The following is a 54063-nucleotide window of genomic DNA, read 5'->3' on the forward strand; positions in this document are numbered from 1 at the left end:
GGCGGCGGCCCCGGCCGCGATCCTCCGGGTCGCGTCCATCCCGCTGCTCGCGTCGGGCAAACCCGACCGGCGAGCGCTCGAGAGGGCGGCCGTCGAGGGCACCTGAGCGCTCGGGCGACCTCTCGGCTCGCTCACGTCCGGGCGCCAGGCGGCTCCCGGGCCACTCGGTAGGATTCCCTCCGTGTCGAGTACGAGTCGCAAGAAGAAGCCGTCGGTGAAGCCTCGGAGCGGCCGCCCCGGCGGCAACCCGCAGAAGGTCCAGGTGAAGCCCGCCGGTCCCCGCGAGTGGATCGCCGGAGCACGACTGCGGACCCTCCCGCTGGCCATCGCGCCCGTGCTGATCGGCACCGGAGCGACCCAGGTGACCGACGAGGGCTGGCACTGGGTGCGCGCCCTGCTCTGCCTCGCCGTGTCGCTCGCGCTCCAGATCGGCGTGAACTACGCCAACGACTACTCCGACGGCGTCCGCGGCACCGACGCCAACCGCGTCGGTCCGTCGCGCCTGACCGGCTCCGGAGCCGCGAAGCCGAAGCACGTGCTCACCGTCGCGCTCGTCTTCTTCGGCCTGGCCGGTGCGGCGGGGCTCGCCCTCACGATCCTCTCCGGCTACTGGTGGTTCCTCATCGTGGGCGCCGCCGCCATCGCCGCGGCGTGGTTCTACACCGGTGGCCGCCGCCCCTACGGCTACCTCGGGCTGGGCGAGCTGTTCGTGTTCGTCTTCTTCGGTCTCGTGGCCACCGTCGGCACCACGTTCGTGCAGATCGGGCGCGCCAATCAGGAGTCGTGGCTCGGCGGAGTCGCCGCGGGCCTGTTCGCCTGCGCGGTCCTGATGGTCAACAACATCCGCGACATCCCGACCGACCGCCTCTCGGGCAAGCGCACGCTCGCCGTCCTGACCGGTCCGACCGTCTCGCGGGCGATCTACAGCGCTTTCGTGCTCGTGCCGTTCGGGATCGCCGTGGTCCTCGCGCTGTTCTACCCGCTGGCCTGGCTGACGCTGTTCGTGCTGCTGGCGGTCCTGCCGGCGATCCTGATCACCCTCACCGCGCGCACCGCGAAGGAGCTGATCCTCGCGCTCCAGCTGACGAGCCTCGGCGGGCTCGCCTACGCGGCGATCCTGGGCGCGGCGCTCGCGTTCTGAGCCGCCAGCAGGCTCGATACCGCTAGCGCTCGTCGCGGGCAGCGTCGACCGCGGCGTCCTCGACGTCGTCGTCGGTGGGGGCGCGCGGCACATTCTTGCGGCGCTCGTAGATCGCCTCCGCGATGCGCTCGCGGGGCCCCCGCAGCACGATGTACGACAGCGACATGCTCGCGATCGCCGCCACGAAGCCGGCGGTGACCGCCGCAGTGAGCTCGGAGTCGACGAAGTTGCGCGCCGGCAGGTACACCAGCACGAAGACGCCGGCGAACATGGCCAGGCGCAGGAGCGAGTAGACGACGACCGCGCGGCTCAGTTTCACCGGCTCAGTGTACGTCGGCCCTCGCGCACCGGCCCGAGAGCACGCCTGGAGCTCCCTGTCCAGCGACCGTGCGCCGGGTCCACGAGAGCGCGCCGGACGTAGACTCAGTTCATGATCCGCCTTGTCATCGGCCTGCTCGTGGCCCTCGCCGTCTTCACGGTCTACACCGTGATCGACGTGGCTCTGAGCAACCGCCGCGGCGTGCGGGCGATCCCCAAGTGGTCCTGGCTGCTCGTGGTGCTCCTGCTGCCCCTCATCGGAGCCGGGCTGTGGTTCTGGATCGGCCGTCCGCGCAAGCAGCGCGCCGAGAACCGCCGCTTCACCGCTCCCGACGACGACCCCGACTTCCTCGGCACCCTCCGCCGTGAGCGCGACCCCGAGAAGGAGCGCGAGCAGGCGGAGCGCATCGCCCAGCTCGAGCGCGACCTCGCCGACCTGGACGAGCCGGGAGAGGCCGACGGCTCCGGCCGACGGGATGCCTGACCACCTCCCGGTCGCCCCCTCCACACGCTTCGCGGTCGACCTCCTCCTCCGCTTCGTCGCGCTCGGCGTCCGCGACGTCGTCGTGGCCCCGGGCTCCCGCTCGCAGGCGCTCGCGCTCGTCGCGGCCGAGCTCGAGACGCGGGGGAGCGTCCGTCTGCACGTGCGTGTCGACGAGCGCTCGGCAGGGTTCCTCGCGCTCGGGCTCGCCCTCGAGTCCGGGCGTCCCGCCGTCGTGGTGACGACCTCGGGCACGGCGACCGCGAACCTCCACCCGGCGGTGCTCGAGGCCGATGCGTCCGACGTCCCGCTGATCGTCCTGACGGCCGACCGCCCGGAGGAGCTGCGGGGAATCCGCTCCAACCAGACGACCGACCAGCTCGAGCTCTTCGGACGCGCCGTGCGTCTGTTCGAGGACGTGCCGGCGGCGGACGCCGGATCGCTGCCCGAGCGGGCCTCCGACCTGGCCGACCGTGCGGTGGCCGCCGCCCTTCGTCCCGGCGGCCCGGTGCACCTCAACCTCGCGTTCCGCGATCCGCTCTCCTCACGCCTCCCGCCGTTCGAGGTCCCCGTCGCGGGCTCGGTCTCCCTCGCGGCGTCGACGCCGCCGGAGGCGGTGCTCGAGACGGTGACCGCGGGTCCCGACGAGCCGCTGACGGTGGTCATCGCGGGCGACAAGGCGGGTGCCGGGGCCGAGGCGATCGCCCGCTCCGGTGACTGGCCGCTGCTGGCCGAGGTCTCCTCCGGCGCGCGCTTCGGCCCGCAGCTGGTGGTGGCCTGGCGTCGACTGCTCGGCGAGGCCGAGTTCGGCGGGCGCATCCGACGCGCGATCGTCCTCGGCCACCCCACGCTCTCGCGGGAGGTGCCCGAGCTGCTCCGCCGCGACGACGTCGAGGTGATCGTGGTCGACCACGGGCGCCGCGAGTTCTACAACCCGGGTCGCCGCGCGCGGCGGGTCGGGGGCGTCGAGGTGGTCCGTGCCGAGGGGGCGCCGCGTCCCGAGCGCAGCGAGCGGGCATGGGCGGGATCGTGGGTCTTCGCGAGCCGCACCCTGCTCGAGGCGTCCGATCCCGATGCGATCGAGGAGGCTCCCGACGGCGGCACCATGTCGGTCGAGGACCGCCGCGGGTACGCCCGCAACGCTCTCGCCGCCGTGCGCGCGCCGCTGACGCGCGAGTTCGTCGTCTCGGCGGTGTGGCGCGTGACCTGGCCGCACGACCGCCTCCTCTTCGGCGCCTCCCGGCTCATCCGCATCGCCGACGGCACGCTGCCGGGCAAGAAGGTGACCGTGCACTCCAATCGCGGTCTCGCCGGCATCGACGGCACGGTCTCGACCGCCCTCGGCATCGCGACGGTGTCGCAGTCGACCGAGCGCGGGGCCGGAGGCGTCACCCGCGTGGTCCTCGGCGATCTGACCCTGCTCCACGAGGCGGGCGGGCTGCTGCTGGCCCCCGGCGAGCGGAGACCGCGGGTGCAGCTCGTGGTGGTCAACGACGGAGGCGGCACCATCTTCGACGGTCTCGAGGTCAAGTCGACCTCGCACCCGGACGCGTTCGACCGGGTGCAGTTCACTCCGCAGGCGGTCGATCTCGAAGCGCTCGCGCGCGCCTACGGCTGGAGCCACCGCCGGGTGACCACGCGCGGCGAGCTCGAGCAGGCGCTCACGTCACCGGGCGACGGGCCGGGCATCGTCGAGATCCCGCTGCCGCGCTGAGCCCGCCGAACCGTCAGCCCAGGGCGTCGAGGACGGGGCGGAACTTCATCCGCGTCTCGGCGAGCTCGGAGTCGGGGTCGCTGTCGGCGACGATGCCCGCTCCGGCCCAGGCCGTGACCGCGCCGTCGCCGGAGACCTCGGCGCTGCGCAGGCCCACCGCCCACTCGCCGTCGCCGTTGCCGTCGATCCAGCCGACCGGACCCGCGTACCGGCCGCGGTCGAAGGGCTCGAGCTCCTCGAGCAGCGCGATGGCCCGGTCGGTGGGGGTGCCCGCGACGGCGGCGGTCGGGTGCAGGGCGTCGACGAGGTCGAGGGCGGTGGAGGCGTCGTCGAGCGTCCCGCGGACGTCGGTCGCGAGGTGGAAGAGGTTGGGCAGCTCCAGCGCGAAGGGCTCGGCGCTCGTCGTCAGCGAGCCGGTGTGCGGCCGGAGCGCGCGCAGCAGGCTCTCGATCGCGAAGGCGTGCTCCGAGCGGTCCTTGGCGCTGCCGAGGAGCTCCTGCACGACGGCGGCGTCCTCGGCGGCGTCTCCTCCGCGCGCGCTGGTGCCCGCGAGCACGCGCGCCGTGACGGCGCCGTGATCGACGCCCACGAGCGTCTCGGGGCTCGCGCCGAGGAACCCGTCGACCGCGAACGTCCAGCAGTCGGGGTACCCGCTCGCGAAGTCGTGCAGGATGCGGCGGAGGTCGGCGTCGCGGGGGAGGCGGCCCACCAGATCGCGGGCGAGCACCACCTTCTCGAGGGCACCGGAGCGGATGGTGCCGACCGCGGAGGCGACCGCCTCGCGGTAGGCCTCGGGGGTCATCGTGCCGGGCGCGAGAGCGGCGCCGAACGCGTCGCCGAGGGGCGGAGCCGACGGGGCGGGCGGGAGCTGCGCCTCCTCGGCGGTCGCCGAGATGCGGGTGAGCCACGAGCGGCCGCCCCGGGTGCCGATGACGGTGTGCGGCACGATCAGGACGCTGCGCGACTCCGACCGGCCGGAGAACGCGAAGGCGCCGAAGGCGACAAGGCCCGTGCCGGGCAGGCCCAGCGGGTCCTCGACGACGGCGGAGGCGGACAGGGCGCGCCACGCGTCGGCCGCCTCGCGCAGGCGGTGCGGCCCCGAGAACTCGAGGCGCAGGGCTTCGCCGATGCCCGCGAGCCCCGTTCCGCGCCGCTGCCACAGCAGCGGGTGGTGCGGGTCGATCAGCGGGATCAGCTCCTGCGGGGTGTCCAGCGGGATCGTCCCCACGTGGAGAGGAGGGGCCCCGGCGCCGATGAGCGTCACTCCTTCAGAGTACGCCTGCGTCGGAAGATGAGCGGTTCTACGCCGTGGAGCCCCTCGCGCGGGGGTGCACTGCTAGCGTGATCCGGCCGGGGCCGCCGGGCTAGGCGGAGCAGGGCGGTCCCGGCACTCGCACAGACGCGCCACGACCTCGATCGACGCCGTGAGAGGGCGGATGCACAGCCGCCGCGACGCCCCGCCGCCTAGACTTGACGATCGTGACTAAGGCAGACCTCACCAAGCGACCCGACGAGGTCGCAGCCATGTTCGACACGGTGGCGCCCGCCTACGACCTGACGAACACCGTCCTCTCCGTCGGCAACGATCACCTCTGGCGCATCGCGACGACGCGCGCGGTCAACCCGGTCGCCGGCGAGCGGATCCTCGACGTCGCCGCCGGAACCGGCACATCGAGCGCGTCGCTGGCCCGGTCGGGCGCGCAGGTCGTCGCCGCCGACTTCTCCCGCGGGATGATCTCGGTCGGCCGCCGCCGCCACGCCGACGACGAGCGCATCGAGTTCGTGCACGCCGACGCGATGGACCTGCCGTTCGAGGACGACTCCTTCGACGCCGTCACGATCTCGTTCGGTCTGCGCAACGTCGCAGAACCGCGCACGGCGCTCGCCGAGTTCCACCGCGTGGTCAAGCCGGGCGGGCGCGTCGTGATCTGCGAGTTCTCGACGCCTCCGCTGGCGCCGCTCGCCCTCGCCTACGACCTGTACCTCTCGAGGGTGATGCCCGCGATCGTGCGGCTGGCGTCGTCGAACGACCCCGCCTACGACTACCTCGGAGAGTCGATCAGGGCCTGGCCCGAGCAGAAGGTCGTCGCGGCCTGGCTCCGCGAGGCCGGCTTCGAGCGCGTCGCGTACAAGAACCTGACCGCGGGGATCGTCGCGCTGCACCGCGGGATCAAGCCGATCGCGGCCGGCTGATGCGCGCGGGAGGCCCCTCGGGGCGAGACGTTAGGGTTTCAGTGTGAACGCCAGTGCGCCCGTCGCCCGCCGCAGTCCGTCGTTGACGGCGCAGCTCGGCCTCTCCGAGCGCATCTTCTCATCGGCCACCGATCGCGCCCTCGCGCGCACGATCGACGACGGGCTGGAGCAGGTCGAAGCGGGGATGATCCACCAGCTGTCCTTCGCCGACGCGGTCGCCGACGTCTCCACGCGGTACCTCCTCGAGGCCGGCGGCAAGCGGGTCCGTCCGATGCTCACCCTGCTCGCCGCGCAGCTGGGCCGAGGCAACACTCCCGAGGTTCTCAGCGCCGCGCAGGCCATCGAGATCACCCACCTCGGCTCCCTCTACCACGACGACGTGATGGACGAGGCGGAGAAGCGCCGCGGCGTCCCCTCGGCGCAGACGGTCTGGGGCAACAACGTCGCGATCCTCACGGGCGACCTGCTCTTCGCCCGCGCCAACCAGTTGATGACCGAGCTCGGCGAGCGCGCGATCCGACTCCAGACCGACACCTTCGAGCGGCTGGTCCTCGGTCAGCTGCACGAGACGGTCGGCCCCAGCGCCGGTGAGGACCCGGTCGAGCACTACCTGGCCGTCCTCGCCGACAAGACCGGCTCGCTGATCGCGGCCGCCGCCCGAACCGGCGTCGTGTTCTCGGAGGCGCCCGCCGAGTTCGAGGAGGCGGTGCGGGTCTTCGGTGAGAAGATCGGCGTCGCCTTCCAGATCGTCGACGACGTCATCGACCTCTCGCCGCAGCCGGAGGAGACCGGGAAGAACCCGGGGACGGACATCCGCGCGGGTGTGTCGACCCTCCCGATCCTGCGCCTGCGCGAGCGCGCGGCCTCGGACGGGCGGGCCTCGGCACTGCTCGCGCGCATCGAGAGCTACGTGAGCCGCTCGCACGACGAGATCGCGCACACCGACGAGCAGAGCGCCGACATCACCGAGGCCATCGCCGAGCTGCGCGACCACGAGGTGACGGCGCAGACCCTCGCCGAGGCCCACCGCTGGGCCGACGAGGCCGTCGCCGCCCTCGCCCCGCTGCCCGACGGCTCCGTCCGCAAGGCGCTCACGCGCTTCGCGGACACGGTCGTCGACCGCAACGGCTGACACCGATCGTCGCGGCGCACTCCAGCGCCGCAGGAATGAGACCGGACGCGCGCCACGGCGCCCCGGCAGGAGGAACGCAATGACCAAGCTCAGGCTGGCCATCGTCGGCGCGGGGCCCGCGGGCATCTACGCCGCCGACCTCATGATCAAGGCCGAGAAGAAGTTCGACGTCTCGATCGACCTGTTCGAGCAGCTTCCGGCGCCCTACGGTCTCGTGCGCTACGGCGTCGCGCCCGACCACCCGAGGATCAAGGGCATCGTCACGGCGCTGCGCGAGGTCCTCGATCGCGGTGACATCCGGATCTTCGGCAACGTGCACTTCGGCTCCGACATCACGCTCGAGGACCTGAAGCGGCACTACCACGCCGTGATCTTCTCGACGGGAGCCATCCGCGACGCCCCGCTCGACATCCCGGGCATCGATCTCGAGGGCTCCTACGGCGCTGCCGAGTTCGTCAGCTGGTTCGACGGCCACCCCGACGTGCCGCGCACCTGGCCGCTCGAGGCCGCCTCCGTCGCGGTGATCGGCAACGGCAACGTGGCGCTCGACGTGTCGCGGATGCTGGCGAAGCACGCCGACGACCTCCTCCCCACCGAGGTGCCGCCGAACGTCTACGAGGGCCTCAAGGCCTCGCCCGTGACCGACGTGCACGTGTTCGGGCGCCGGGGGCCGGCCCAGGTGAAGTTCACGCCGCTGGAGCTCCGCGAGCTCGGCGAGCTGCGCGACGTCGACATGATCGTCGCCGACGAGGACTTCGTGATGGACCCGGCGTCGCAGGCGGCGATCGAGACCAACAAGCAGGTCATGGTCATCAACCGGGTGCTGAACCAGTGGCGCACCCGCGAGACGGGGACGGCGTCGCGACGCCTCCACCTGCACTTCTGGGCCAAGCCGCTCGAGCTCGTCGGCGACGACGAGGGGCGGGTCGCGGCGATCCGCTACGAGCGCACCGAGCCGGACGGCGAGGGCGGCGTGCGCGGCACGGGCGAGATCCGCGAGATCGCGGTCCAGGCCGTCTACCGCGCGGTGGGGTACTTCGGCTCCCCGCTCGACGGGCTGCCGTTCGACGAGCGCCGCGGAGTGATCCCGAACCGCGAGGGCATGGTCCTGGACGACGAGGACCAGCCGGTCCACGGCGTCTACGCGACCGGCTGGATCAAGCGTGGACCGGTCGGCCTCATCGGCCACACGAAGTCCGATGCGATGGAGACCGTGGCGCACGTGCTCAACGACCAGGCGTCGTGGTGGACCCCGGTGCACCCGGAGGAGTCGGCGGTCGTGGCGCTCCTCGAGGAGCGCGAGATCGCCTACACCGACCTCGACGGCTGGCACCGCCTCGACGAGCACGAGATGGCGCTCGGCGCCCCCGAGGGGCGCGTCCGCGTGAAGGTCGTGCCGCGCGAGGACATGATCGCGATCTCCAGGTCCGAGACCGTCCCGAGCTGACGCTCCTCCATCAGGGCCCTCCGGAGATCCGGGGGGCCCTTCGTCGTCGTCGCGCGCATGTCGGAGGCCTCCCGTATCATGCGGGCAACCACGAGGACAGGGACGCCATGACCACTGCAGGCCCGCACGACGTCATCCGGGTGCGCGGCGCCCGCCAGAACAATCTGCGCGGAGTCGACGTCGACATCCCCAAGCGCCGCATCACGGTCTTCACCGGCGTCTCGGGCTCCGGCAAGTCGTCGCTCGTGTTCGGCACCATCGCCGCCGAGTCGCAGCGCCTGATCAACGAGACCTACTCCGCGTTCCTCCAGCAGTTCATGGGGTCGCCCGCCCGGCCCGACGTCGAGTCGCTCGACGGCCTGTCCGCGACGATCGTCGTCGACCAGGAGCGGATGGGCGCGAACGCCCGCTCGACCGTGGGCACCGCCACCGACGCCTACACGATGCTGCGCATCCTCTTCAGCCGCATCGGCGACCCCCACGTCGGCACGAGCGGAGCCTTCTCGTTCAACCTGCCCGAGGGGATGTGCCCTCGGTGCGAGGGCACGGGCCGCGTCTCCGACATCGACCTCGACGCGCTGTTCGACCGGTCGAAGTCGCTCGACGACGGCGCCCTCGACGCCATCCCCAACTTCGTCGTCGGCGGCTGGTACTGGAAGAGCCTCGCCGAGTCGGGCCTCTACCCCTCCGATGTGCCGATCGCCGAGTTCACCCCCGAGCAGCTCGACGACTTCCTCTACCGGCCCGCCACGAAGATGGCGATCGCGGGGATGAACCTGACCTACGAGGGCCTCGTGGTCAAGGTCACCCGGCTCTACCTCGCGAAGGAGGCGGCGCAGGCGCACATCCGGGCGTTCGCCGAGCGCGTGGCCACCTTCGCGGCCTGCCCCGAGTGCGGCGGCGCCCGGCTGACGCGGGCGGCGCTCTCCTCCCTCATCGAGGGCCGCAACATCGCCGAGTGCTCATCGATGCAGGCGACGGACCTGGCCGAGTGGCTGCGGGGCGTGCGCGATCCCTCCGTCGCCCCGATCGTCGAGACGCTGCTCGGCACCCTCGACTCGCTCGTGCAGGTGGGGCTCGGCTACCTCTCGCTCGATCGCGAGTCGGGCACGCTCTCGGGCGGCGAGGCGCAGAGGGTCAAGATGGTGCGGCACCTCGGCTCGAGCCTCACCGACATCACCTACGTCTTCGACGAGCCGACGGCGGGGCTCCATCCGCACGACGTGTCGCGGGTCGTCGAGCTGCTGCGGCAGCTCCGCGACAAGGGCAACACGGTGCTGGTCGTCGAGCACAAGCCCGAGATCATCCGGGTCGCCGATCACATCGTCGACCTGGGGCCGCGGGCGGGAGCGCACGGCGGCGAGATCCGCTTCGAGGGGTCGGTCGACGATCTCCGCGGCTCCGACACCCTCACCGGGCGCCACCTCGACCACCGGGTGCCGCTGAAGGAGTCGGTGCGTCGCCCGCGCGGAGCGGCCGAGATCCGCGGGGCCGCCACCCACAACCTCCGGGGTGTCGACGTCGATGTGCCCCTGGGGGTGCTGGCCGTCGTGACGGGGGTCGCCGGATCCGGCAAGTCCTCCCTGATCCACGGGTCCCTGGCCAGACGCGAGGGAGTCATCGTCGCCGACCAGTCGCCGATCCGCGGCTCCCGGAGGAGCAACCCCGCGACCTACACGGGCGTGCTCGACTCCATCCGCGCGGCGTTCGCGAAGGCGAACAAGGTCAAGCCGGCGCTCTTCAGCGCGAACTCCGCGGGCGCCTGCCCGGTCTGCAAGGGCGCCGGACTGATCTTCACCGAGCTCGGCCCGGCCGCGACGGTCTCGTCGGTCTGCGAGGAGTGCGAGGGCAAGCGGTTCACGGCCGAGGTCCTCGAGTACCGGCTCGACGGGAAGAACATCCACGAGGTGCTCTCGCTGCCGATAGTCGAGGCGGCCGACTTCTTCGGCTCCGGGCCGGCGCACACGATCCTCGCCCGCCTGGTCGATGTCGGACTCGGCTACCTCACGCTCGGGCAGCCGCTGAACACCCTCTCGGGCGGTGAGCGGCAGCGCCTCAAGCTCGCCATCAACATGGCCTCGAAGGGATCGATCTACATCCTCGACGAGCCCACGACCGGTCTGCACCTGGCCGACGTCGACAACCTGCTGGGTCTGCTCGACCGGCTGGTCGACTCCGGCAACTCGGTGATCGTCATCGAGCACCACCAGGCGCTGATGGCCCACGCCGACTGGATCATCGACGTGGGCCCCGGAGCCGGCCACGAGGGCGGCTCGATCGTCTTCGAGGGGACGCCGGCCGAGCTGGTCGCGTCGGCCGACACCCTCACGGCGCGGGCGCTGCGGGCGTACGTGGGCTGAGCCCGGCCGAGGGCCGGGTCAGCGCGAGAAGGGGCCGCTCAACGCCGCCCACTGCAGCAGCATGATCGTCTTGGCGTCGACGATCTGCACGCCGATCTGGGCGAGCGCCTCGTCGAACGACAGCTCGACCAGCTCGGTGTCCTCGCCCTCGTCGGCGAGCCCCGCGTGGACGCCCTGGCGCGAGCCCGCGCGGTAGCGCCCGGCGTAGAAGTGCAGCATCTCGGTGATCGACCCCGGGCTCATGTACGAGTCGAAGACGTGCTCGAGCCGGCCGACCTCGAGACCGGTCTCCTCCTCCGCCTCGCGGCGGGCACCCTCCTCCGGACCGTCCTCGTCGAGGAGGCCGGCCGGCACCTCGAGGAGCATGCCGTCGAGGTTGCCGTTGACGTACGTCGGGTAGCGGAACTGCCGCACGAGGACCACGGTCCGAGACTCCGGGTCGTAGAGGAGCACGGCCGCGCCGTTCCCGCGGTCGTACGTCTCGCGGTGCTCGGTGCTCCAGTGGCCGTCGCGGTGCCGGTACTCGAACTCGGTGGTCCGGAGGATGTACCAGTGGCTCGAGAGGAGGGTCACCTCCTTCACCACCACGTCGGGGGTGGCGGTGAGGTCGTAGCCCTCCCGATCGAGTCCCGTGCGGCCCCGGCGGTCGGGCTCGTCGATCCCGGCGGTCATGCGCGTGCTCCTGTCGGCGACATCCCTCAGCGGAAGTTGACGAACTGCAGGTCGAGGTCGAGGTCGGCCCCGCGCAGCAGCGCCATCGTCGCCTGCAGGTCGTCGCGGCTCTTCGACGAGACGCGCAGCTCGTCACCCTGGATCTGCGACTTGACCGACTTGGGGGCCTCGTCCCGGATCAGCTTGTTGATCTTCTTGGCGTGCTCCTGATCGATGCCGTCCTTGAGGGTCGATTCGATCCGGTACTCCTTGCCCGAGGCGAAGGGCTCGCCCGAGTCGAGGCTCTTGAGGCTGATGCCGCGCTTGATGAGCTTGGTCTGGAACACGTCGAGGATGGCGTTCGCGCGCTCCTCGGTGTTCGCCTTGATCAGGATCTTCTCGCCGCTCCAGGCGATCGAGGCGCCGACGTTCTTGAAGTCGTAGCGCTGCTCGACCTCCTTGTGGGCCTGGTTCAGGGCGTTGTCCGCCTCCATCTTGTCGACCTTGCTGACGACGTCGAACGTAGAATCTGCCATGCCTCCGAGCTTAGCTTTCGGGCCTCGGCCGGGCCTGCTCCAAGGCGCCCCTGCTACGACTGGAGGGTGCGCCGCCTCCCGTTCCTCCTGCTCGTGCCCGTCATCGGCGCGCTGCTCGCGGGCTGCTCCGGATCGACCATCGAGTACGAGGGCGGAGTGGTCACCGTGCCGCCCACGGTCGGCGAACCCGTCGCGGCGGATCCCGCGCTGCTCGAGGACCCGGCGGAGACGGAGGCGACCCCCGTCCGCCTCCTCACGAGCGCCGACTGGCTCGCGAGCACCGCAGAGGGCAGCGGCATCCCCGAGCGGGCGCTCACCGCCTACGCGGGCACAGCGCTGCTGACCTCGGCCGTCGACCCCGACTGCCGGCTCGACTGGGCCACTCTCGCGGGCATCGGCTACGTCGAGAGCCGCCACGGGACGATCTTCGGAGGCGCCCTCGGCGAGGACGGCCGCCCCAGCGAGCCGATCTACGGACCCCGCCTCGACGGCACCCGATTCGACCTCGTCGAGGACAACGACGGAGGAGCGCTCGACGGCGACTCCGAGGTCGACCGCGCGATGGGCCCGCTGCAGATCATCCCGGCGACCTGGATGGCCTGGGCCTCCAGCGGCTGGGATCCGCAGAACGTCGACCAGCAGGCCGTCACCGCGGCCCGCTACCTCTGCGAGGCGGGCGGCGACCTCTCGACAGAGTCGGGCTGGCGCGCGGCCATCGCCGCCTACAACCCCGCCGGCAGCTACGCAGGCAAGGTCGCCGAAGCCGCATCGCGCTACGCCGCGGCGGCCGACTGACCGCGGCCACGCCGCGATTTCCGATCCACCGCCCCCGTGGGTATCCTTGTCCAGCGCCTTCGGTCGAGAGCACGACTCCCGGTCGGGTGCGCCACGGCGAGTTACCCTAGCGGCCAAAGGGATCTGACTGTAAATCAGACGGCGTAGCCTTCGGGGGTTCGAATCCCTCACTCGCCACATCCGCGGAATACCGCCAATCGAAGCCTCGACAGGCCCTCTCAGAGGGTCAGCGTCGGGGCTTCTTTCGTTCCCGTGAGCACACTTGTGAGCACATCGGGTCGGAGGGGCGTCAGGAGCGAGGCGACACCCGCGACCGCGTCGCGTGCCTTCTCGCCGACGAGGTGCGCGTACAGGTCGCGCGTGATCACCGAGTTCGAGTGGCCCATGATCTTCGACACGACCGCCATGTCCTCGCCGTTCGAGAGCGCCAGGCTGGCGAAGAGGTGCCGGAGGTCGTGGAACCGCTGGGGCCGTAGGCCGGAGCCCGCGCCGTCGTCGACATGTTCCACGTCGAGTGGAGGCGTGACCGCTTCGGATGCGCCCGTCCTCAGCCGATCACCGTCACCCGCGGGCGTGAGCGGAACGGTCCGAACGTGCCGAAGGCGGACCTCTTCGCCTCCGTGCTCGTGCCGCTCCAGCAAGGCCGCCTGAAGGTCGCTGACGGGCTCCCGCTGGGCCCGGTCCTGGAGCACGAGCTGCTGTCGTTCCGGCAGAAAATCACCGCCAGTGGTCGCGACTCGATCGAGTTCGAGCGGCGGGCGGGCGAGGGGCACGGCGACCTCGTGTCCGCCCTCTCGCTCGCGACGTACTGGCCGAACACCATGCGGCGGCCGTCGGTCGTCGAACGCCCCACCCTCATCACGGAAGGAATCTGACCATGACCGATGACCTGACCCCCGAGACCATCGAGCCCGACGAGACGACGGAGGTCCCCGACGAGACCTCGGACACCGTCGAGCCGGATGCCGAGACCTCGGACACCGTCGAGCCGGATGCCGAGACGACCGACGCCCCCGACGAGGAGGAGGCCGACAACCTTGCGTCCCTGCCGCCGGAGCGGCTCGCGAAGCTGCTCCGCGAGAAGCGCGCCGCCGAGGCCAGCGCCCGCGGCCGCCTCCGCGACGCCGACGCTGAGATCGCGCGCCTGACCGAGACTGCCCGTGCGGCCCAGCGCGGCCAGGTGGCCGAGGCCGCGAACCGCCTCCGCGCGCTGCCGACCGCGGTCGCCGACGTCGTCGACCGGATCGACATCACGTCGGTGCTCGGCGAGGACGGTTCGATCGACAGGGAGAAGCTGAACGACGCGATCGAAGCGCTCTTCGTGACCCGGCCGCACTGGAAGATGCCGAAGGTCTCGACCCGCTCCGGGCCGGGGATCGCCGGGGGCGAGTCGGGCTACGAGCACTCGCGCCTGCGCGAGCAGAAGGCCACATGGAGCGACGTCCTCTCGCAGTAGGCGTCTCGGGCGGCCGATGTCGGTGGCGAATGGTATCCTCGGTATACCTTTCCGCCGTGCGCGGCTCGGCCGCCCCCTGCGGGCACTCCAGAACTCCGCCCCTTGCGGGCAGTGATCGAACGACCTCCCCCGTTTCTCGCTGCCCGAAAGGGGCTCTCCCATGACCGTCAAGACCTCCACCACCAACGTCCGCGGCATCACCCCGGACCAGACCGACGACCTCATCGTCCTGCCCGTCGAGCGCGCCTCCGTCGCGATCCAGGCATCGACCCTCATCGCCACCGAGGCGACCCGGACCCACATCCCGCTCGTCACCGAGGACCCCTCCGCCGCGTGGGTCGCCGAGGGCGAAGAGATCGGCGCGTCCGACCCGAAGATCGACGACGTCGTCGTCGAGCCCGCGAAGATCGCCGGACTCACCGTCATCACGAACGAACTCGCCCGCGACTCTTCCCCAGCCGCGCAGAACATCATCGGCGACGGCCTCGCCCGCGACATCGCCCGGAAGATCGACCTCGCCTACTTCGGTTCCCGAGGCGCCAACCTCGTCCAGCCGAAGGGCCTCGGCGACCTCGTCGGCTTCACGGCCGTCACCGCGGGCACCGCCTGAGCGAACCTCGACCCCTTCGCGGAGGCCATCGCGAACGCTGACGGCCTCGGGCTCACCATCGACTCCTTCGTGGCGAACCCCGCCGACGCGCTCGCCCTCGCGAAGCTGAAGGAAACGATTTCCGGCTCGAACAAGCCCCTCCTCGGCTCTGACCCGACCGCGGCGACCCGCAGGCTCCTCCAGGGCGTCCCCCTGCTCACGAGCCCCGGAGTCGCTCCCGGCACCGTCTGGGGTATCCCGCAGGTCCGCGCGATCGTCGTCCGCCGCCTCGACGTCGAACTCGATCGCGCGATCGTCGTCCGCCGCCTCGACGTCGAACTCGACATCGACACCTCCGCCTACTTCACCAGCTACCGCACCGCGATCCGCGCCGTCATGCGCGTCTCCTTCGCGTTCCCCCACGCGGCCGCGATCCAGAAGATCAAGTGCGCGGCCGCGTAGGCCGCGCACTACTCCCGCCGGGTGAGGGCGTCGGGACACAACGGAACCCCCGGGTAGCTGAGGAGCTGGGCCCGGGGGTTTCGCCGTGTTCGCCCAACGCGAGAGACTTCGCGAGGAACAGATTGGAGTCCTTCATGGCGGAGGCAACACCGGACGTGGTCCTGCTCGGCAACGGTCCCTACTGGGAAGTTCGTAATCAGGTGTACGGCATCGCCTCCGACAGCAGCGACATGGGATTCATCCGTCAGGTCGACGAGGGGTTCGAAGCGTTCAGTCGCGGTGATATGCCGCAGAGCGTCGGGGTCTTCTCCTCACTGGAGGCCGCAAAGCTCGCTCTTCTGGCCCGCTACTGAAATCCGAGGTTCGCGGCGCTTCCCTCGCAAAGTTTTCCCCGCCAGCATGGGCTCGTCCTGAACCCGAACGAGAGGCACGAAATGGTCGACTGGAAACCGATGGAGTTCCGACGAGGCGGGGGGTACCTCAAGCACGATCTGCTTTCGCGGTTCCCGGCGTACGGCGGTGACCAAGAACGTGGGCTCGACTGGATGTCGGACGTGACTCTGACGCTCGTCTGGATCGACTACGACAGCGGATCGGTGCTACTGCTGGAGCCGCACGGCTCTCGGGTCGCCTCCGGCATGTATCACGCGCGGATTCACTTCGCGACTTCGGACCGGCTCTTCGAGATCGATCTGCCGCTCACTCAGTATCAGTTCGACCCCTACGCGCACTACGACCAGGGACCACCGCCGATCGAGGTTCGCGACGAAGCTGTCGCCTATCTCTCGCGGATCCTGGGCCAGGAGTTGGCGACTTCCATTCCTCCCGCCGTGAGCACTTCGTGAGCACAGAAGGGCGGATTTCGAGGGATTGAGGCGGCTGATGCCGGGTACGCGTTCGCTGGCGGCCCGGCAGCAAACGCCGGGGACGGATGCCATAGGACAACTGCGGTCAGTCGCCTGATCAAACTGTAAATCAGACGGCGTAGCCTTCGGGGGTTCGAATCCCTCACTCGCCACTGTGCTTATTAACACCAGCAATCTCGGTGAGTTTCTCGTCCTGGAAGCAAGCGTTGCTGGAAGCTCGGTGCTTCTGGAACGACCAGTGCTTCTGGGAAGACCAGTGCTTCTGGCGCACTCCGGTCGACTCCTCGGAGGGGCCGCGAGGGTTCTTCGCTCGGGCGGGTGATCCGCGGAGGGCGGCGGGCTAGCTGATCAGGTCGTGCGCGCGCCAGCCGACGAGGGCGCCGCAGGCGACCGACAGCACCATTCCCACCGGGCCGTAGACGGCGATCCCGCCGAGGAGCACCGAGGCCACCACCGTCACCGCGAGAGCGGCGAGTTTCAGGTCGGGCGGCATGCCGTAGCGCGAGACGCGCTGGAGGTTCGCGAGAAGGCCTCCGTCCTGGTCGAGCGTCGTCGGCTGACCGACGCCGATCGCCAGCACGTTCGACAGCACGAGCGACCCGGCCAGGACGAGTGCGGCTCCCACCGCGCCGGAACGACTCGCGAAGTGCTCGCCGTTCGCAACGATGATGAGGAACGCGACGAAGACGCCTCCCGAGATCGACAGGGTCGACAGGACGATCGCGGCGACTCCGCCGTCGAGACCCGGGTCGATGAGGCGGATGCCGAGGGCCGGCCCGATGAGGCCCGCCGCGATGACGAGGACGTCGAGCCACCTGTTCGCCGTCGAGACGGCACGCCTGCTCTCGGCGCCGGGGCCGATCAGCAGCACCTTCTCGAGGGCGTCGTCGCCGGAGTCGGTCGTCTGATCGCCTGCGATGCGCCCGAGACCGGCCTCGGCCGCGGCGAGGGCGTCGTGCGGGGTGAACGCGACCCGCGCCTCCGGCGCGATCGTCCTCGTGAGGCGCACCGGACCGTGCCTGCCCTGCACGAGCAGGGTCCCTCCGCCCGCCGCGGCCAGCCCGGCGGAGGCCGCGCTCATCGCGAGCGCTTGCGTCCGGAACGGGCCTTCCCTGCCGGACGAGCCGTCGCGAGTGACGAGCCACCCACCCGACGCGGCGTCGAACGCGACGGTCGCTGTCGTCATCCGGTGCTCCGCTCTGAGCGTCCTGATCGGGGGAGGCGCCCTGACGAGAAGAGCATCCTGAACGGGAGATTCCTCCTCCGTCGGCGAGGTGTCAAGGAACAGCGACTCGGCGACGACCGCTCAGTCGAGAGGCGGGCGGCTGCGGCCGAGGAACTGCCGGAGCGAGACGGGCGCGAGTCCCGTGAGGCGCTCGACGTCGTCGGACACGTGCGCCAGCTCGCCCGCGGCGACCGCCGTGTAGGTGCTGACCCATGCGTCGACCTGCCAGCGCGGGGCGTTCCAGCGCTCGCGGGAGGCGTACGCCTCCTCCAGGGTCTCGTCGACGAAGACGGCGGGACGGCCGGAGTCTGTGAGGGTCGCCGCGATCTCGGCGAAGGTGAGCGCCTCCGGACCGGTGAGCTCGTAGGTCGCGCCGCGGTGCAGGGCGGGGTCGCGGAGGATCGCGGCTGCCGAGCGGGCCACGTCCTCCCGGGCGACGAGCGCGGCCCGGCCGTCGCCCGCCGGCCCGCGGATCGCGCCGTCGTCGCCGAGCATCTCGGGCACGAAGTCGAGGTAGAGGTTGTCGCGCAGGAAGGTGAAGGCCATGCCGGAGGCGCGGATCGCCTCCTCCGTCGCCGCGTGATCGCGGGCGAGCGTGAAGGTCGCCGTGGGCGAGGCGCCGGCGAAGGAGGTGTAGACGACGTGCTCGACGCCCGCTGCCGTCGCGGCCGCGACCATCGACAGGTGCTCCGAGAGGCGGTCCTCGTTCTCGGAGGCGGACACCATCAGCAGCACCCGCGCGCCGTCCAGGGCACCGCCGACCTCGGTGAAGGAGGCGCGGACGGTGCTCGCTCCCGGGAGCCGCGGGGCCCGCGAGGGGTCGCGGGCGAGAAGCCGGAGGGGGAGCCCCTGCGCAGCGAGGAGCCGCGCGACGCCTCCCCCCACGGCTCCGGTGACTCCGGTGAGGGCGATCGGCTGCTCGGTGCTCATGCCTCCCATGATGCTCTGCCGGGCGGTCCCTAGGCTGGGGGCATGAGCGCCAACGCCTCCCTCCTCGCCATCGCCCGCTCGATCGCCGTGGAGGCCGCGCACCTCGCCCGGCAGCGTCGACAGGACGGGGTCGAGGTCGCGGCATCGAAGTCGTCGCCGGAGGACGTGGTCACCGCCGCCGACCGCGAGGTCGAGCAGCTCATCCGGCGCAGGCTCGCCGAGGCGCGACCCGACGACGCGTTCCTCGGCGAGGAGTCGGGCGGCGGCGGCGGGACCAGCGGACTGACGTGGGTCGTGGATCCGATCGACGGCACCGTCAACTACCTCTACGGCATCCCGTCGTACGCGGTCAGCATCGCGGTGGTCGAGGGGGAGCCCGATCCGACGACGTGGACGGCGCTCGCCGGGGCGGTCGTGAACGGCGCCACCGGAGAGGCGTGGACCGCGGCGGCGGGGGAGGGGGCCGAGCGCGACGGCGTGCCGCTGCGCGCGGTGCCGCCGGCCCCGCTCTCGCTCGCGCTGGTCGGCACCGGCTTCGGCTACGACGCCGGGAGGCGGATGCGCCAGGGCGCGGTCGTGCAGGAGCTTCTCGGATCGGTGCGGGACATCCGACGCATCGGCTCGGCGGCCCTCGACCTCTGCGCGGTGGCGACGGGGCAGCTCAACGCCTACTACGAGCGCGGGCTCAACCCGTGGGATCTGGCCGCCGGCGCTCTGATCGCCCAGGAGGCGGGGGCTCGCGTGGCCGGCTTCGACGGTCGCGCTGCCGGCTCCGACCTGCTCATCGCGGCGCCCGACCCGCTGTTCGGAGAGCTCGAGGCTCTGCTCCGGAGGCTCCGCGCCGACGAGGTGTGACCGTTCACGACAGGGTTCCCGGACGCGGACCCGGTGCATGCGAATACATCGTCGCGCACGCAATCGGTGCTCTCGGCCCCGTGGGACTACCGAATCGAGCGTCACGGCCTCGGCCTGTGGCCCTTTCAACCCCCTCGTGGCATCCTTTATGAATTCGTGACATTCGCACAGGCTGCGGTCATGAGCACCCGGGAAGCGCTTCGACCCCTGACGGAGCGCCCTCCCCCTCCCTGTCCCCGACGGAAGATCCCGATTTCGTGAGCCCCGATTCGCCCGCCCCCGCTGCCTCCGCATCGACCCTCGGCGAATCGACCCCACCCCTCTCCCGTCGCGAGCTCCGCGAGCGCGAGCGCGCCGCCGCCCTCGCGGCCGAGGTCGCCTCCGACGGCGCCGTCAGCGTGTCGCAGCTGCAGGAGGCCGAGCGTCGCGTCGCCGCCTCGCGGAGGACCCCGCCGGCTCCGGTTCCCGCGCCCCGGGTCGGCGCGCTGCGACCCGCGCAGGGTGGGAGGCGACTCGGCGGCCTCGTCGCACTCTCGTTCGCCGCGGCGATCATCGCTGCGACCTCGGTGCCCGCGACCTCCCTGCTCACCGCCGAGGACGTCCAGGCGCAGAGCATGACGTCGGTCACCGGCGGCCAGGAGCGCGGATCCCAGTCGTTCGTCGCCGGCGAGGTCGGTGCCGAGACGGCCTCGCGTGACGGCTTCGGGGTGCAGGAGCGCAAGACCCAGACGAACGTGGCCGACATCGGCCGCACCTCCGACACCGGCTTCACGAACGACCCCAACGCGTCGATCCAGTGGCCGTTCGCCGTCGGGGTGCCCGTCGGCGACAGGTTCGGCTACCGCAACTGCGCGGGCTGCTCGGTGAACCACGGCGGCACCGACTTCAACCCCGGCGACGGCTCCCCGATCCAGTCGATCGCGGACGGCGTCGTCCGCACCGTCGTCGACGGCGAGGGCTCGCTCGGCGTGCACGTGATCGTCGACCACGAGATCGACGGCGAGCTGGTCTCGAGCGTCTACGCGCACATGCAGCACGGCTCGGCGGCCGTCAGCGAGGGCGACCCGGTCAAGGTCGGCCAGCTGCTCGGCCTCGTCGGCACGACCGGGATGTCGACCGGGCCGCACCTCCACTTCGAGATCCGCCTCGACGGCACCACGAAGGTCGACTCGTACCTCTGGCTCAAGGCGAACGCGAACCGCTGATCCGGCGCCGTTCGCCGGCGCGATCCGCACGCGTCCGGTGCGATCCGCAGGAGCGGGTGCGATCTGCGGGCGCTGCCGGCGGAAGAGCGCTCTCCGCCGCATGCACCGTGCCGGAACGCGCGCGAGCACCTGCGAATCGCACGCCGCGATCCCGTCGAGGCGACCCCGCCGGGCCGCGCCCGCCTCAGCTCGCGCGCAGCCAGACCGTCGTGTCGCCCGGCAGCGTCGCGCCCGCCAGCTCCTCCGAGGCCAGGACGACCGAGCCGTCCGGCAGCGCCACCGGAGTCGAGCCCGTGTTCGCGATCACGACGACGCCTCCGTTGCGGAACGCGACGACCTCCTCCGGGAAGCCCTCCAGCCACTCGACGGAGCCGGCGCCCAGCCCCTCCGAGCGGCGGACGGCGAGGAGCGACCGGTAGAGCTCGAGGGTCGACCCCGCGACTCCGCGCTGGGTCTCACGGGCGTACGGCGCCCAGTCGAGCGGCTGCGGCAGCCACGACGCCCCGCCGTCGTTGAAGCGGTAGGCGGGCGCGCCGGCCTGCCAGGGCAGCGGAACGCGGCAGCCGTCGCGGCCGTAGCGCTCGCCGCTCGTGCGGAACCAGGTAGGGTCCTGTCGGGCCGAGTCGGGCAGGTCGATCGCCTCGGGGAGTCCGAGCTCCTCGCCCTGGTACACGTAGGCCGAGCCCGGCAGCGCCAGCATCAGCGCGGAGGCGGCGCGCGCGCGACGAAGGCCGAGGACCGGGTCGGGCAGGCCGGGGGTCAGCGGGCCGATGCCGTAGCCCTGCGGGTTGTCCGAGGTGAGCGCGAGGCGGCTCGCGTGCCGCACGACGTCGTGGTTCGACAGCACCCAGGTCGAGGGCGCACCCACACTCGCGAAGGCGGTGAGGGAGGAGTCGATGATGTCCCGCAGGGCGGGTCCCTCCCACGGAGTCTCGAGGTAGGCGAAGTTGAAGGCCTGGTGCATCTCGTCGGGGCGCACCCAGCGCGCGAGCTTCGAGAGCGGCTGCACCCACGCCTCCGCGCAGAGCACGCGGTCGTCGGGGTATTCGGCGAGCAGCTCGTGCCAGTCGCGGTAGATCTCGTGCACGCCGTCCTGGGCCCAGTAGGGCGCGGTCTCGGGGTCCTCGCCGTCCGCCGGCGCGATGCCTCCCATCGAGCCGCTGTCGGCGGGCGGGGTGTAGTCGGGCAGCCCGGCGGCCTTGATCATGCCGTGCGCGACGTCCACCCTGAAGCCGTCGACCCCGCGGTCGAGCCAGAACCGCAGGATCTCGCGGAAGCGCTCCCGGACCCATTCGTTCGTCCAGTCGAAGTCCGGCTGCGAGGTGTCGAAGAGGTGCAGGTACCACTGGCCCGCCGTGCCGTCCGGCTCCGTGATGCGGGTCCAGGCGGGGCCGCCGAAGACCGACTCCCAGTTGTTCGGGGGCAGCTCGCCCTCCGAGCCGCGTCCATCGCGGAAGAGGTAGCGGGCGCGCTCGGCGCTCCCCGCGGGCGCCGCGAGCGCCTCCTGGAACGACGGGTGCGCACTGGAGGAGTGGTTGGGCACGAGGTCGACGATGATGCGGATGCCGAGGGCGTGCGAGCGCGCGAGCATCGCATCGAAGTCGGCGAGGGTGCCGAAGAGAGGATCCACGTCGCAGTAGTCGGCGACGTCGTAGCCGGCGTCCTTCTGCGGGGAGGTCATGAAGGGCGAGAGCCAGATCGCGTCGACGCCGAGCTCGGCGAGGCTGTCGAGCCGGGAGGTGATGCCCGGCAGGTCGCCGATCCCGTCGCCGTCCGCATCGGCGAAGGAGCGCGGGTAGATCTGGTAGATGACCGCCGTCCGCCACCATTCGGAGCCCGGGACGCTCGGTGCCCCGGGGTCGGTGGCGGCGGAGTTCTCGGGCGCGCCGGAGAGAGCGGTGTCCAGGGTCATGGCGTCAAGGATAACGGGGCACCGATCGCGTCCCCTGGCCGCGAGTGCTCTGCCCTAGGGTCGACGGGTGAGCGATGAGACCCCCGACGAAGCCCGAGCCCGACGTCGGAGGGCCCTGCTCTGGGTCGTGCCGCTGCTCGTCCTGCTGATCGGCGGGCTCCTGGCCGCGACGCTCGCGATCGGCGGCTACGCCGCGCGCACGATGACGGGGGCGGCTGCGCAGGCGGCGGTGCTCACGCTCGCCTAGGCGGTCGCGGCCGGTCCGTGCTCGTCCTCGGGCTGCGGCGCGGCCGATCGCTCCACCGCCTCCTCGGAGGCGTGTCCCGACTCCGGGCCCGTCCGCGCCTGCTCGTCGGCCCGGCTCACCGCGTCGGCGAGCTCGTCGGCCACGAGGAACCCCGTCGACACGGCCTCTGCGCGGTAGGCCGCCCGCCCCACCATGTGGGCCGAGACGGGGACGGTCAGCAGCTGGAAGCCGATGACCAGCACGACGGTGCCGGCCGCGGCGAAGCCCGGATTGCGGATCGCCACCGCGAGCATCACGCAGATGAGACCGAGCACCTGGGGCTTGGTACCCGCGTGCATCCTCGAGAGGAGATCGTCGAAGCGGAGCAGCCCGATCGCCGCGACCAGCGACAGCACGGCGCCCGCGGTGACGAGCACGGCCGTGACGACGTCCCAGAAGGCGTCCATGTCAGTCCTCCTCGCGGTTGGCCAAGAACTTCGCGACGCTGATCGAGCCGAAGACCGCGAACAGCGCGAGGCAGAGGGCGACGGGGAGCGTCCTCGCGTGCTGGTTGACCGCCATCTCGGCGCCCAGCCCGCAGATGATCGTGGCGACCAGCACGTCGGCGGCGACGACGCGGTCGAGGATCGAGGGTCCGCGGAGGATGCGCACCAGCGAGAGCAGGGTGGCCGCGCCGAAGAGGGGCACCAGGATCCAGGCGAGCCAGTCGATCATCGAAGGGCCCCCGCCCCGTCGGCGAGGGGCCGGCTGACCCGCTCGACGTCCTCGCGCGAGCCGATGGCGCGCACGATCCGCGCCTCCGTCTCGAGCACGGTGCGGCGCACCTCCTCGATGCGGTGGGTCTCGTCGTGCGTCACACCGAGAACGTGCAGGTAGAGCACGTTCTGCTGCGGATCGACGTCGATCACCAGGGAGCCGGGGACGAGCGAGACGGCCTCGGTGGTCCAGACCAGCATCCCCTCGGAGCGGCTGCGCAGGTGCACGGCGACGATCGCGTTGTGCACGGGGACCGGCAGAGTGACGATCTGCCACGACACCCGTACCGAGGCGACGGCGATGTCGGCGGCGAGGCGGACGAGGAACACCACCAGGTACCAGGGGTTCACCCGGTTCGAGAACTCGACGGGCGGGAGGTAGAAGACCCGGGTGATCAGGAGAGCGACGAGGAATCCCGAGACGATCGAGAGCACGGAGACGTCGTCCCAGAGCAGCACCCAGATGCCCACGAGTGTGACGAACATCGCGAAGCGGTTCCAGAAGTCGACGCGGCGGCGGGGGCTCATCGGGGCCCCTCCTCTCCGAAGGACGAGTCGCGGTAGACCGTCGCGATGTAGGTGGCGGGGTCGGCGATCGCTGCGGCGGCGTGCTCGCTCGCGTCGTAGAGCGGTCCGGCGCCGACGGTCAGGACGACGCTGACGAGCACCATCCCGGCGGTCGCGAGCACCATCATCGGGGGCGAGTGGCGCGTTCGGACCGTTCCGGTGTCGTGCGGGTCCTCCTGCAGCTGATCGATCAGGGGCGACTCGTAGCCGGGCACCTCCTCCTGGCGGCGCCAGAACGCCATGTTCCAGACACGGGCGACGGCGTAGAGGGTGAGGAGCGAGGTGACCGCTCCGGCGCCGATCACGGCCCAGATCAGCCAGTCCGGCTGCTCGACGGCCGACTCGGCTCCGGCGACGAAGAGTCCGACCTTGCCGAGGAACCCGGTGAACGGCGGGATCCCACCGAGGTTCATCGCGGGGATGAAGTAGAGCAGGGCGAGCAGGGGCGAGGCCTTGAGGAGCCCGCCGAGCCGGAGGATCGAGGTCGTCCCTCCGACGCGCTCGATCAGACCCGTCGCGAGGAACAGCGTCGTCTGCACGGTGATGTGGTGGATCACGTAGAAGATCGTCGCCGCATAGCCCGCCTGGGTGCCGATCGCGATGCCGAAGACCATGTAGCCGATGTGCGAGACCAGGGTGAACGAGAGCATCCGCTTGATGTCGGCCTGCGCCACGGCTCCGAGGATCCCGACGACCAGGGTGAGCAGAGCCACGACCAGGAGGACCTCGGTGAGCGCGCCCCCGGGGAAGAGCAGCGTCTCGGTGCGGATGAGCGCGTAGACGCCGACCTTGGTCAGCAGGCCCGCGAACACGGCGGTGACCGGGGCCGGAGCGGTCGGGTAGGAGTCGGGGAGCCAGAACGACAGCGGGAAGACCGCCGCCTTGATGCCGAAGCCCAGCAGCAGCATCACGTGCAGCACCAGCTGCACATCGGCGGGGAGCTCGGCGATGCGGATCGAGAGCTGCGCCATGTTGACGGTTCCCGTGGCTCCGTAGAGCAGGCCGATCGCCGAGAGGAAGAAGACGCTCGAGACCAGGCTGACGACCACGTAGGTCGTGCCCGCCCTGATGCGCGGCGCGGTGCCGCCGAGGGTGATCAGCACGTAGCTGGCCGCGAGGAGGATCTCGAAGCCGACGTAGAGGTTGAAGAGGTCGCCCGCGACGAAGGCGTTGAGGATGCCCGCCGAGAGGATCAGGTACGTCGGGTGGAAGATCGTGACCGGTGTCTCGCGATTGCCGTCGACGAGGCCCTGGCCGACGGAGAAGAGGAGGACCCCGAGCAGCGTGATCGAGGTGATCACGAGCATCAGAGCCGACAGCGGATCGACGACGAGGACGATGCCCCACGGCGGCTCCCAGCCGCCCACGTAGACCGCGCTGCCGCCTCCGTCGCCCGTGAGGACGATCACCAGCATCACGGAGGAGATCACCAGGACGGCCGAGAGCGTCACGATGTTGACGAGGATCTGAGCGCGGCGGTGGCGGCCCAGGATCAGCGCGACCGCCGCCCCCAGCAGGGGGAGGGTGACGACGAGGGGGATCAGCGCGGTCATCGCTCCTCCTTCCTGTCATCGGTCATGGCGCTCTCGCCGTGCTTGGACGCCGTGCCCTCGTCGCTCGCCTCGAGCAGATCGTCGAGCGCCCTGTCGTCGGCGGTGGTCTGCGCCGAGATGCCGGCCGCGTCGGCGCGGACGGAGGTGTCGGTCTCGTCGTCCTCGACCTGGTCGGCGTTGGCGAGGCGCCAGCGCCGGTAGATCATCGCGAGGAGGAACGCCGAGACTCCGAACGTGATCACGATCGCCGTCAGGATCAGGGCCTGGGGGAGCGGGTCGGCCATCTCGTCGGCGATCTGCTCGTAGGAGCGGCCGTCGTCGGTCACGAAGGGCGCGAGACCCGCTCGCCCCGCCATCAGCAGGATCAGGATGTTGGTCGCGTTGCCGATCAGGAGGAACCCGATCAGGATCCGGGTCAGGCTGCGCTCGAGCATCTGGTAGACGCCGGCGGCGTGGAGCACCGCCATCACGACGACGAGGACGAGGGTGACGCTCATTCGTCTCCCCGCCCGGGTCCGCCGACGACCGTCGCTCCAGTGGGCAGCTTCGTCTCGAGTCCGTCGACCGTGCCGGCACCGGGCCCGGGGGAGTCGCCGTCGGTCGAATGGGTGACGCCGTCGCCGGAGGACTCACCGCGCTCGGCCTCCTCACCGTGGCGGTCGACCTCGCCGCCGAGGCTCCGGAGGATGTCGAGGGCCAGGCCGATCACGATGAAGTAGACCCCGATGTCGAAGAGGGTGGAGGTGCCGATGTGCAGCTCGCCCAGGATCGGCACCTCGAGGTCGAGCCAGCTCGACTCGAGCACCTGGAGTCCGAAGACGAGCGACGACACCGCGGTGCCGACGGCGAAGAGGAGACCCAGGCCCAGCACCTTGCCGGCGTCGATCGGAGCGGCCTCGCCGAGCTCGAAGCGTCCGCCGGCGAGATAGCGGGCGACCAGGGCGAGACCGGCGAGCAGGCCGCCCGCGAAGCCTCCGCCCGGGGTGTTGTGACCCGTGAAGAGCAGGTAGACCGAGACGATCATCGCGGGGTGGAACAGGAGGCGCACCAGCACCTCGAGCACGATCGAGCGGTTCTCGGGGCGCAGCGTCCGCCCGGCGACGAGCCACGAGCCGCGGTCACCGCTCTGCTCGGCGTCCTTCGCCGGGGCGGTGAGGTCGAGGGCGCGCTCGGCGCGGTCGGCGGCGCTCTGCGACTCGAGGCGGGGCGCGCCTCCGGCCCTGCTGGAGAGGAAGATCAGGCTCGCGACACCCGTCGCGACGACGACGAGGACCGAGATCTCGCCCATCGTGTCCCAGGCGCGGATGTCGACGAGCAGGACGTTGACGATGTTGCGCCCCTGCCCCTCCTCGTAGGAGAGGCGGGGGAGCTCGGCCGAGATGGGCGTCGCCGTGCGGGCGCCGAGGGCGATCGTCGCGACGACGGCCATGACGGCGCCGACCGCGATGCCGATCACCGCGCGCAGGCGCTTGCGCATCGGCTGGTGCTTCGCGGCGATCCGGGTCGGGAGTCGCCGCAGGACGAGGACGAAGACCACCAGGGTCACCGTCTCGATGAGCGCCTGAGTGAGGGCGAGGTCGGGGGCACCCTGGAGGGCGAAGAGGGCGACCATCCCGTAGCCGGTGCCGCCCGCGAGCAGGACCGCGGCCACGCGGTTGCGGGCGACCGCGCAGAGGATCGCGGCGACGATCATCACGGCGGCGACGGCGAGCTGACCGGGGCTGTCCCAGAACACGAGCTCGTCGGGCCAGGTGCGGGTGAACGCCGCCGCACTGCCGGCGCCGCCGACGAAGACGGCGAAGATCACTGTGAGGTAGCGGGGGAGCGAGCCGCGCTGCACGAACTCGGTGACCGTGCTCGCGACCCGGTCGAGCCAGCGCACGGTGGCCCAGTAGCCCTCGGCCGAGTCGATGCGGTTCGGCAGCATCGACTGCGCCTTCGCGACGGCGACCCGCTTGGCGAAGAGGAGGAGGCCGATCGCGATCACGAGGGCGCTGAGACCGAGCGCCGGCTCGAAGCCGTGCCAGAGGGCCAGATGGTAGGTGCCGTGCTCGGCCAGGGCCTCGGCCGCGAGCACGGGGTCGGCGTCGGCGGCCGCGAGGGGCAGGGTGTCGGCGTAGACGGCGCTGAGCGGATCGAGGACCGACGCGGCGACGCCTCCCACGACGCTCACCGCGGCGAGCACGACGGGAGCCGCGGTGAAGGCCCACGGCTCGGCGTGCAGGTGCGTGTCCTCGAGGCCCTTCTTGCGGGCGAAGGCGCCCCAGAAGAAGCGGGCCGAGTAGGCGACGGTGAGGATCGAGCCCAGCACGAGGCCGACCAGGGCGATCCAGCCCCAGACCGAGCCCTGCTCACCGGCCCCGAGGAGGCTCGTGAAGACGGCCTCCTTGGCGACGAAGCCGAGCAGCGGCGGGATCCCCGCCATCGAGAGCACGCCGATCAGCGCGGCGGCCGCGAGCACCGGTGCCCGGCGGCCGATCCCGCTGAGCTTGCGCAGGTCGCGGGTGCCCGCCCGGTGGTCGACGATACCGACGACCAGGAAGAGCAGGGCCTTGAACAACGCGTGGCCGAGGAGGAGGGTCAGCCCGGCGAGAGCTGCGTCCCGCGAGCCGAACCCGACGGCGACCGTGAGGAAGCCGAGCTGGCTGACGGTGCCGTAGGCCAGCACGAGCTTGAGGTCGTACTGGCGGAGCGAGCGCCAGCCGCCGACGAGCATCGTCCACACACCGACGCAGACGATCACGGGCAGCCAGACGGCGTCGTCGGCGAAGCCGGGCGCGAGGCGCGCGACGAGGTAGATGCCCGCCTTGACCATCGCCGCGGCGTGGAGGTAGGCGCTGACCGGGGTCGGCGCGGCCATCGCGGCCGGCAGCCAGAAGTGGAACGGCACGAGGGCCGACTTCGAGAAGGCGCCCAGCAGGACGAGCACCAGGGCGACCGAGACGATCGGGCCCGACGGGGCCGCCGCGACGATCCCCTCGAGACTCGTCGTCCCGGCCTGGACCACGAGGATCACGACTCCGACGAGCATCGCGAGCCCGCCGAGCGTGGTGACGAGCAGGGCCTGCAGGCCGGCTCCCCTGCTCTCCTTGCGGCCGCTGTAGTGCCCGATCAGGAGGTAGGAGAGGACGCTGGTCGCCTCCCAGAACACGAAGAGGATGATCACGTCGTCGGCGGTGACCAGCCCGTACATCACGCCGGCGAAGGCGAAGAGGAGCGCGGCGAAGCGGCCGAGCGACGGCTCGTCCCGCCGGAAGTAGCTCGCGCAGTAGACGAGCACGAGGGCGCCGACCCCGCTGACGACGAGCGCCAGCACCATCGAGAGGGCGTCGAGGCGGAACGAGAGGGCGACGTCGAGCGACGGGATCCACGGGACGCTCTCGCGGATCTCGCCTCCGTCGAGGACGGTCGGCAGCGAGGACGCGGTGGCGACGAAGGTGCCCGCCGGGACGAGAGCGAGGCCGTAGAAGGCCTTCGGGCCGACCCGGTCGACGATCCACGGCGTGACGACGGCGAGAGCGAACGTGATCGAGAGGATGAGGAGCATCACATGTTCCTCCCAAGGCATACTCAGCGCGGTCGCACGACAAGGGTAACGGAGGGGTGCGCGGCCGAAGCTGAGTGCCCGGAGGGTTGCCGGGCGCCGTATCTTCGGGGCATGGCCCGCTCCCTGCTTCCCGACCAGCTCTGCCGCATCCGGATCCACGACGTCGCCAGCGGTGTCGCGACCACGGTCTTCGAGTCCGACTCGCTCCTGGTGGAGGCACCGAACTGGTCTCCTGACGGCTCGTTCCTGGTCGTCAACGGCGACGGCGGCCTGTTCCGGCTCGGACTCGAGGGGGCGGAGGCGGGGCGGCTCCAGCCGATCGCGCTCGACGGTGTGCCGGACGAGCTCAACAACGACCACGTCCTCGCACCCGAGGGAGGCGTCGCCTACGTCTCGGCGCGCGACGGGCACCTCTACGCGGTGGCCCTCGACGCCTCAGCGCCGGCCCGCCGCCTCACCGCCGACCCCGAGGGCGGCCGCTTCAAGCACTACCTGCACGGCGTCTCGCCCGACGGCTCGCTGCTGGCCCTGATCGGCGGCGGCGAGGACGCCTCCGGGCAGTGGGTGACCAACGTCTACACGATGCCCGCCTCCGGAGGCCCGCTCACCGCCCTGACCGATGACGCCCACCCCGATGACGGAGTCGACGTCGCTCCCGACGGCGAGACTCTCTACTTCAACTCCGAGCGCGCGGGGGGCGGCGCGGGTCGTGCGCAGCTGTTCCGGATGCGCCGCGACGGCTCCGGCCTCGAGCGCGTGGTCGAGTCGGACACGGTCGACTGGTTCCCTCACGTCTCGCCCGACGGCGCGCACCTGCTCTACCTCGCCTACCCCTCCGGGACGATCGGCCACCCCGAGAACCTCCCGGTCGAGCTGCGGCTGCGGGGCCCGTCCTCCGGCACCGAGCCGGGCCGGGTCGTGCAGCGGCTCCTCGGCGGGCAGGGCACGATCAACGTCGCGGGCTGGGCGCCCGACTCGACGCGCTTCGCCTACGCCGACTACCCCCGCGCCTGATTCGGAGCCGGTCCCGGCCCGGCTCCGCGCGGTCGGCTCGATCGGGTGGTCACGGTTCGTGGAGCGGGGTGCGCTCGCCGACGGGGAAGCGCTGCGACGCGCTTCCCCGGATACGGCTCGCGGTTCCCGCAGGGGGTGTCCGGCTCGTGGGTCCCGCTCGTGGAACCGAGACGCCGGAGGTGCACCTGAGTGCTTGCCGCAGATGCCGGGGACGGGGGTCTCGCGAGCATGTGCTCAGGGGTTGAATCGGATGATGACGATCGACAGCGCACCACCGGCCCACGACTCCTCCACCCGCGCACCGCTCGGCGACTCCGGGATCGAGGTGTTCCCCCTGTCGCTCGGCGGCAACGTCTTCGGCTGGACCGCGGGCCGGCAGACCTCCTACGACGTCCTCGACGGCTACGTCGCCGCCGGAGGCGACTTCATCGACACCGCCGACTCGTACTCCTCGTGGGTGCCCGGCAACAAGGGCGGCGAGTCCGAGACGATCATCGGCGAGTGGCTGACCCGGCGCAGGTCGCGCGACGACGTCGTGATCGCGACGAAGGTGAGCCGCCACCCGCGGTTCCCCGGTCTCTCGCCCGAGAACGTCCGGGCAGCGGCCCGCGCGTCGCTCGAGCGGCTGCAGACCGATCGGATCGACCTCTACTACGCGCACTTCGACGACGACGCCGTCGCCATGGAGGACATCGCCCGCGTCTTCTCCGAGCTCGTCGACGAGGGACTCGTGCGCGCGATCGGGGTGTCGAACCTCAGCGCCGACCGCATCCGCGAGTGGCTGCGCATCGCGGAGGCGGAGGGGCTGCACGCGCCCGTCGCTCTGCAGCCGCACTACAACCTGGTCGAGCGGGACATCGAGGCCGACCTCGTGCCGCTCGCCCGCGAGGCCGGCCTGGCCGTCGTGCCCTACTTCGCGCTCGCCTCCGGGTTCCTGACGGGCAAGTACCGCGACGGGACGACTCCCGACGGCCCGCGCGCCTCCGGTGCGGCGAAGTACCTCGACGCGCGAGGACGACGAGTCCTCGCGGCTCTCGACGCGGTGGCCGCGACCCACGGAGTCGAGGTCGCGACCGTCTCGCTGGCGTGGCTGCGCTCGCAGCCCGGCGTGGTGGCTCCGATCGCGAGCGCCCGGGTCGTGGAGCAGCTGCCGGCTCTGGTCGCCTCGGCGTCGCTCGTGCTGACCGCGGACGAGCTGTCGGCGCTGGACGCCGCGAGCCGCTCGTAGGGAGGCCGGTCTCGATACGCCGCCCCCTCGTAGCGGCGGTCGGGGCCGCCCGCCCGGGGTGCTATTGTCTAACGGTGCCAAATCGCGGGCGCGCCCTGAGACGGGCACTCAGACCCGCAGGTGCGCCCCCTTAGCTCATTGGTAGAGCACTTCCTTGGTAAGGAAGAGGTAGTGGGTCCGATTCCCACAGGGGGCTCCGTTCCCGGCAGGCCGAGCCTGGAGGAAACGCGCGGCGGGGTAGCTCAGGTGGTTAGAGCACACGGCTCATAATCGTGGTGTCGCGGGTTCAAGTCCCGCTCCCGCTACGTCGGCGGAGAACCCCGTCTCGCACTGCGAGTCGGGGTTCTTCTGCGTTCACCTCTGTTGCTCCGTTGCGTTCACCTCTGTGGCGTTCACCCCCGGGCGTTCACCTCTGCGGCGTTGACCTCTTCGCCGTTGACCCCTGTTGCCCCACCGGCGCTTGGTAAGGCTAGGCTAACCGAACCCGCCGCGTCCGACGGCGTGCTCGGAGGTCCCGCATGTCCCGCTCGTTCACGCCGACCCGGCCCACCGACCCCCAGGTCGTCACCGTCGAGGTGGTGCGGACGGTGCGCGTGACGCCGAGCATGCAGCGCGTCACGTTCGGCGGCCCGGGTGCGGCGCTCCTGCATCCGCTCGGGCACGACCAGTGGTTCCGGCTCTTCCTGCCGCGCCCGGGTCAGGAGGAGCTGCGGCTCCCCACTCGCGCAAGCGCCCTCTGGTACGCGCAGTACCTCGCGATGCCGCGCGCCCGGCGCCCGTTCGTGCGCAACTACACCGTGCGGCGCTATCGCGCCGAGGGCGCCGACGGCGGTCCCGAGCTCGATGTCGACTTCGTGGTGCACGGTGAGGGAGGAGAGGCGGGACCGGCCGTGACCTTCGCTCTCACCGCCGCCGTCGGCGATCGCGTCGGCATCCTCGACCAGGGTCTCGGCTACCGGCGAGGGGACGGTACCGACTGGTGCCTGCTCGTCGCCGACGAGACGGGTCTTCCGGCGGTCGCGGGGATCCTGGGCTCGCTGCCCGCGGACCGCCGCGCGGAGGTGTTCCTCGAGGTGCCCGGCGACGACGACCGCCAGCCGATCGCCTCCTCCGACGCCGTGACCGTGCACTGGCTCCCGCGTGCCGACGCGCACGCCCGACCGGGCGAGCGCGCCCTCGACGTGCTCCGCGGCGCCGAGCTGCCTGCCGGCCGCCCCTCCGTCTTCGCGGTGGGCGAGTCGGCTCTCGCGACCGGCGCCCGTCGCCACCTCGCCGCCGAGCGGGGCGTCGACAAGCGCGACATCACCTTCATCGGCTACTGGCGGCACGGAGTCGCGGCGCCCTGACGCGGGCCGGCCGTGCCGTAGCGGGTCAGACCGCGCAGCCCGCGAAGAGCACGTCGTCGGAGGAGACCAGGTCGTCGAGGGTCAGCAGCCGGTCGAGGTCGTGGCCTGCCGCCAGAGCGTTGGTCCGCTCGAGTGCGGTCTGCGGGGCGAGCCGCCCCTCCATCACGCCATCGAGGGCGCGCACCGCGCAGGCCGCGACGACTCCCTCGGGAGTCCCGCCGATACCCAGCACGAGGTCGACGCGGCCGGAGGGGTCCGCCGCCTCGATCGCGACCGACACGTCGCCCTCGCCGCGCAGCTCGAGCGCGACGCCGGCGGCCCGGAGCGACGCGACGAGACCTGCGTGACGCGGCTTGTCGAGCACGACGACGACCAGCTCGGACACCGGCTTGCCGAGTGCCCGCGCCAGCCGCGTCACGTTCTCGGCCGGGTCGAGATCGAGCCCGACGACTCCCGCGCCCGCCGCCGAGCAGACGAGCTTGTCCATGTAGAACACATCGCGCGGGTCGAGCATCGTGCCGCGCGGCGCGAGGGCGATGACGCAGACCGAGCCGGGGATCCCCTCGGCCGTCAGCCTCGTGCCGTCGAGCGGGTCGACGGCGACATCGCACACCGGCGACGTCGCCCGACCGAGGTGCTCGCCGTTCGCGAGCATGGGTGCGTCGTCCTTCTCGCCCTCGCCGATGACGACGACGCCGTCGAACGGCGCCTCGGCGAGCACCTCGCGCATCGCCGCGACCGAGGCCGCGTCGGCCGCGACCTTGTCGCCGCGGCCGTACCAGCCGCGGGCCGCCTCGGCCGCCGCCCGCACGCTCTCGGCCACCGCCTCCCGGAGCTCCGGCGAGTAGGAGGGCGACGCGATCAGCCGGACGTCGCTCACGCGCGGGCCGGCTGCGAGGTCGCGGTGCGCACCAGGCGCTCGAGGGTCCGCAGCCCGTCCGACGACAGCACCGACTCCAGGTGACCCTGCACCGACGCGACCCCGTCGCCCCGGAGCGCGTTGACGACTCCGGTCGCCGCATCGCCCGAGACCTCGAGGTCGAGAAGCGGGGTGCGCGTCGTGCCCTCGCCGGCGACGGAGGAGAAGGTGTTGTAGAAGCCGATCGCCGCATCCTCGCCGAACACGTCGACGGCCAGTCGCACACCCTGGCGGGGCGCCGGCAGCGGCTCGACCGGGAGACCCGCGAGCAGCGAGAGCATCTGGTGGCTCAGGCAGACGGCCAGCATCGGCCGCTCGGAGTCGAGCCGCTCGGTCATCAGGGCGCGCAGGCGCGCGATCCGCGGCTCGGAGTCGTCGCGCGGGTCACCGGGGCCGGGGCCGAACACCACCAGGTCGTCCGAGAGCACGTCCTCCACGCTCGACCAGCGCTCGACCCTCGCGTCCATCCCGAGGTGGCGCAGCTGGTGGGCGAGCATCGTCGTGAACTGGTCCTCGTTGTCGACGATGAGGGCGGTGTGCCCGGCGAGGCCCTCGATGTGCTCGGGAGCCTGCGGCCGCAGCCAGAACGAGGCGAGGCGCTCGTTGCGCGCCTCGAGCGCCTCCTTCACCCCCGGCTGGGCGTTGAGGTCGATCGCGGGAGGGATGTCGCGGTGGGGGAGGAGGCCGAGGGCCGAGAGCACGCCGGAGGCCTTGGCGCGCGTCTCGGCGACCTCGCCCTCGGGCGTCGAGTGGCGCACGAGCGTGGCGCCGGCCGGCACGGTGAGCCGGCCGTCCTCGCGGAGGTAGGCGGTGCGGATCAGGATCGGCGCGTCGACGGTGTAGCCGTGCTCCTCGGGCTCGAACAGCGCCAGCACGCCGGAGTAGTAGCCGCGCGGCTCCTTCTCGTACTCGGCGATGACCGCGCAGGCGTTCTCCATCGGAGAGCCGGTGACCGTCGGCGCGAACATCGTCAGCCGCAGCACCTCGCGCACGTCGAGACCGGTCCGGCCCTCGAGCAGGTACTCGGTGTGGCTGAGCCGCGACATCTGCTTGAGGAACGGCCCGAGGATGCGTCCGCCGTTCGGGCAGACGGCGCTCATCATCTTCATCTCCTCGTCGACCACCATGAAGAGCTCCTCGCTCTCCTTCACGTCGGCGAGGAACGCGAGCACCTCGTCCCCCGTCGGACCGGCTGCGGGGTGCCGGAAGGTGCCGCTGATCGGGTTCATCATCGCGACGCCATCGCGCACCGAGACGTGACGCTCGGGGGTCGCTCCCACCGCGGTCACCGTCTGCGCTCCTCCGGAGCCGGGGGTGTGGATCGCGAAGGTCCAGTAGGCGCCCGACTCGTCGGTCAGCAGCCGGCGGAACCAGGCCAGCACCGCCTCGACCGGAGGCGCGTCGGTGTGAGCGACGAACGCCCGGTTGATCACGAAGTTGGCGCCCTCTCCGCGGCCGATCTCGTCGTCGATCACCCGGCGGACGATCTCGGCGTACTCGTCGTCCGGCACGTCGAAGCCGCGCTCCTCCACCGGGATCTCGCGGTCGGGGAGGAGGCGGAGGACCTCCGCCAGCGGCACGCTCTCGCGCTCGCGGACGATCAGGTTGCGCAGCGGCGCTCCGTCGTCCTTCGCCGCGAACCCGCGCTCGCGCACCTGCCGGTAGGGGACCAGGGTGAGCACGTCGTCGCCGTCGAGCGGGATGTCGGCGAGACCCTCGACGTCGACCACATCGCCCGTGAAGACGTCGACGTCGTCGCGGCCCTGGCGGAGGACGATCGCGAACGGGAGCGAGCCGTCGGAGGCGAGGATGCGGGAGAGGAGCGAGGTCATCGTGGTCCTTGGTTCGGGGTGTCCCTCACCCGGGCCCCGACATGCAGAACGACCGCCCGGATGAGGCGGTCGTGTGCGAGAGGTCTCTGCGCGTCGGCCAGCCTAGGAGGCGGGCCACCAGGGGCTTCGGGTCGACGTGCGCATGGGGGGAGTCTAGGGGACGGCCGGTCGGGCGGCCAAGCGGATCAGCGGGGCGCCCCCTCGACGCTCGCGGGCGCGATCCGGTCGGTCGACTCGCCCCGCAGCGTCCGGAGGAGGAGGGTCGCGCCGGCCGTCGCGGCGGGGGTCGCGACCACCGCGCCTCCCGGCACGAGGAACGCGAGGTAGACCGCGATGCCGAAGCCGAGGGACACGGCGCGGTGCTCGCCGAGGAGGCGTCGGCGCTCGCGGAGGCTCATCCCCCTGGCGTCTCCCGCGAACCCGGTCAGCTCGAGGGCGAGGGCGCGCCCGCCGACGAGGGCGCCGGCGATCAGGCCGACGATCTGGCCGACGACGGGAATGAAGCCGAGCAGCACCAGCACGACGCCGATGCCGAGCGAGGTCGCGACCAGCACACCGGAGTCGCGCAGCCCCCGGCCGATCCCGCGCCAGAAGCCCGTCTCGTGCTCGTCGGGGACTCCGCCGAGCTCGTTCTCGACGCCGCGCCAGATCCGCTCGTAGAACGGGTCGCCGACCAGGAGGGTCACCGCGGCGAAGAGGACCACGCCGAGCGCGACCAGTGCTCCGACCGCGGCGATCCCGAGCAGGAGGCGCGCGGTCGAGGCCCAGGCGTCGCTCCATCCGTCGAGGAACGGCGTCAGCGCGAGGACGACGTCGTTGATCCGGCTGAGCACGAGGGCCAGCACGCCCACGAAAACGAGGCCGACGACCAACGGTGGGATCGCACCGAGGAGCATCGCTCGGGGGGAGCGCACCCAGGTGCCGAGACCCCGGCCGAAGAGCCGTGCGCCGAGGGCCAGGTCGCGGAGGATCGCCATGCCCTGATCCTCCCAGAACCGCGTGCCACCCGGCGGATCGACGACTCCGCCCTCCCCGTTATGCGATCGATGCAGAACGTCGTCGAGCGGAGGATGTGCGCGTGCTCAGCGCACTGATAGACATCAGCCAGGCGTCACGGGGGCAGCTTCGACGCCGATCCCACTTCCACATTCTCGAGAAGGAATACATCCATGTCTCACCGGGGGGCTCCTCTCCGCTCGCGCTCGCGTCTCGCGTGCCTCATTCTCGCCGTCGGCCTCTCCGTCGGCGTCCTCGCGCCGGGGGCGGCCGCGAGCACCAGTACTCCGGAGCCGACGGTGACCGCCACCGCGACGGCGACCCCGACGCCCACGGTGACCCCGATTCCGTCGGCTACGGCTACGGCTACGGCGACCGCGACTCCGACGGCTGCGCCCACTCCGACGGCCGATCCGACGGCCACCGCTGCGCCGACGCCGACGGAGACCGCCACGACCGAGCCGACCGCGGAGCCGGCGCCCGCCTCGCCCGCGCCCTCGGGGGAGCAGACCGCGGCACCCGCGCTCAGCGACAGCGAGGCGCTCGACGCCTGCCTGGCGGCCAACGGCGGGACGGTCGCCCGCGATGTCCTCGGCGAGGTCTCGGTGACTCTCTCCGGCGCGAGTCCCCTCGTCTCCATTCCTCCGTTCGACGTGGCCGACTGCCTCGACCGCGCCGAGGTGCGGGTCTGGAACCTCGACTACGAGCGTCCGACCGAGTCCGGGTACACCCTCGAGCTCCTGGGCGTCTTCCCGGTCGAGGGAACCGAGTTCCGCGGCGTGACCTACGGGTACGGCGCACTCCCCGCGGGTGACCAGGGCGTCCTCGTGACGGTCGCGGGCTTCGTCGGCGCCGCCGAGAGCCCGTTCGAGCCGATCGGCGACGAGGTGCGACTCGACGTTCCCGTGGAGACTCCCGGAGCGCCCGACGCCGACTCCGAGGCCTACGCCGCGTGCGTCGCCTCCAACGGCGGACAGGTCGTCGTCAGCCAGTCCGGCGAGGTCACCGCGAGCACGACGAACGGCATCATGACCGTCGTCGTCCCTGCGATCGAGACGGTCGACTGCCTCGACTCGGTGACCCTCGTGATTTGGGCGGCGGACTACGACCGGCCGACGGAGGACCACCCCTTCATCGCGGTGAGACTCGACGAGATCGCGATCGCGTCGCCCTTCTACGGCGGCGGGACCTTCAGCTACCCCGTCACCACGGGCCACATCGACGCGATGGTCACGGTGGTCGGCGCTCTCGGGACCGCCCAGGGCGGACTCGAGTACGTGACCTACCGGGCGCACGTCACGCAGCCCGGTGAGATCACCACCACGACCGCCTCCACCACCACTCGCGGCGGAACGCGGGGCGGCCCGACGCTCGCGTCGACCGGCGTCGAGACGGCGGGAGTCGCCTCCGGCGCCGCCGCCCTGCTGGCCCTCGGCCTCGTCTCGCTCGTCATGACGCGCCGACGTCGCGCCGCCCAGCAGTAACTGCCACCCCGAGGGGCCCGGGAGTCACGACTCCCGGGCCCCTCGTGCGTCGCCGGTCAGGCGAGCTCGAACGGTGCGAGCAGCCCGCTCATCGCCTTCGCGCGCGGGGCGGCGAACTCGTCGCGGCGCGAGGTCGTGACGCCCATCGCGACCAGTCCCTCGACGAGGCGGACCGCCGACGCGACTCCGTCGATGACGGGCACGCCGAGCTCGCGCGAGAGCTCCCGGCAGAGGTCGGCCATCCCCGCGCAGCCCAGCACGACGGAGTCGGATCCGTCGGCCTCGAGCGCGTCGCGGCAGGCGGCGAGGATCACGCGACGGGCGTCGGAGCGCGGGTCATCGAGCTCGAGGACGGGGATGTCGCAGGCGTGCACGTCGCGGCACGCCTCGCCGAAGCCCGCCCGCCGCGCGATGTCCCACGCGCGACCGCTCGTGCGCGACAGGGTCGTGACCACGCTGAAGCCGCGACCGACCAGCGTCGCCGTGTGCATCGCCGCCTCCGCGATGCCGATCACCGGACCGCTCGCGATCTCGCGGGCGGCGTCGACGCCCGGATCGCCGAAGCACGCGATCACCGCACCGTCGCTGCCCGCCGTCTCCGCCCGCGCGATCTCGTGCAGGATCCCGGGCACGGCGAGCGCCTCGTCGTAGTGGCTCTCGATCGAGGCGGGCCCCATCGGCGGAGTCACCGCGGCGATCTCGGTGCCGATGGAGGCGACGGAGCGTCCGGCGCGGCCGATCGCCTCCGTCATCGACTCGGTCGTGTTCGGGTTGATGACAGTGATGAGCATGGTGTCCTCGAGTAGCGGTGAGAGGAGAGGGGGCGGTCCTCGCCTGCCGCCCCCTCCCCGGACGCCGGGAGCGGGTGGATCAGACGAGCGAGCCGTCGCTCACGTTCTCGAGGTCCTCCTCGAGCCGCCCGATGCGCGGTGAGCGCCGCTCGAGCAGGGCCATCGCGACGAAGCCGAGCCCGCAGCCGATGAACCAGCTGTAGTCGCCGAGCCAGGTGAAGGAGGCGCCCCCCGCCTCCTCGATCCAGCGCGGCACGAGCACCGAGAGCACCGACGGCAGGCCGCCGATCGCGGTCGCCCAGACGGCGTTGGGGTTGAAGCCCCTCGAGAACCAGTACCGACCGGTCTCGCCCATCGTGTAGAGGTCGTCGACCCAGACGCGCTGACGGCTGATCAGGTAGTAGCCGGCGATCAGGACGCCGAACAGCGGACCGATCAGGGCGCCGAGGATGCCGAGCGTGTAGTGGATGGCCGTGTCGTTCGAGTACCAGTTCCACGGGGTGAGCAGCACCGAGCCGACAGCGGCGATCATGCCGCCCATCCGCCAGCTGATCTTCTTCGGGTTGACGTTCGAGAAGTCGAACGCGGGAGAGATGAAGTTGGCGACGATGTTGATGCCGATGGTGGCGATCACGAACGTGAGCCCGCCGAGGAGGACGGCGAACCAGGTGTCGATGCGCTCGACGGTCTCGATCGGGTCGGTGATCAGCTCACCGAAGACGGGCACCGTCGCGGAGGCGGTGATCACCGTCAGCAGCGAGAAGAAGAGGAAGTTGATCGGCAGGCCGAGCAGGTTGCCCTTCTTGACCGCCTTGTAGCTCCGGGCGTAGCGCGAGAAGTCGCCGAAGTTGAGCATCGGGCCCGAGAAGTAGGCGACGACCAGCGCGACGGCCGAGATCATCACGGGGATCGACGCGGCGAAGTCGAGAGGCTCGCCCGAGCCGAGGTTGAGCGAGATGTTCTCCCAGCCCGCCTGCGAGACGAGGTAGACCGCGAGGATCAGCATCACGACGTAGACCGCGGGTCCGGCCCAGTCGATGAAGCGGCGGATCGACTCCATCCCTCTCCAGAAGAGCGCGGCCTGCGCGACCCAGAGGATCGCGTAGGAGAGGTAGCCGAGCGCCGAGAGCCCGAGGAAGGACGCCTCGGGAGTGTTCCAGGACGCGAGATCGGGGAAGAACTTGAGGAAGACGATGTTCAGCGACTGCGCGGCCAGGTAGGTCTGCACGCCGTACCAGGCGATCGCGATGAGACCGCGGATGATGCCGGGGATGTTGGCGCCGCGGATCCCGAAGATCGCGCGGTTGATGACCGGGTAGGGCACACCCGTGACCTGGCTCGGCTTGGCGACCAGGTTGCAGAAGATCTGCACGATCACGATGCCGACCACGAGGGCGACGAGCACCTGCCAGCCCGCGAGTCCGAGGGCGAACAGGGAGCCGGCGGTGACGTAGCCGCCGACGCTGTGCACGTCCGACATCCAGAACGCGAAGATGTTGTAGCTCGACCACCGCTGCTTGGCGAGCGGGGCGAGGTCGTCGTTCGCGAGCCGGTCGTCGTAGCCGGGCTTGATCAGCGGGGCTCCGGCGGGCAGGTCGGCGTCGATCGAGACCGCGGCGTGCGGGTCGACCTGAGGAGTGGTAGCGCGGTCGGTCATGGTGGATCCACCTCTCGGGCGGTCGCGCGGGGTCCGCGCGGGCGACTGTGTCAGGGTTGTCGAGGCGGCGGGCGAGGCGGTCGGCCGTCACCGCGAGGAGCGTGGGGCAGTGGCTCGGAGTGAAGTGATCGCTTCACTGAGATGTCAACCTACGGCGCGGTGCCCCGCGGTTCGTTTCGGCTCGGTTACGGCTGCGTGACGTTCGCCGAGGGAAGGATGACGAGTGATGCTCTCCGACAGCGGAGCCACCGGCGCGGCCGATCGCGACCGGCTCGGAGCCCGGCTCCGGGAGCTGCGGCTCGCCGCAGGAGTGTCGCAGCGCGCGCTCGCCGGTCGGCTCGGGATCTCGATCAGCGCCGTCTCCCAGATCGAGCGCGGCGCGATGCAGCCCTCTGTCGGGCGCCTGATCGCCGTGGTCGGGGCTCTCGGTGTGCCCCTCTCGGCCGTGTTCGACTCCGCCGCTCCCGAGCCCGCCGCGGTCGCGCCCGCGGTGGTCGAGTCCGCGGTGATCCGGGCGGGGGAGGTGGCGCCCGTCGTCCTCGACGGAGGAGTCCTCTTCCGTCGACTGGCACCCGGTCTGGTCGACACGGTCGACTTCTTCGAGTCGACCTACCCGCCGGGCGCGACCTCGACGGCCCACCGCCAGTTCCTCCGCCACGACGGCTTCGAGATCGGCACCGTGACGCTCGGCGAGCTCACGATCGAGTTCGAGGACGAGGTCGTCGTGCTCGCGGCGGGCGATGCCATCACCTTCCCGTGCGAGCGCCCCCATCGGATGGTCAATCGCGGGCCTGCGCCGGCCGTCGCCACCTGGCTGATCGTGCACCGCTGAGCCGGCCGGTGCGAGTCGCGCCAGTTCGCTTCGGGCACCATGCGCGTATGGGATCCTGATCGCGCTCCTCCACAGCGGGGGCGAGGCGACTGCTTGTCCACACCCCGCCGGAATCCGGCCGGGAGATGCGCCTCGATGTCGGTGCCGCCTGGTGTGCTGGGCGCCTCGAGCGATTGGTGCGGAACGTGGATGGACGCAAGGACGGCAGGCGCGGCGATGGATGCCCTCGGTGGTGCGCGGGTGAGCACGACGAGATCTCGGCGGCGGCGGAGCGGCTGCACCGCTCCGCGACGAGATCGCTGCCGATGGTGCTCTGGTCGGACACCGGGGAGCCGGGCGACCCGTCGGCGGTGACGGTGCACGTCTCCGTCTGCCGGCCGGGCCCTGCGGGAGAGGAGCGGCTGCGGGTCGAGGCCGACGGCCTCGGCGCCCTCGACCTCGATCTCAGCTCCGCCGCACGGCTCGTCCGCGGGGTGGAGTCGACGCTGCGCCTACTCGATCCCACCGCGTGAGGCGCGGGGCGGGTTCGGCGGCAGCAGGTCCATCAGCTCGACCCCGAGGGCCTCGCAGAGCGCGAGCAGGGTGTGCAGCGTGGGGTTGGCCGGCGACCCCGGCTTCGACTCCCCCTTCTCGAACTTCTGGTAGGTGTAGCCGGCGAGGCCCGCCGCGTGCGCGATCCGCTCCTGGCTCTCGCCCTTGGCGATGCGCGCGCGGTGCATGTTGGTGCCGAGCTCGCGGGCGTAGGTGGTCCAGTCGCGATCGGGGGAGGGTGTGGCCATGCCCGCCAGCTTCCGAGAAGTCGGCGCTGCGGTCAGCCACATGCAGATGGGAAATTGCCGATGGTCATACCGGCGTGAGCGATCGGAGGCGCCCACCGGCCCCCGGGGAGCCCTGACGGCAGCGCCTAGGATGGCCGGGTGCCAGTGAACCCCGAACTCGTCGGCCGCGTCTTCGCGCCCACCGAGCCCTATCAGGTGGGTCGGGAGAAGGTCCGCGAGTTCGCCCGCGCCGTCTCCGCGACCTCTCCCCTCCACCACGACGCGCAGGCAGCCCGCGAGGCCGGCTACGGCGACGTCGTCGCGCCGCCCACGTTCGCCGTGGTGGTGCAGGAGTACACCCTCGCGCGGCTCCTCGCCGAGCCCGACTCCGGGATCGACTTCAGCCGGGTCGTGCACGGCGACCAGCGGTTCAGCTACTCCCGGCCGATCGTCGCCGGTGACGAGCTGACGGCCACCCTCGCCGTCGCCTCGATCAAGCGCCTCGGTGCGCACTCGATGGTGACCACGGAGTCGACCATGGTCGACGTCGAGGGCGCGCACGTCGTCACCGCGGTGTCCACTCTCGTCGTCAGGGGAGACGAATGACCGCCGACCGCCCCGCCCTCGCCGAGCTGTCGGTCGGTGACGTGGTCGCCGAGAGGCGGTTCCACCTCGAGCGCGGCACCCTCGTCCGATACGCCGGCGCCTCGGGAGACTTCAACCCGATCCACTACCGCGACGACGTCGCCGCCGAGGTGGGGCTCCCGGGCGTGCTGGCGCACGGGATGCTCACGATGGGGACGGCCGTGCAGGTCGTCGTCGACTGGGTCGGCGACCCGGGCCTCGTGGTCGACTACCAGGTGCGCTTCACCCGACCGGTCGTGGTCGATCCTCGCGAGGGCGCCGATGTCGACGTCGTCGCGAAGGTCGGTGCGCTCGGACTCGACGAGGGCTGGGCGCGCATCGACCTCGCCGTGAGCGTCGCCGGACAGGCCGTCCTCGGCAAGGCCCAGGCGCGCGTCGCCCTGTCGTGACCGACTCGCGATGACTCCTCTCTCCTCGCTCACGACGCTCCGGGTCGGCGGCCCCGCCGGTCGCCTCGTCGAAGCGACGACCGAGGCCGAGCTGGTCTCGACCCTCCAGACGCTCTGGGCCGACGACGAGCCGTGGCTCGTCCTCGGCGGAGGCTCGAACCTCCTGGTCGGCGACGACGGAGTCGACGCGACGGTCGTCCTCGTGCGCACCTCGGGCATCGAGCGCCTCGAGACCGCCGAGCCGGGAGCCGTACACCTCCGCGTGCAGGCGGGGGAGTCGTGGGACGGGCTCGTCGCCGCGGCGGTGGAGCGAGGCTGGGCCGGGCTCGAGGCCCTGAGCGGGATCCCCGGGACCGTCGGCGCCTCGCCCGTGCAGAACATCGGCGCCTACGGTCAGGAGCTGTCGGACACCCTCGTCGCGGTGTCCTTCCTCGACGAGGGAGCCCGCGAGCCGGTGCGGCTGAGCGCCGAGGAGCTCGGGCTCGGCTACCGCACGTCGGTCATCAAGCAGGGTCGCCGCGGGGTCGTCCTCGCCGTCGAGCTGCTCCTCGAGGAGTCGGGGGAGCAGGGCGCCGGGTCGCCCGTGGCCTACAGCCAGCTCGCCACGGCCCTCGGAGTCGCTCTCGGTGATCGCGTACCGCTGACCGCGGTGCGCGAGACCGTCCTCCGGCTGCGGGCGTCGAAGGGCATGGTGCTCGACCCGGCCGACCCCGACACGGCCAGTGCCGGCTCCTTCTTCACGAACCCCCTGGTCACGGTCGCCTTCGCCGACTCGCTGCCGCCCGCGGCCCCGCGCTGGCCGGTCGAGCCCGTGCACGAGGCCGCCGTGGTCACCCCTCTCTCGGCCGTCGAGGCGGGTGCGCCCGTCGGCGTCCCCGCTCCCGCGGCGCCCGGTGAGCTGGTCAAGCTCAGCGCGGCGTGGTTGATCGAGCACTCGGGAGTCTCGCGCGGGTTCGCGCTGCCGGGCTCGCGCGCCGCCGTCTCGAGCAAGCACACGCTCGCCCTCACGAACCGGGGCGGCGCCCGCGCTGAGGAGATCGCCGAGCTGGCCCGCTACGTGCAGGGCAGGGTGCTCTCCGAGTTCGGCGTGCTCCTGCACCCGGAGCCGGTCGTCGTCGGCACCACGGTCTGACGCGGGCGGGGCGGCCGTCAGGAGTCGCGGCGGATCCAGCGGAACGTCAGCCGGCACGCCACCAGTCCCACGACCAGCCAGACGGCCAGGGCGATGGCGACTCCGCCCAGATCCCAGGCTCCGTCGACCTCGAGCCTCTCGAAGTCCGACGGGAGGAAGACGGCGCGCATCCCCTGCGCGATCCACTTCAGCGGGAAGACGCTCGCGACGTTCTGCAGCCAGTCCGGCAGCGTCGTGAACGAGAGGTACGACCCCGAGATGAACTGCAGCACGAGCAGCGGCGGCACGATGACCGCCGTCGCGCTCTTGCCCGACCGGGGCAGAGCAGAGACGGCGATCCCGAGGATCGCCGACGTCGCCACTCCGGCGAGGTAGACCCAGGCGAACGTCGCCCAGCGCCACCCGTCGGTCGGCAGCTCGACCGAGAAGACGGTGGCGGCGACGACCAGGAGCAGGGCGGTCTGCGCGAGGCTGGTCACGAGCACCTGCCCGAACTTGCCGAGGAAGTAGCTCAGCACCGGCAGGGGAGCCCCGGCGAGACGCTTCAGCGTGCCGTCGCTGCGCTCGACCGCGATGTCGACTCCGAGGTTCTGCACGCCCGAGAGCAGGATGCCGGCCGCCGCGAGTCCCGGCACGTAGTACTCGGCCATCGTGATGCCAGCGCTCTGCGGGTCGGACTGCATCACGGCGTTCTCGCCGAACGCCACCGAGAAGATCGTCAACAGCAGCACCGGGAAGAGGAAGGTGAAGAAGACCTGGTCGGGCGCGCGGAAGTAGGAGCGCACCTCGTAGCGCGCACGCGCCGCCCCGAGGCGGAGCGTCCGGCCGGGGCCGGTGCGCAACGGCCGGACCCGGCCGGGGGAGACGAGGGTGCTCATGCGGGTTCTCCGATGCGGTCGAGGGTGTCGCCCGCGCGATCGTCGCGGATGAGGTCGAGGTAGATGTCCTCGAGGCTCGGACGGACGACCTCGAGGGCGGCGGGTTCGCCGAGCCGCTCGCCGAGCTCGGCGACGAGCCGGGCGGGTTCGGCGGAGCGGACCCGGTGCAGCACCCCCGCCTCCTCCCACTGGACGATCGGCACCCGGGCCTCGTCGCCGCCGATCTCGCTCACCGGACCGATGGCCAGCAGGCGGCCGCCCGCGATGACGGCGGCCCGATCGCCGAGCCGTGCCGCCTCGTCGAGGTAGTGGGTGGTCAGCAGGATCGTCGTGCCCTCGCTCTTGAGCAGCGCGACCAGCTCCCAGAAGGAGTGGCGAGCCTCCGGATCGAAGCCCGTGGTCGGCTCGTCGAGGAACACGAGCTCGGGGCGTCCGATGATGCCCAGCGCCACGTCGACGCGTCGACGCTGGCCGCCCGAGAGCTTCCCGATGCGCGAGCGCGCCTTGGCGGTGAGTCCGACCGCCTCGATCGTCTCGTCGACGTCGCGCGGGTGCGGGTACAGGCCGGCGAAGTGGGCGATCTGCTCGCGGACGGTGGCGTTGCCGGACTCGCCGCTGGACTGGAGCACGATCCCGAGCCGCGACTTCCAGGCGAGATCGCCGTGCCGCGGGTCGACGCCGAGCACCGAGACCTCGCCTCCGGAGCGGTCGCGGTAGCCCTCGAGGATCTCGATCGTGGTCGACTTGCCCGCGCCGTTGGGGCCGAGGAGGGCGAAGGTCTCACCGCGGTGGATGTCGAACGTGATGCCGGAGACCGCCGGCGCGCCGCCGTAGTCCTTCCGCAGGTCGCGGACGCAGACGGCGGAGTCGGGGCTCATCGTCCCAGCGTGCACTGTCGGCGCCCCGAGGGACAGTGATCGCCGCATTCCGACGCACCCTTGCGGATCGCGCCCGCGCCCCTCGCTGATCCGGCAGTCGAGCGGGCGGGCCTGCGCGGGGCCGACGTCCACAGGGAGGTCGGTCTCGAGACGCCGCCTGCGCGGCTACTCGACCATCAGGCTGCGGGGAGCGCGTCGGCCGCTGCGCGGCCACTCGACCGGTGGGCTACGGCGCGAGCGCGACCGGCGGTTCGCTGCAGCACCCGTCGCGAAGCCGACCGCGGCCGCTCGACGACGAAGGAGGAGAACGGCCTAACGGAACAGCGCCTGGAGGCGCTTCACGCCCTCGAGGAGCGCGTCGTCGCCGAGGGCGTAGGAGAGGCGCAGGTATCCGCTCGGGCCGAAGGCCTCTCCGGGGACCGTCGCGACCTCGGCCTGCTCGAGGATGAGGTCGGCCAGCTCGAGGGAGGTCGTCGGAGTGACGCCTCGCCACTCGCGGTTCAGCAGCCCGCTGACGTCGGGGTAGACGTAGAACGCTCCGCCCGGCGTCGGGCACTCGACCCCGTCGATCGCGTTCAGCTCGGCGACGATCGTGCGCCGGCGGCGGTCGAACGCGAGGCGCATCTCCTCGGCCGGCTCCTGCGGGCCGGTGAGAGCGGCGATGGCCGCGCGCTGCGAGATGTTCGAGACGTTGCTCGAGAGGTGCGACTGCAGGTTCGAGGCGCCCTTGATCGCGTCGGCCGGGCCGACCATCCAGCCCACCCGCCAGCCCGTCATCGCGTAGGTCTTCGCGACGCCGTTCACGAGGATCGTGCGGTCGCGCAGCGCGGGAACCGCCTCCACGATCGAGGTGGCCGACTCGAGCGGCGCCGCGTCGTCCTGGCCCTCCTCGGCGTAGACGAGGTTCTGGTAGATCTCGTCGGCGACGACCCAGAGGCCGTGCTCCTCGGCCCACTCGCCGATGGCGCGGGTCTGCTCCGCCGAGTAGACGGCTCCGGTCGGGTTCGAGGGGGAGACGAAGAGGAGCACCGTCGTGCGCTCGGTCCGCGCCGCCTCGAGCTGCTCGACGGTGACGAGGTAGCCCTGGTCGGCGCCCGCGAAGACGTCGACCTGCACTCCTCCGGCGAGCTTGATCGCCTCGGGGTACGTGGTCCAGTAGGGAGTGGGGACGAGCACCTCGTCGCCGTCGTCGAGGAGCGTCTGGAAGGCCTGGTAGACGGCCTGCTTGCCGCCGTTGGTCACGACGACCTGCGAGGCCTCGACCGCCCATCCGGAGTCGCGCGCGGTCTTCTCGGCGATCGCCTCGCGGAGGTCGGGCAGCCCGGCGGCCGGGGTGTAGCGGTAGTTCCGCGGGTCGAGCACGGCGGCCGAGGCGGCCTCGACGATGTGCTCGGGGGTGCGGAAGTCGGGCTCTCCGGCGGCGTACGAGATGACGGGGCGGCCCTGCGCCTGGAGTGCCTTCGCCTTGGCGTCGACCTTCAGGGTCGCGGACTCGGCGATGGCGGCGATGCGGGCGGAGATGCGAGCGGAGGAGGACACGATTCTCAGCGTATCCTGCGCGCGCGGAGGGCCGCCTCCGCCCCGTCGTGCCCGGCTGGACACGTCCAGCGGGTCCACGTACACTCGTCCGAGGTAGTCGAACTCTGCCCCGATTCGCAGCGCCCGAGAGGGTGCGCAGCCGGGGGGAGCGGGGTCCGACTCCTCCTCGGATGCCCGCAACGGCATCCATAGGGCGGTGGCTCAATTGGTAGAGCAGCGGTCTCCAAAACCGCAGGTTGCAGGTTCGAGCCCTGTCCGCCCTGCACATCGATGCCCGTCGCACGCGGTCCCCGCGATGCAGCGGACATCGGTCCAGGGCCGCCTCACGGGCGGCCGGCCACACCGGAGGTTCCGGTGCGGGAAAGGTGCGTGCAGGTGGCCGGGAAAGCAGTCGACGAGCCGAGCGAGGACGTCGTCGCGATCGCGAATCAGCAGCGAGCCGCGCGGCGCAATCCGTTCGCGAGGATCGCCCTCTTCATCCGGCAGGTCATCGCCGAGCTGAAGAAGGTCGTCACGCCGACCCGCAAAGAGCTGGGCAACTACGTCGTGGTGGTGCTGATCTTCGTCGTCATCATGATGGCGCTGGTCTCGTTCCTCGACTGGGTGTTCGCGCTGGCCGTGACCTACGTCTTCGGCACACCCGCCACCTGAGCCCGGAGGCGTCCGCGATCGCGAGAGCGGCGGACGCCGGCGACAGCGGTGCGCGCCCCGAGCGGGCGCGGACCGGATCGAACGAGAGAGAGTTGTGACGAGTGTCTGACAGAAACCGCGACGACGTCGACTGGGCGACGGCTGCCGAGCAGTCGTCGGAGGTCGACGAGACGCAGGAGGGCGGCACCCTAGCCCAGGCTGAGGACGCCATCGAGCCCGCCGAGGAGGGCGCGCTGAGCGTCATCGACGAGAACGAGTCCGAGGACGACCTCGCCTCCGACCTGGAGGCGGCGCTCGACGCGATCGGCTCGGTCGACGACCCGGAGGCCGACTCGGCCGTCGACGAGGCCGCGCACATCGACACCGTCGAGGAGGCCGAAGCGGCCCTCGAGGCGGTCGAGGACGAGGCCGAGGTCGCCGCCGAGGACGCGGAGGCCACCGGCGAGGACGTCGCCGACATCGACCCCTACGAGGCGTTCCGCACGGAGCTGCGCGGCAAGATGGGCAAGTGGTACGTCATCCACTCCTACGCCGGCTTCGAGAAGCGCGTGAAGTCGAACATCGAGAACCGCAAGGTCTCGCTCGAGGCCGAGGACTACATCTTCGAGGTCCAGGTCCCGATGGAGGACGTGGTCGAGATCAAGAACGGCCAGCGCAAGATGGTGACCCGCGTCCGCATCCCGGGCTACGTGCTGGTGCGCATGGACCTCAACGAGGACTCGTGGTCGGTCGTCCGGCACACCCCCGGCGTGACCGGCTTCGTGGGCAACGCCCACAACCCGACTCCTCTGCGCTTCGAGGAGGCCTTCACCATGCTGAAGAGCCTCGTCGAGATCAAGGACGTCGCCCCGTCGAAGGCCTCCGGCGCCAAGGGCCAGAAGCAGACGCAGCGCGTCCTGCCGGCCGAGGTCGACTTCGAGATCGGCGAGACGATCACGATCAAGGAGGGCTCGTTCGCGGGTCTTCCGGGTTCGATCAGCGAGATCAAGCCCGAGAGCGGCAAGCTCACGGTGCTGGTGTCGCTCTTCGAGCGCGAGACTCCGGTCGAGCTGTCGTTCGATCAGGTCACCAAGCTCTGACGCTCGCCGTCGCGCTGCAGCCGAACGCCTCCTCCGCCTGCCGGAGGGGGCGTTCGGCGTTGCGGGGTGGGGTGCGATCTGCGGGTGCTCGTGCGATTCGCAGGAATCGGTACGGTCTGCCAGCGATCGAGGCGAGCAAGCGCTCTCCTGAGCCAGGTGTCGGCCGGAGAAGCAGGATCTCCTGCAGATTGCACCGGCACCTGCGGCAGGAGTCGCCCTGTCGTTACCGGCCCGAAGCGTGTAAGATCGGACGGGTTTTCGTGTCGGCGCCCCGAGTGTGCGCGCCGGCCGACCCTCCTCCACCGCGATGCGACTGTGTCGTCTGCGCGGGAGAGCGGCCGGGAACCCCCACCGCTCGAACCCTGAGAAAAGGAATCCTGAATGGCCCCCAAGAAGAAGGTCACCGGTCTGATCAAGCTCCAGATCAAGGCCGGCGCGGCGAACCCCGCGCCCCCGATCGGACCGGCGCTCGGTCAGCACGGCGTCAACATCATGGAGTTCTGCAAGGCGTACAACGCCCAGACCGAGTCGCAGCGCGGCAACGTCATCCCCGTCGAGATCACCGTCTACGAGGACCGTTCGTTCACGTTCATCCTCAAGACCCCGCCCGCCGCGGAGCTCATCAAGAAGGCCGCCGGCGTCGCCAAGGGCTCGTCGACCCCGCACACCGTCAAGGTCGCCAAGCTGACCCGCGCGCAGGTCCGCGAGATCGCGGAGGCGAAGCAGGTCGACCTGAACGCCAACGACATCGACGCGGCAGCGAAGATCATCGCCGGCACGGCCCGCTCGATGGGCATCACCGTAGAGGGCTAGTCCTCGCGCCCTTCCAGAACTCAACACCCGTGGGAGAGCCCGCCAGGCTCTAGAACCACATTCTCGTTTCAAGGAGAAACAACATGGCACAGAAGTCGAAGGCCTACCGGGCCGCAGCGGCCAAGCTCGAAGAGGGCAAGTTCTACACCGCCGACGAGGCGGTCGCTCTCGCACGCGAGACCGGTTCGGCCAAGTTCAACAGCACCGTCGAGGTCGCGCTCAAGCTCGGCGTCGACCCGCGCAAGGCCGACCAGATGGTCCGCGGAACGGTCATCCTCCCCCACGGCACGGGCAAGACCGCCCGCGTCATCGTGTTCGCGACCGGCCCCGCGGCCGAGGCCGCGATCGCAGCAGGCGCCGACGAGGTCGGCGGCGCCGAGCTCATCGAGAAGGTCGCCGGCGGCTACACCTCGTTCGACTCCGCCGTCTCGACGCCGGAGCTCATGGGCCAGGTCGGTCGTCTCGGAAAGGTGCTCGGCCCCCGCGGCCTCATGCCCAACCCGAAGACCGGCACCGTGACCCCGGACGTGGCGAAGGCCGTGACCGAGATCAAGGGCGGCAAGATCGAGTTCCGCGTCGACAAGCACGCCAACGTGCACCTCGTCGTCGGCAAGGCCGCTTTCACCGAGGAGCAGCTCCAGGAGAACTTCAAGACGGCGCTCGACGAGATCGTCCGCCTGAAGCCGTCCTCCTCGAAGGGCCGCTACATCCAGAAGGCCGCCGTCTCGACGACCTTCGGCCCCGGCATCCCGCTGGACGTCAACGTCCTCGCCTGAGCCGCGGCGCAGCACTGACAGGGAGGGGGTCCGCTTCGGCGGGCCCTCTCCTTCGTCGTCTCCGGAGGCGCCCGCCTCCGCGGGCATACTGGTCGGCGTGGCCGATCCCTCCCTCCCGCCCGGCTCGCCCGTGACGGTGCGCCGTGCCGCCGCGTCCGACGCCGGGGCGCTCTCGATCCTGGCGGCGGCGACGTTCCCGCTCGCCTGCCCGCCCCACGTCACGGCGGAGGCGAAGGCCGACTTCATCCGCACGGTGCTGTCGGTCGAGCGGTTCCGCGAGTACCTCGCCGACGAGGCCCGGATGCTGTTCGTGGCCGAGGACGAGACGGGGGCGCTCGCCTACACCATGCTCCTCCGGGGCGAGCCCGCCGACCCGGACGCCGCCTCCGCGATCGTGCACCGGCCGACGGTGGAGGTCAGCAAGTGCTACGCGCTGCCCGCCCGGCACGGCTCGGGGATCGCCGCCCGGCTGATGACGGCGAGCATCGAGGAGGCGGGGGAGAGCGGCGCGCGCGGAGTCTGGCTGGGCGTGAACCAGGAGAACGCGCGGGCGCGCCGCTTCTACGCGAAGCACGGCTTCGAGGTCGTGGGCACGAGGCGGTTCCTCGTCGGTGGACGGTGGGAGGACGACTTCGTGCTCGAGCGCGCCCTCTGATCCCGCCGTCGGGTCAGCCCTCGGCGACCGTGAGCACGATCTTGCCGCGGGTGTGACCGGTCTCGAGCTGCTCGTGCGCCTGGCAGGCCTGAGCGAGCGGGAAGATGCCGTCGATGAAGACGCGGACGTCGCCCGACTCGAGCAGTCGCGAGACCACCGCGAGCGTGGCGCCGTCCGGGGCGACCTTGTAGGTGGAGGCGCGGACTCCCGCCGCCGCCGACTCCTCGAAGAACTCGGGCCAGCTCCCGGTGGGGGCGTTGACGATCAGGCCGCCCGGCCGCAGCACCGTCAGCGAGCGCGAGCCGGTGCGGTCGTGCACGTTGCCGACGAGGTCGATGACCACGTCGACCTCGTCGAGGAGCTCGTCGAACCGCTCGGTGGTGTGGTCGATCACCCGCGACGCACCGAGCTCGCGCAGCCACTGCAGGTTGCGGGTCGAGCCGGTCGCGATGACGGAGGCCCCGAAGTAGGCGGCGAACTGGACCGCGAAGTGGCCGACTCCGCCGGAACCGGCGTGGATGAGCATCCGCTGCCCCTCGTGCGCCTTCGCCAGCTCGACGACCATGCCCCAGGCCGTCAGCGCGGCGAGCGGCACTCCCGCCGCCTCGACGTGTGAAAGAGTCGAGGGCTTCCTGGTGACCGAGACGCTCGGCACCGTCACGTACTCGGCGTACGAGCCCGAGTAGCGGGGCACCATCACGAAGCCGTAGACCTCGTCGCCGGGTCGCAGCGAGTGCGCGGGGTAGGGGCTAGAGACGACGACTCCCGAGAAGTCGTGACCGAGGACCGCCGGGTAGGAGCCGATCTGCGAGGCGACGCCGCGACCCGCGCGCGTCTTCGCGTCGAGCGGGTTCACTCCTGCCGCGATCACCTTGACGGTGAACTCGGCGTTGATGGCCGTGGGAGTCGGCACCGTCGCGAGGTGGAGCACCGAGGCGTCGCCCGGAGCGTCGATGACGGCGGCCGTCATCGTGTCGGGCACGACGACCTCCTCCGGGATCTCTCCGATCACGAGGCCGTGCCCGAGCGCACTGTTGTGCATCATCGCCCTTCCTGTCGCGGCACCGGTGGTGGTTCGAGCGGGAGGGAACGGCAGAACTGCACCCCCGACCCCGCTTCCGAGTGCCGCGCTCAGTCAATCGAGGTAATGAGTCCGGGCTGTTACGGCGGTGTCACCCGCCCGAGAAGATTGCCCGGATGGCCCCCGGACGGGAGGTGTACCGGGAGTCGGCCGCCGGTCTGGCACGATGAGGGGATGCAGCGTTGTCGGGCACGGATCACCGTCCTCGTGAGCGGCGCAGCCCTCGTCCTGGCGGGTCTCTCGCTGCTCCTGGCGGCGCGAGCGAGCATCGGCACGAGCCGCTGGGTCTACGTCAGCGAGATGGGTGCCCCCGATCTGCCGACCGCCGGGACCTTCCGCATCGCGCTCCTCCTCGTGGCGGCCGGAGGGGCGCTGATCGCGGCAGGCTCGTGGAGCGTGCGGACCCGGCTCCTCAGGGGTCTTCCGCCCTCGGCCGTGATCCTCCTCGCCGCGGCCTGCTTCGCTCTCGCGTCGCAGGTCACCTGCACGGCCGGCTGCCCGCTGCCCGTGGGGCCGGCCTTCAGCTGGCAGGACCTCATCCACACCTCGGCAGCCGTCCTCGGCTTCGCGGCGGCCTGCGTGGCCATGCTGCAGCTGGCCACGGCCCGCGAGCGCCCCGGAGTCGCGCGGCTGTCGCTGATCGCGGGGATCGCTGTCGCGGTCGTGGCCGGCGCAGGAGCAGTGCTCTCCCTCCTGCGGGTGTGGATGGGTCTCGGCGGCACTCTCGAGTTCGTGGCGACCGCGATCGCCGTGCTCTGGCTGGCGGTCGTCGGAGTGGCCCTGGCCGCCGAGGAGGTCAGCGCCGTGCGAGCCAGTCGCGGACGTGCCCGCGGATCCGATCCTGCTGAGCGGCGAGGCCGGCGTCCCGTGCCGGGACCCGCTCGAGGTCTGCATCCGGAAGAGCCCTAGCCCACTGCTCCGCGACGGCGACCGGGTGCACCGGGTCGCGGTCGGCGGCGATGACGAGCGTGCGCGCGATCACTCCGGCCAGCTCGCCCGAGTCGCGGTAGGCGGCGTTACGCGGGATCTCGGCGAGCCGGACCGCGCGCTCGGCGGCGCGGGGAGAGCGGAACTGCAGCACCAGCGCCTCCGCCGACGCCGGTGACACCTGGGCGGCGCGGGCGAAGAGCCCGGAGGCGCGGAACAGCCGCTCGCCGCGCTTGGCTCCGTGATCGTGCAGCAGCTGCGCGATCACGGGGAACACCGAGAGGTTCTCGGGCAGCGGCTCGGCCGTGAAGGCCGGTCTGACGAACACCGCGCGGTCGATCGGCAGCACCTTCCGGCTCGCCAGCTTCAGGGCGATCGCCGCGCCCATCGAGATGCCGAGGACCGTGAGCGGCTTGTGCGCGGCTCCGGCGCGGACCACCTGCTCGGTCACCTCGTCGGCGAGGGAGTCGAGCGAGAAGTCGGCCGCCGCGCCGAGCTCGTCGGAGGAGCCGTGGGCGCGGATGTCGGGGGCGAGGACCTCGGTGCCGGCCGGGAGCGCGGAGCGCAGCAGACCCAGCGGCTGGGAGCGATCGCCGCCCAGACCGTGCAGGAGCAGGGCGGTCACCGCCGGCCCGCGCGCGTTCTCTCGTGCAGCTCCGCCATCAGCATCCCGGCGAGACGGACCAGCATGTGGATCTCGTCCTCGTCGCGGTCGACCCAGCGGCACTCGGGATCGGCGTCGAGGGGGACGAAGTCGCGGTGCTGCTCCCAGACGACCAGGGTGCGCTCGGCACCCAGGACGTACTGCTGCCAGAAGACCTGGCGC

Annotated in this window: 57 protein-coding genes, 5 tRNA genes and 1 pseudogene (2 of these 63 only partly in view); 37 read left to right on the top strand and 26 right to left on the bottom strand. The window is 71.5% G+C overall.

The features are described from left to right. Window positions 1-106, top strand: the end of a protein-coding gene (locus B9Y99_RS12480) for an AMP-binding protein (RefSeq protein WP_244274897.1). Its footprint begins 1052 nt before the window's first position; only the last 106 of its 1158 coding nucleotides appear in the window; the start codon falls outside the window, past its left edge; the stop codon is at window positions 104-106. A 75-nt stretch (window positions 107-181) separates the two neighbouring features. Beyond that, window positions 182-1141 carry a 1,4-dihydroxy-2-naphthoate polyprenyltransferase gene (locus B9Y99_RS12485; protein WP_425298481.1) on the top strand — a complete coding sequence of 320 codons (960 nt, stop codon included), beginning with the start codon at window positions 182-184 and terminating at the stop codon, window positions 1139-1141. A 22-nt stretch (window positions 1142-1163) separates the two neighbouring features. Here B9Y99_RS12485 and B9Y99_RS12490 read toward each other — a convergent pair whose 3' ends face one another. Next, the gene (locus B9Y99_RS12490; RefSeq protein ID WP_085476903.1) at window positions 1164-1460 is read right to left on the bottom strand and encodes a DUF4229 domain-containing protein; all 297 of its coding nucleotides are present in this window, start codon (window positions 1458-1460) and stop codon (window positions 1164-1166) included. 111 nt (window positions 1461-1571) lie between these two features. On the opposite strand from B9Y99_RS12490, the gene B9Y99_RS12495 reads away from it, so the two are divergent. Together B9Y99_RS12495 and menD are read left to right on the top strand one after the other, a co-directional pair. Continuing rightward, window positions 1572-1943, top strand: coding sequence for a PLDc N-terminal domain-containing protein (locus tag B9Y99_RS12495; RefSeq protein WP_085476904.1), 372 nt, complete (start codon window positions 1572-1574; stop codon window positions 1941-1943). Next, a complete protein-coding gene (gene menD / locus B9Y99_RS12500) occupies window positions 1936-3654 on the top strand; it encodes a 2-succinyl-5-enolpyruvyl-6-hydroxy-3-cyclohexene-1-carboxylic-acid synthase (protein ID WP_085476905.1) in 1719 nt (572 codons plus the stop codon). Before B9Y99_RS12495 ends, menD begins: the two co-directional genes overlap by 8 nt. A gap of 13 nt (window positions 3655-3667) precedes the next feature. On the opposite strand, the gene B9Y99_RS12505 is transcribed toward menD, so the two are convergent. Further along, the gene (locus tag B9Y99_RS12505; RefSeq protein WP_425298482.1) at window positions 3668-4918 is read right to left on the bottom strand and encodes an isochorismate synthase; all 1251 of its coding nucleotides are present in this window, start codon (window positions 4916-4918) and stop codon (window positions 3668-3670) included. Window positions 4919-5133: 215 nt separating this feature from the next. On the opposite strand from B9Y99_RS12505, the gene B9Y99_RS12510 reads away from it, so the two are divergent. The 4 genes from B9Y99_RS12510 (at window position 5134) to B9Y99_RS12525 (ending at window position 10786) form a co-directional block, all read left to right on the top strand. Further along, entirely contained in the window at window positions 5134-5847 is a 714-nt protein-coding gene (locus B9Y99_RS12510) for a demethylmenaquinone methyltransferase (RefSeq protein ID WP_085477399.1), read from the top strand. A 43-nt stretch (window positions 5848-5890) separates the two neighbouring features. Beyond that, on the top strand, window positions 5891-6979 hold the full coding sequence (locus B9Y99_RS12515) for a polyprenyl synthetase family protein (protein ID WP_085476906.1): 1089 nt from the start codon (window positions 5891-5893) through the stop codon (window positions 6977-6979). A 79-nt stretch (window positions 6980-7058) separates the two neighbouring features. After that, window positions 7059-8426, top strand: a complete 1368-nt coding sequence (locus B9Y99_RS12520; RefSeq protein ID WP_085476907.1) for an FAD-dependent oxidoreductase — start codon at window positions 7059-7061, stop codon at window positions 8424-8426. Between the two features lie 107 nt (window positions 8427-8533). After that, window positions 8534-10786 carry an ATP-binding cassette domain-containing protein gene (locus B9Y99_RS12525; RefSeq protein WP_085476908.1) on the top strand — a complete coding sequence of 751 codons (2253 nt, stop codon included), beginning with the start codon at window positions 8534-8536 and terminating at the stop codon, window positions 10784-10786. Window positions 10787-10804: 18 nt separating this feature from the next. Here B9Y99_RS12525 and B9Y99_RS12530 read toward each other — a convergent pair whose 3' ends face one another. After that, window positions 10805-11458 carry an NUDIX domain-containing protein gene (locus B9Y99_RS12530; RefSeq protein ID WP_085476909.1) on the bottom strand — a complete coding sequence of 218 codons (654 nt, stop codon included), beginning with the start codon at window positions 11456-11458 and terminating at the stop codon, window positions 10805-10807. Window positions 11459-11484: 26 nt separating this feature from the next. After that, window positions 11485-11973: a YajQ family cyclic di-GMP-binding protein gene (locus B9Y99_RS12535; protein ID WP_056041500.1), complete on the bottom strand. Its 489-nt coding sequence runs from the start codon at window positions 11971-11973 to the stop codon at window positions 11485-11487. 66 nt (window positions 11974-12039) lie between these two features. Between B9Y99_RS12535 and B9Y99_RS12540 the strand changes: the two genes are divergently transcribed. Then, on the top strand, window positions 12040-12768 hold the full coding sequence (locus tag B9Y99_RS12540) for a hypothetical protein (RefSeq protein WP_085476910.1): 729 nt from the start codon (window positions 12040-12042) through the stop codon (window positions 12766-12768). A 95-nt stretch (window positions 12769-12863) separates the two neighbouring features. Next, a tRNA-Tyr gene (locus B9Y99_RS12545) sits at window positions 12864-12945 on the top strand. 41 nt (window positions 12946-12986) lie between these two features. Here B9Y99_RS12545 and B9Y99_RS18815 read toward each other — a convergent pair. Then, window positions 12987-13277: a tyrosine-type recombinase/integrase gene (locus B9Y99_RS18815; protein ID WP_165759617.1), complete on the bottom strand. Its 291-nt coding sequence runs from the start codon at window positions 13275-13277 to the stop codon at window positions 12987-12989. Window positions 13278-13361: 84 nt separating this feature from the next. On the opposite strand from B9Y99_RS18815, the gene B9Y99_RS18820 reads away from it, so the two are divergent. From B9Y99_RS18820 to B9Y99_RS18825, 6 genes and pseudogenes are all read left to right on the top strand, one after another. Continuing rightward, on the top strand, window positions 13362-13643 hold the full coding sequence (locus B9Y99_RS18820; RefSeq protein ID WP_165759618.1) for a hypothetical protein: 282 nt from the start codon (window positions 13362-13364) through the stop codon (window positions 13641-13643). 2 nt (window positions 13644-13645) lie between these two features. Continuing rightward, window positions 13646-14224, top strand: a complete 579-nt coding sequence (locus tag B9Y99_RS12555) for a hypothetical protein (RefSeq protein WP_085476912.1) — start codon at window positions 13646-13648, stop codon at window positions 14222-14224. Window positions 14225-14384: 160 nt separating this feature from the next. Further along, window positions 14385-15275: pseudogene (locus B9Y99_RS19255) on the top strand (phage major capsid protein). Between the two features lie 134 nt (window positions 15276-15409). Beyond that, window positions 15410-15628, top strand: coding sequence for a hypothetical protein (locus tag B9Y99_RS12565; protein ID WP_085476913.1), 219 nt, complete (start codon window positions 15410-15412; stop codon window positions 15626-15628). A gap of 81 nt (window positions 15629-15709) precedes the next feature. Then, window positions 15710-16120 (top strand): hypothetical protein, encoded by a 411-nt coding sequence (locus tag B9Y99_RS12570; protein ID WP_085476914.1) that lies wholly within the window; start codon window positions 15710-15712, stop codon window positions 16118-16120. Window positions 16121-16214: 94 nt separating this feature from the next. Continuing rightward, window positions 16215-16293 (top strand) — tRNA-OTHER (locus B9Y99_RS18825). A gap of 188 nt (window positions 16294-16481) precedes the next feature. Here B9Y99_RS18825 and B9Y99_RS12575 read toward each other — a convergent pair. After that, entirely contained in the window at window positions 16482-17327 is an 846-nt protein-coding gene (locus B9Y99_RS12575) for a DUF2188 domain-containing protein (protein WP_085476915.1), read from the bottom strand. Between the two features lie 120 nt (window positions 17328-17447). Beyond that, window positions 17448-18296 carry an SDR family oxidoreductase gene (locus tag B9Y99_RS12580; RefSeq protein WP_085476916.1) on the bottom strand — a complete coding sequence of 283 codons (849 nt, stop codon included), beginning with the start codon at window positions 18294-18296 and terminating at the stop codon, window positions 17448-17450. 42 nt (window positions 18297-18338) lie between these two features. Here B9Y99_RS12580 and B9Y99_RS12585 point away from each other — a divergent pair, with 42 nt between their 5' ends. Together B9Y99_RS12585 and B9Y99_RS19380 are read left to right on the top strand one after the other, a co-directional pair. After that, on the top strand, window positions 18339-19151 hold the full coding sequence (locus tag B9Y99_RS12585; RefSeq protein ID WP_085476917.1) for an inositol monophosphatase family protein: 813 nt from the start codon (window positions 18339-18341) through the stop codon (window positions 19149-19151). 257 nt (window positions 19152-19408) lie between these two features. Then, the gene (locus tag B9Y99_RS19380; RefSeq protein ID WP_085476918.1) at window positions 19409-20356 is read left to right on the top strand and encodes a M23 family metallopeptidase; all 948 of its coding nucleotides are present in this window, start codon (window positions 19409-19411) and stop codon (window positions 20354-20356) included. Window positions 20357-20540: 184 nt separating this feature from the next. On the opposite strand, the gene B9Y99_RS12595 is transcribed toward B9Y99_RS19380, so the two are convergent. Then, entirely contained in the window at window positions 20541-22268 is a 1728-nt protein-coding gene (locus B9Y99_RS12595) for a glycoside hydrolase family 13 protein (protein ID WP_085476919.1), read from the bottom strand. Window positions 22269-22335: 67 nt separating this feature from the next. Here B9Y99_RS12595 and B9Y99_RS18530 point away from each other — a divergent pair, with 67 nt between their 5' ends. After that, the gene (locus B9Y99_RS18530; protein ID WP_129588023.1) at window positions 22336-22515 is read left to right on the top strand and encodes a hypothetical protein; all 180 of its coding nucleotides are present in this window, start codon (window positions 22336-22338) and stop codon (window positions 22513-22515) included. On the opposite strand, the gene mnhG is transcribed toward B9Y99_RS18530, so the two are convergent. Genes mnhG through B9Y99_RS12625 form a run of 6 tightly spaced genes read right to left on the bottom strand, consistent with a single transcriptional unit; the run spans window position 22512 to window position 28937 of the window. After that, window positions 22512-22961, bottom strand: coding sequence for a monovalent cation/H(+) antiporter subunit G (mnhG, locus tag B9Y99_RS12600; protein WP_085476920.1), 450 nt, complete (start codon window positions 22959-22961; stop codon window positions 22512-22514). The two genes, B9Y99_RS18530 and mnhG, sit on opposite strands and share 4 nt — an antisense overlap. A gap of 1 nt (window position 22962) precedes the next feature. Further along, on the bottom strand, window positions 22963-23229 hold the full coding sequence (locus tag B9Y99_RS12605; RefSeq protein ID WP_085476921.1) for an MrpF/PhaF family protein: 267 nt from the start codon (window positions 23227-23229) through the stop codon (window positions 22963-22965). Beyond that, window positions 23226-23798 carry a Na+/H+ antiporter subunit E gene (locus B9Y99_RS12610; RefSeq protein WP_085476922.1) on the bottom strand — a complete coding sequence of 191 codons (573 nt, stop codon included), beginning with the start codon at window positions 23796-23798 and terminating at the stop codon, window positions 23226-23228. Before B9Y99_RS12610 ends, B9Y99_RS12605 begins: the two co-directional genes overlap by 4 nt. Then, complete coding sequence (locus B9Y99_RS12615) at window positions 23795-25390, bottom strand: Na+/H+ antiporter subunit D (protein ID WP_085476923.1); 1596 nt, start codon at window positions 25388-25390, stop codon at window positions 23795-23797. The genes B9Y99_RS12610 and B9Y99_RS12615 overlap by 4 nt, the downstream gene beginning before the upstream one ends. Next, the gene (locus tag B9Y99_RS12620) at window positions 25387-25887 is read right to left on the bottom strand and encodes a Na(+)/H(+) antiporter subunit C (protein WP_085476924.1); all 501 of its coding nucleotides are present in this window, start codon (window positions 25885-25887) and stop codon (window positions 25387-25389) included. The genes B9Y99_RS12615 and B9Y99_RS12620 overlap by 4 nt, the downstream gene beginning before the upstream one ends. Further along, window positions 25884-28937: a Na+/H+ antiporter subunit A gene (locus B9Y99_RS12625; RefSeq protein WP_085476925.1), complete on the bottom strand. Its 3054-nt coding sequence runs from the start codon at window positions 28935-28937 to the stop codon at window positions 25884-25886. The genes B9Y99_RS12620 and B9Y99_RS12625 overlap by 4 nt, the downstream gene beginning before the upstream one ends. Before the next feature lie 111 nt (window positions 28938-29048). Between B9Y99_RS12625 and B9Y99_RS12630 the strand changes: the two genes are divergently transcribed. From B9Y99_RS12630 to B9Y99_RS12650, 5 genes are all read left to right on the top strand, one after another. Beyond that, window positions 29049-29951, top strand: coding sequence for a TolB family protein (locus tag B9Y99_RS12630; RefSeq protein ID WP_085476926.1), 903 nt, complete (start codon window positions 29049-29051; stop codon window positions 29949-29951). A 253-nt stretch (window positions 29952-30204) separates the two neighbouring features. Then, window positions 30205-31179, top strand: a complete 975-nt coding sequence (locus B9Y99_RS12635; RefSeq protein WP_085477400.1) for an aldo/keto reductase — start codon at window positions 30205-30207, stop codon at window positions 31177-31179. Between the two features lie 124 nt (window positions 31180-31303). Continuing rightward, window positions 31304-31375: transfer RNA gene (locus tag B9Y99_RS12640), tRNA-Thr, on the top strand. A 35-nt stretch (window positions 31376-31410) separates the two neighbouring features. Then, window positions 31411-31484 (top strand) — tRNA-Met (locus B9Y99_RS12645). 213 nt (window positions 31485-31697) lie between these two features. Next, on the top strand, window positions 31698-32525 hold the full coding sequence (locus tag B9Y99_RS12650) for a siderophore-interacting protein (RefSeq protein WP_085476927.1): 828 nt from the start codon (window positions 31698-31700) through the stop codon (window positions 32523-32525). Window positions 32526-32550: 25 nt separating this feature from the next. Here the strand turns inward: B9Y99_RS12650 and B9Y99_RS12655 are convergent, their stop codons facing one another. The 3 genes from B9Y99_RS12655 to B9Y99_RS12665 form a co-directional block, all read right to left on the bottom strand. Then, complete coding sequence (locus B9Y99_RS12655) at window positions 32551-33405, bottom strand: class II fructose-bisphosphatase family protein (protein ID WP_085476928.1); 855 nt, start codon at window positions 33403-33405, stop codon at window positions 32551-32553. After that, complete coding sequence (locus tag B9Y99_RS12660) at window positions 33402-35276, bottom strand: anthranilate synthase family protein (RefSeq protein ID WP_085476929.1); 1875 nt, start codon at window positions 35274-35276, stop codon at window positions 33402-33404. Before B9Y99_RS12660 ends, B9Y99_RS12655 begins: the two co-directional genes overlap by 4 nt. A gap of 185 nt (window positions 35277-35461) precedes the next feature. Further along, window positions 35462-36253 (bottom strand): EI24 domain-containing protein, encoded by a 792-nt coding sequence (locus B9Y99_RS12665; RefSeq protein WP_085476930.1) that lies wholly within the window; start codon window positions 36251-36253, stop codon window positions 35462-35464. A gap of 192 nt (window positions 36254-36445) precedes the next feature. On the opposite strand from B9Y99_RS12665, the gene B9Y99_RS18830 reads away from it, so the two are divergent. Beyond that, complete coding sequence (locus B9Y99_RS18830; protein WP_165759619.1) at window positions 36446-37756, top strand: hypothetical protein; 1311 nt, start codon at window positions 36446-36448, stop codon at window positions 37754-37756. A 56-nt stretch (window positions 37757-37812) separates the two neighbouring features. Here B9Y99_RS18830 and B9Y99_RS12680 read toward each other — a convergent pair whose 3' ends face one another. Together B9Y99_RS12680 and B9Y99_RS12685 are read right to left on the bottom strand one after the other, a co-directional pair. Further along, window positions 37813-38547 (bottom strand): aspartate/glutamate racemase family protein, encoded by a 735-nt coding sequence (locus tag B9Y99_RS12680; RefSeq protein ID WP_085476932.1) that lies wholly within the window; start codon window positions 38545-38547, stop codon window positions 37813-37815. A 79-nt stretch (window positions 38548-38626) separates the two neighbouring features. After that, entirely contained in the window at window positions 38627-40204 is a 1578-nt protein-coding gene (locus tag B9Y99_RS12685; RefSeq protein ID WP_085476933.1) for an NCS1 family nucleobase:cation symporter-1, read from the bottom strand. A gap of 226 nt (window positions 40205-40430) precedes the next feature. Here B9Y99_RS12685 and B9Y99_RS12690 point away from each other — a divergent pair, with 226 nt between their 5' ends. Both B9Y99_RS12690 and B9Y99_RS18540 read left to right on the top strand, forming a co-directional pair. Next, on the top strand, window positions 40431-41036 hold the full coding sequence (locus B9Y99_RS12690) for a helix-turn-helix domain-containing protein (protein ID WP_085476934.1): 606 nt from the start codon (window positions 40431-40433) through the stop codon (window positions 41034-41036). A gap of 185 nt (window positions 41037-41221) precedes the next feature. Next, entirely contained in the window at window positions 41222-41548 is a 327-nt protein-coding gene (locus tag B9Y99_RS18540) for a DUF6907 domain-containing protein (RefSeq protein ID WP_129588024.1), read from the top strand. Here the strand turns inward: B9Y99_RS18540 and B9Y99_RS12700 are convergent. Beyond that, the gene (locus B9Y99_RS12700; RefSeq protein ID WP_085476936.1) at window positions 41528-41815 is read right to left on the bottom strand and encodes a helix-turn-helix domain-containing protein; all 288 of its coding nucleotides are present in this window, start codon (window positions 41813-41815) and stop codon (window positions 41528-41530) included. The two genes, B9Y99_RS18540 and B9Y99_RS12700, sit on opposite strands and share 21 nt — an antisense overlap. 138 nt (window positions 41816-41953) lie before the next feature. Between B9Y99_RS12700 and B9Y99_RS12705 the strand changes: the two genes are divergently transcribed. The 3 genes from B9Y99_RS12705 to B9Y99_RS12715 are packed head-to-tail and all read left to right on the top strand — an operon-like array spanning window position 41954 to window position 43960. Continuing rightward, window positions 41954-42400 carry an FAS1-like dehydratase domain-containing protein gene (locus tag B9Y99_RS12705; RefSeq protein ID WP_085476937.1) on the top strand — a complete coding sequence of 149 codons (447 nt, stop codon included), beginning with the start codon at window positions 41954-41956 and terminating at the stop codon, window positions 42398-42400. Beyond that, window positions 42397-42828 carry a MaoC/PaaZ C-terminal domain-containing protein gene (locus B9Y99_RS12710; RefSeq protein WP_085476938.1) on the top strand — a complete coding sequence of 144 codons (432 nt, stop codon included), beginning with the start codon at window positions 42397-42399 and terminating at the stop codon, window positions 42826-42828. The genes B9Y99_RS12705 and B9Y99_RS12710 overlap by 4 nt, the downstream gene beginning before the upstream one ends. A gap of 10 nt (window positions 42829-42838) precedes the next feature. Further along, window positions 42839-43960 carry a UDP-N-acetylmuramate dehydrogenase gene (locus B9Y99_RS12715; protein WP_085476939.1) on the top strand — a complete coding sequence of 374 codons (1122 nt, stop codon included), beginning with the start codon at window positions 42839-42841 and terminating at the stop codon, window positions 43958-43960. A gap of 17 nt (window positions 43961-43977) precedes the next feature. On the opposite strand, the gene B9Y99_RS12720 is transcribed toward B9Y99_RS12715, so the two are convergent. From B9Y99_RS12720 to B9Y99_RS12730, 3 genes are all read right to left on the bottom strand, one after another. After that, on the bottom strand, window positions 43978-44838 hold the full coding sequence (locus tag B9Y99_RS12720; RefSeq protein ID WP_085476940.1) for an ABC transporter permease: 861 nt from the start codon (window positions 44836-44838) through the stop codon (window positions 43978-43980). Next, window positions 44835-45716: an ABC transporter ATP-binding protein gene (locus B9Y99_RS12725; protein ID WP_085476941.1), complete on the bottom strand. Its 882-nt coding sequence runs from the start codon at window positions 45714-45716 to the stop codon at window positions 44835-44837. The genes B9Y99_RS12720 and B9Y99_RS12725 overlap by 4 nt, the downstream gene beginning before the upstream one ends. Window positions 45717-46028: 312 nt before the next feature. Then, entirely contained in the window at window positions 46029-47255 is a 1227-nt protein-coding gene (locus B9Y99_RS12730; RefSeq protein ID WP_085476942.1) for a pyridoxal phosphate-dependent aminotransferase, read from the bottom strand. A gap of 190 nt (window positions 47256-47445) precedes the next feature. Here B9Y99_RS12730 and B9Y99_RS12735 point away from each other — a divergent pair. The 6 genes from B9Y99_RS12735 to B9Y99_RS12760 all read left to right on the top strand — a co-directional run bounded on the left by B9Y99_RS12735 (window position 47446) and on the right by B9Y99_RS12760 (window position 51229). Then, window positions 47446-47518, top strand: a tRNA-Trp gene (locus B9Y99_RS12735). Between the two features lie 112 nt (window positions 47519-47630). Next, on the top strand, window positions 47631-47906 hold the full coding sequence (gene secE, locus B9Y99_RS12740) for a preprotein translocase subunit SecE (protein WP_056041554.1): 276 nt from the start codon (window positions 47631-47633) through the stop codon (window positions 47904-47906). A 101-nt stretch (window positions 47907-48007) separates the two neighbouring features. Further along, entirely contained in the window at window positions 48008-48985 is a 978-nt protein-coding gene (gene nusG, locus B9Y99_RS12745) for a transcription termination/antitermination protein NusG (protein WP_085476943.1), read from the top strand. A gap of 381 nt (window positions 48986-49366) precedes the next feature. Next, the gene (rplK, locus tag B9Y99_RS12750; protein WP_085476944.1) at window positions 49367-49798 is read left to right on the top strand and encodes a 50S ribosomal protein L11; all 432 of its coding nucleotides are present in this window, start codon (window positions 49367-49369) and stop codon (window positions 49796-49798) included. An 83-nt stretch (window positions 49799-49881) separates the two neighbouring features. Further along, on the top strand, window positions 49882-50574 hold the full coding sequence (gene rplA / locus B9Y99_RS12755; protein ID WP_085476945.1) for a 50S ribosomal protein L1: 693 nt from the start codon (window positions 49882-49884) through the stop codon (window positions 50572-50574). Between the two features lie 97 nt (window positions 50575-50671). Next, window positions 50672-51229, top strand: coding sequence for a GNAT family N-acetyltransferase (locus B9Y99_RS12760; protein WP_208856951.1), 558 nt, complete (start codon window positions 50672-50674; stop codon window positions 51227-51229). Window positions 51230-51242: 13 nt separating this feature from the next. Here B9Y99_RS12760 and B9Y99_RS12765 read toward each other — a convergent pair whose 3' ends face one another. Beyond that, window positions 51243-52271 carry an NADP-dependent oxidoreductase gene (locus B9Y99_RS12765; protein WP_425298486.1) on the bottom strand — a complete coding sequence of 343 codons (1029 nt, stop codon included), beginning with the start codon at window positions 52269-52271 and terminating at the stop codon, window positions 51243-51245. Between the two features lie 246 nt (window positions 52272-52517). On the opposite strand from B9Y99_RS12765, the gene B9Y99_RS12770 reads away from it, so the two are divergent. Then, the gene (locus B9Y99_RS12770) at window positions 52518-53219 is read left to right on the top strand and encodes a DUF998 domain-containing protein (RefSeq protein WP_208856952.1); all 702 of its coding nucleotides are present in this window, start codon (window positions 52518-52520) and stop codon (window positions 53217-53219) included. On the opposite strand, the gene B9Y99_RS18545 is transcribed toward B9Y99_RS12770, so the two are convergent. After that, a complete protein-coding gene (locus B9Y99_RS18545; RefSeq protein ID WP_165759620.1) occupies window positions 53107-53862 on the bottom strand; it encodes an alpha/beta fold hydrolase in 756 nt (251 codons plus the stop codon). The genes B9Y99_RS12770 and B9Y99_RS18545 overlap by 113 nt on opposite strands. Further along, a protein-coding gene (locus B9Y99_RS18550; protein WP_425298483.1) for a YqaJ viral recombinase family protein crosses the window boundary here: on the bottom strand, window positions 53859-54063 show its final stretch. Its footprint extends 443 nt past the window's final position; only the last 205 of its 648 coding nucleotides appear in the window; its start codon lies beyond the right edge, outside the window — the gene reads right to left on this strand; it ends in the stop codon at window positions 53859-53861. The genes B9Y99_RS18545 and B9Y99_RS18550 overlap by 4 nt, the downstream gene beginning before the upstream one ends.

This window comes from Rathayibacter oskolensis (assembly GCF_900177245.1).
GTDB lineage: Bacteria > Actinomycetota > Actinomycetes > Actinomycetales > Microbacteriaceae > Rathayibacter > Rathayibacter oskolensis.

Bases quoted from the DNA above. Each gene is read 5' to 3' on its own strand.
- B9Y99_RS12495 (WP_085476904.1), top strand. From the start codon at position 1,572: ATGATCCGCCTTGTCATCGGCCTGCTCGTGGCCCTCGCCGTCTTCACG.
- menD (WP_085476905.1), top strand. From the start codon at position 1,936: ATGCCTGACCACCTCCCGGTCGCCCCCTCCACACGCTTCGCGGTCGAC.
- B9Y99_RS12520 (WP_085476907.1), top strand. From the start codon at position 7,059: ATGACCAAGCTCAGGCTGGCCATCGTCGGCGCGGGGCCCGCGGGCATC.
- B9Y99_RS12525 (WP_085476908.1), top strand. From the start codon at position 8,534: ATGACCACTGCAGGCCCGCACGACGTCATCCGGGTGCGCGGCGCCCGC.
- B9Y99_RS12530 (WP_085476909.1), bottom strand. From the start codon at position 11,458: ATGACCGCCGGGATCGACGAGCCCGACCGCCGGGGCCGCACGGGACTC.
- B9Y99_RS12535 (WP_056041500.1), bottom strand. From the start codon at position 11,973: ATGGCAGATTCTACGTTCGACGTCGTCAGCAAGGTCGACAAGATGGAG.
- B9Y99_RS12555 (WP_085476912.1), top strand. From the start codon at position 13,646: ATGACCGATGACCTGACCCCCGAGACCATCGAGCCCGACGAGACGACG.
- B9Y99_RS12565 (WP_085476913.1), top strand. From the start codon at position 15,410: ATGGCGGAGGCAACACCGGACGTGGTCCTGCTCGGCAACGGTCCCTAC.
- B9Y99_RS12570 (WP_085476914.1), top strand. From the start codon at position 15,710: ATGGTCGACTGGAAACCGATGGAGTTCCGACGAGGCGGGGGGTACCTC.
- B9Y99_RS12575 (WP_085476915.1), bottom strand. From the start codon at position 17,327: ATGACGACAGCGACCGTCGCGTTCGACGCCGCGTCGGGTGGGTGGCTC.
- B9Y99_RS12580 (WP_085476916.1), bottom strand. From the start codon at position 18,296: ATGAGCACCGAGCAGCCGATCGCCCTCACCGGAGTCACCGGAGCCGTG.
- B9Y99_RS12585 (WP_085476917.1), top strand. From the start codon at position 18,339: ATGAGCGCCAACGCCTCCCTCCTCGCCATCGCCCGCTCGATCGCCGTG.
- B9Y99_RS12595 (WP_085476919.1), bottom strand. From the start codon at position 22,268: ATGACCCTGGACACCGCTCTCTCCGGCGCGCCCGAGAACTCCGCCGCC.
- mnhG (WP_085476920.1), bottom strand. From the start codon at position 22,961: ATGGACGCCTTCTGGGACGTCGTCACGGCCGTGCTCGTCACCGCGGGC.
- B9Y99_RS12605 (WP_085476921.1), bottom strand. From the start codon at position 23,229: ATGATCGACTGGCTCGCCTGGATCCTGGTGCCCCTCTTCGGCGCGGCC.
- B9Y99_RS12610 (WP_085476922.1), bottom strand. From the start codon at position 23,798: ATGAGCCCCCGCCGCCGCGTCGACTTCTGGAACCGCTTCGCGATGTTC.
- B9Y99_RS12615 (WP_085476923.1), bottom strand. From the start codon at position 25,390: ATGACCGCGCTGATCCCCCTCGTCGTCACCCTCCCCCTGCTGGGGGCG.
- B9Y99_RS12620 (WP_085476924.1), bottom strand. From the start codon at position 25,887: ATGAGCGTCACCCTCGTCCTCGTCGTCGTGATGGCGGTGCTCCACGCC.
- B9Y99_RS12625 (WP_085476925.1), bottom strand. From the start codon at position 28,937: ATGCTCCTCATCCTCTCGATCACGTTCGCTCTCGCCGTCGTCACGCCG.
- B9Y99_RS12630 (WP_085476926.1), top strand. From the start codon at position 29,049: ATGGCCCGCTCCCTGCTTCCCGACCAGCTCTGCCGCATCCGGATCCAC.
- B9Y99_RS12635 (WP_085477400.1), top strand. From the start codon at position 30,205: ATGACGATCGACAGCGCACCACCGGCCCACGACTCCTCCACCCGCGCA.
- B9Y99_RS12650 (WP_085476927.1), top strand. From the start codon at position 31,698: ATGTCCCGCTCGTTCACGCCGACCCGGCCCACCGACCCCCAGGTCGTC.
- B9Y99_RS12660 (WP_085476929.1), bottom strand. From the start codon at position 35,276: ATGACCTCGCTCCTCTCCCGCATCCTCGCCTCCGACGGCTCGCTCCCG.
- B9Y99_RS12665 (WP_085476930.1), bottom strand. From the start codon at position 36,253: ATGGCGATCCTCCGCGACCTGGCCCTCGGCGCACGGCTCTTCGGCCGG.
- B9Y99_RS18830 (WP_165759619.1), top strand. From the start codon at position 36,446: ATGTCTCACCGGGGGGCTCCTCTCCGCTCGCGCTCGCGTCTCGCGTGC.
- B9Y99_RS12680 (WP_085476932.1), bottom strand. From the start codon at position 38,547: ATGCTCATCACTGTCATCAACCCGAACACGACCGAGTCGATGACGGAG.
- B9Y99_RS12685 (WP_085476933.1), bottom strand. From the start codon at position 40,204: ATGACCGACCGCGCTACCACTCCTCAGGTCGACCCGCACGCCGCGGTC.
- B9Y99_RS12690 (WP_085476934.1), top strand. From the start codon at position 40,431: ATGCTCTCCGACAGCGGAGCCACCGGCGCGGCCGATCGCGACCGGCTC.
- B9Y99_RS12700 (WP_085476936.1), bottom strand. From the start codon at position 41,815: ATGGCCACACCCTCCCCCGATCGCGACTGGACCACCTACGCCCGCGAG.
- B9Y99_RS12710 (WP_085476938.1), top strand. From the start codon at position 42,397: ATGACCGCCGACCGCCCCGCCCTCGCCGAGCTGTCGGTCGGTGACGTG.
- B9Y99_RS12715 (WP_085476939.1), top strand. From the start codon at position 42,839: ATGACTCCTCTCTCCTCGCTCACGACGCTCCGGGTCGGCGGCCCCGCC.
- B9Y99_RS12720 (WP_085476940.1), bottom strand. From the start codon at position 44,838: ATGAGCACCCTCGTCTCCCCCGGCCGGGTCCGGCCGTTGCGCACCGGC.
- B9Y99_RS12725 (WP_085476941.1), bottom strand. From the start codon at position 45,716: ATGAGCCCCGACTCCGCCGTCTGCGTCCGCGACCTGCGGAAGGACTAC.
- rplK (WP_085476944.1), top strand. From the start codon at position 49,367: ATGGCCCCCAAGAAGAAGGTCACCGGTCTGATCAAGCTCCAGATCAAG.
- rplA (WP_085476945.1), top strand. From the start codon at position 49,882: ATGGCACAGAAGTCGAAGGCCTACCGGGCCGCAGCGGCCAAGCTCGAA.
- B9Y99_RS12765 (WP_425298486.1), bottom strand. From the start codon at position 52,271: ATGCACAACAGTGCGCTCGGGCACGGCCTCGTGATCGGAGAGATCCCG.